Below are 57671 nucleotides of genomic sequence, written 5' to 3' on the forward strand. Positions count from 1 at the left end.
GCCGTGCGCGGGCCGCAGGCGGCGCCGTTCGACAGCGACACGCCGTCAAGCAGCGCGGCGCCCGCCAGCTGGCAAAGCCGCGTGCTCAGCCATCTGGCCCGTTTCAAGCGCTATCCGGGCGACGCGCGCCAGCGCAAGCGGGCCGGCGCCGCCTGGGTGCGCTTCCAGGTGGACCGCGACGGCAAGCTGCTGGCCAGCGAACTGCTCACGTCGTCGGGCACGGTCCTGCTCGACCGCGAAGCGCTGCAAGTGCTGCAGCGCGCGCAGCCGTTGCCGGCGCCGCCCGACAACGTCCTGCACCAGGGCACGGTGACCGTCACCTTGCCCGTCTCGTTCAAGCTGGAACCCGGACAAGACCAGGCATGAGGATGCCGATTGCTTTTCATTAAAAAAATCTATCCATGACAAATCGAGGGTGTATGCATATCAAGAAGATGGCGCAAGCCGTGGGCGTCTGCATGGCGTTGCTGGCGCAGCAGGCCGGGGCGCAGTCGCAGTCGCAGTCGCAGGAAAGCGGCAAGGTGGAATTTTCTCCGCTGAATGTGTCGGGCGAGGCTGTGCCGGCGGAACGGCAGGCGCTGGAAAAACCGGGCGCCGTCAGCGCGCGCGGGGCCGATACGCGCCTGCAGAGCGTCGACCAGATCGTGCGCAGCATGCCGGGCACGTTCACGCAGATCGACCCGGCGCAGGGCGCCGTCAGCGTCAACATCCGCGGCCTGTCGGGCCTGGGGCGCGTCAACATGATGGTCGATGGCGTGAGCCAGAATTACTATGGCAGCGCGCCATCGTCCGTGTCGCATGGCGGCGTGCCCAGCAGCCAGTTCGGCGCCCTGATCGACCCCAACTTCATCATCGGCGTCGACGTGTCGCGCGGTAATGTCGTCGGCGGCGACGGCGTCAATGCGCTGGCCGGCAGCGCCAATTTCCGCACCATCGGCGTCGATGACGTCGTGTTTGCCGGTGAAAAGGTGGGGGCGCGCACGAAGATGTCCACTGGCAATAACGGTGTGGGACGCAGCGCCATGCTGGCCGTGGCCATGAAAAATCCCGCCTTCGACGGCGGCAGCGTGGGCTTCATGGCCGCCACCAGTGCCAGCGTGATCGGCAACAACTACAAGAATGCCAAGGGCGTCAACAGCGAGGAATTCGGTTTCGGCTACAACCGCTATTACAAGCAGAAGCCCAAGTCGCAATTGCTCAAGCTGGACCTCAAATTGAGCGACTTCCACTCCCTGGAACTGTCGGCGCGCGATTACCGCAGCACGTTTACGCGCCGCGACATCCAGAGCGATGACTACTACGTCAAATACCACTACACGCCGTTTTCGGAATTGATCGACCTCAATGTGGTGGCCAGCAGCAGCCGCGGCAACCAGAAATACATGCCCGAGGCGCTGACCAACTTTATCAATACCAATGTGGCCAACCGCGCGGATGCTCTCGACATCAACAACACCAGCAGTTTCAAGCTGGCGGGCGGCGATGCGCTGGTGACCATCGGCGGCAAACTGATGCGCAACAAGTACAGCAAGCACGTGGAAAGCCTGGTCGACGATCCCGACAATCCGGATGCCAACCAGCAATCGATCGAAAACAATACCTTCGGTCCCGAGGGCGTGCAAAAGATCGACAGCCTGTATGCGGGCCTGCAATACAACCGCGGCATCTACCAGGTCAATGCGGGCCTCAATTACACGCACTTCAACCTGACCGGCTACAAGCCCGCCTGCGACTTGCGCGTGCAGTGCTTCCCGCAAGGGGCAAGCAATATTGCGCTCAAGGAGCACGGCATCAATCCCTCGCTGCTCGTCTCCGCCCAGGTCACGCCGTGGTTCCAGCCGTTTGCCAGCGCCGAGCGCACCATGCGCGGGCCGAATCCGCAGGAAGTGTTTTTCTCGAATGACGGCGGGGCGTCGATGAATCCGTTCCTGAAGGGCGAGAAGGCGACGACCTATCAGCTGGGCTTTAATTCCAGCCTGCACGGCTTGCTGAGCGCCAACGACGCGCTGCACTTCAAGGCCCTGTATTTCAAGAGCAAGATCGACGGCTATATCACCAGCCAGTCCTTCCTCGTGTGCGACAGCGGACGCAAGTGCAATATCGCGGAAGTGATCGCCAAGGACTGGCAGAATGTGGATGACTATGTGACCAATATGTATATCTACATCAACTCGGCCACGCCCGTGCATTCGCGCGGGTGGGAGCTGGAAGCGCAGTACCAGCTGGGCCCGGCTTTTGCGCGCCTGTCGTACACGCGCGAAAAGACCAGCCAGCCCACCTCGATCGCCAGCGCGTGGTTTGGCGCGGCCGACATCAGCGAGCTGCCCAGCACCTACTACAACCTCGACGTGGGTACGCGATTGCTGGACAACAAACTGGAAGTGGGCGCCATCCTCAAGCACACGGGTGCGAACCGCCGCTTGTCGCCGGACAATGAAGCGGACGAGGCGACGGGCGAAGTAACGAAAGTGGACAATCCGAAGATCCCGGCCGTGATCGACCTGTACGCCAGCTACCAGGTCAGCAGGAACCTGTTCCTGCGCCTGTCCGTGCAGAACGCCATGAACAAGGATTTCTCGGAAGCCCTGAACCGCTTGAACTCGATGCCGTCCCAGTCGCAGGACAACACGCCGCTGAGCACGGCAAGGGGCAGGACGTATGTGGCGGGGCTGGAATACCGTTTCTAGTTTTTTAGCAAAGCTGCGACGCCTGACAAAACTGTAGCGAGCGGATGTGATTTGTGGCCGAGAAGCGCAGCTGTGCTATAGCACAGTGAGCATCGCCGGCCGCAAAGCGCACCGCGCATTAAGTTTTGTCAGGTGTTATCAACGCGGCGTGGTGCCGTAGTAGCTATGGATGGTATTGACCCACGTGGTATCGGCCATGTTCGGCCAGTTATCCGTGTCGAAGCCGGGGGCGTTTTCAATACGCTCCTTGTCGACGTTGAGCGTGAAGCGCTTGTTGACGGTGTCGAGCAGCAGCGCTTCCCACGGCACGGCGAACAGCTTTTCGCCGATGGTGAAGACGCCGCCGTGCGACATGACGGCATAGGCGATCTTGCCGCTGCGCATGTCGATCATGATTTCCTTGATTTCGCCCAGGTGTTCATCCCTGGCGTTATGCACATGGTCGCCGATCAGGGTGTCGGCACCCATCAGTTCAGGGCCGGGACCTTTGTGGCCGCGGTTCACATACATGCCGTAGGCGTCGCGTTCTTCGTAGCTCATGATGGACCTCCTGTTGAAAAATCCCAGTCTGCGGCCGGGGCGCGGCAGGGTCTGTTCGGTCTCCCACACAAAGTATGGAATTTGAAATATTTCAATTATTGCCATTGCGCAATTTTGTTGTGCGTAGACAGCAGGAGGGGGAGGGATAGTCGGCATTTGGCGCAAATTTCCACGCGCGGGGGGCGACGCAGGCGGGCTTTAGTGTATAATTTCAATTTCCCGCACGTGCCGTTCGGCACCATCTGCAATGACCAAATTTGTCTTCGTCACTGGTGGCGTTGTGTCTTCCCTTGGAAAAGGGATTGCCGCCGCCTCCCTCGCCGCGATCCTCGAATCGCGCGGCCTTAAAGTCACCATGCTCAAGCTCGACCCGTATATCAACGTCGATCCTGGCACGATGAGCCCTATGCAACACGGTGAAGTATTCGTTACCGACGACGGGGCTGAAACCGACCTCGACCTCGGTCACTACGAGCGCTTCATTTCCACCCGCATGAAAAAGGTGAATAACTTCACCACTGGCCAGATCTATGAATCGGTGATCCGCAAGGAACGCCGGGGCGAATATCTGGGCAAGACCGTGCAGGTGATTCCGCATATCACCAATGAAATCCAGGATTACATCCGCCGTGGCGCCGAAGGCTACGACGTGGCCCTGTGCGAAATCGGCGGCACCGTCGGCGATATCGAATCCTTGCCGTTCCTGGAAGCGGCACGCCAGCTGAGCCTGCGCGCCGGCCGCAAGAACACGGCGTTCGTCCACCTGACCCTGGTGCCTTACATCGCCTCGGCCGGTGAACTGAAAACCAAGCCGACCCAGCACTCGGTGCAGAAGCTGCGCGAAATCGGCATCTTGCCGAACGCGTTGCTGTGCCGCGCCGACCGCGCCATCCCGGAAGACGAGCGCGCGAAAATCTCGCTGTTCTCGAACATCGAGGAAGACGCCGTCATTTCCGTGTGGGACGTCGACACCATCTACAAAGTGCCGCAGATGCTGCACGACCAGGGCCTCGACAAGATCATCTGCGACGCGCTGGACCTCGATCCCGCACCGGCCGACCTGTCGATCTGGAGCAAGCTGATCTACACGATGGAGCATCCGAAGGCGGAAGTGACCGTCGGCATGGTCGGCAAGTATGTCGAACTGACCGAGTCGTACAAGTCGCTGATCGAAGCGCTGCGCCACGCCGGCATCCACACGGAAAGCCGCGTCAACATCGAGTACATCGATTCGGAAGAAATCGAAACGACGGGTTGCGACAACCTGGCCAAGTACGATGCCATCCTGGTACCGGGCGGCTTCGGCAAGCGCGGCGTGGAAGGCAAGATCAAGGCCGCCCAGTTCGCCCGTGAAAACAAGATCCCTTACCTGGGCATCTGCCTGGGCATGCAAGTGGCCCTGATCGAATACGCGCGCAACAAGGCAGGCATGCCGAACGCGAATTCGACCGAGTTCGACCTTGATACGGATCAACCTGTCGTTGCGCTGATCAATGAGTGGCAAAACCACGATGGTAAAGTCGAGTTGCGCGATGAAAACTCGGACCTGGGCGGTACCATGCGCCTGGGCGCGCAGACCTGCGCCGTCAATCCGGGCACCCTCGCTGCCGAGATCTACGGCAGCGTGGTGACCGAGCGTCACCGCCATCGCTACGAAGCCAATAATCATTACCTGGCCCGTGTCGAAGCGGCTGGCCTGATCGTGTCGGCCCGTACGCCGAGCGAAGATTTGTGCGAAATCATGGAATTGCCACGCACGGGTGAAAATGCCCACCCATGGTATATGGGCGTGCAATACCATCCTGAGTTCAAATCGACGCCACGCACCGGCCATCCGCTGTTCACCTCGTTCATCAAGGCAGCGCTGGCGCACAAGGAAGCCAACGCCGCCGCGGAATAACGCGGGTCGCTTGCGACAGTATTACCCGTAAGACAGCTCCCGGCCTGCCAGTCTGCGCCGGGAGTTTCTTTGCCCACTTTGTGCAATTGCGCATCAGAACGCAGTGTGCAGCCCCTGTTACGCTTAACTTTGGAGAATGACATGAGTGCTATTGTTGATATTATCGGTCGCGAGATCCTGGACTCGCGCGGCAATCCGACCGTCGAATGCGATGTGTTGCTGGAATCGGGCGTGATGGGCCGTGCGGCCGTGCCGTCGGGTGCCTCGACCGGTTCGCGCGAAGCCGTGGAATTGCGCGATGGCGATGCCAAGCGCTATTTCGGCAAGGGCGTGCTGCAAGCATGCGAAAACATCAACACCGAAATCTCCGAAGCCATCATGGGCCTGGACGCCAATGAACAGGCTTTCCTGGACCGTACCCTGATCGACCTGGACGGCACGGAAAACAAATCGCGCCTGGGCGCCAACGCCATCCTGGCCGTCTCCATGGCCGTGGCCAAGGCTGCCGCCGAAGAAGCGGGCTTGCCGCTGTACCGCTATTTCGGCGGTTCGGGCGCCATGCAGATGCCAGTGCCGATGATGAACGTCATCAACGGCGGCGCGCACGCCGACAACAACCTGGATATCCAGGAATTCATGATCATTCCCGTGGGCGCCCCGACGTTCAAGGAAGCCGTCCGCTACGGCGCGGAAGTGTTCCACACGCTGAAAAAGATCCTGCACAAGAAGGGCCTGAACACCAACGTGGGCGACGAAGGCGGTTTCGCGCCATCGCTGGCCAACCATGAAGAAGCCATCAAGCTGATCATCCAGGCCATCGAAGAAGCAGGCTACGAGCCAGGCACGCAGATCGCCATCGGCCTCGATTGCGCCGCGTCCGAGTTCTACAAGAACGGCAAGTACGAAATGGAAGGCGAGGGCCTGAGCCTGACGGCCACCGAGTTCACCAACCTGCTGGCGACCTGGTGCGACAAGTACCCGATCATCTCGATCGAAGACGCGATGCACGAAGGCGACTGGGACGGCTGGGCGATCCTCACCAAGGAACTGGGCAAGAAAGTGCAACTGGTCGGCGACGACCTGTATGTCACCAACACCAAGATCCTGAAAGAAGGCATCTCGAAAGGCATCGCCAACTCGATCCTGATCAAGATCAACCAGATCGGCACCCTGACGGAAACGTTCGCCGCCATCGAGATGGCCAAGCGCGCCGGCTACACGGCCGTCATTTCGCACCGCTCGGGCGAAACGGAAGACTCGACCATCGCCGATATCGCCGTTGCCACGAACGCCCTGCAGATCAAGACGGGTTCGATGTCGCGCTCGGACCGCATGGCCAAGTACAACCAGCTGCTGCGCATCGAAGAAGACCTGGGCGACATCGCCAGCTATCCAGGACGCGATGCGTTCTATAATCTGAAGTAAGCTGCTGTAAAACCCACTGGCCGGCCGGAGATGTTCCGGCCGGTTTTTTAACTGAATGCCCCATGCGCCTCATTACGCTCGCCCTCGCAGCCCTGCTGCTGTTGATCCAATTTCCCCTCTGGCTGGGTAAAGGCGGCTGGCTGCGTGTTGCCGACATGGAAGCCCAGGTGGCGGTGGCCAACAAGAAAAACATGGAATTGAAGGCGCGCAACGCCAAGCTCGAATCCGAAGTGCGCGACCTGAAAGATGGTACGGGCGCCGTCGAAGAGCGTGCCCGCTATGAGCTGGGCATGGTCAAACAGAATGAGATTTTCGTGCAGATCGTGCGCAAGGGACAGACCCCGCCACTGCTGGAAACGCCGGTGGACGCCGCGGCGCCACATTAAGATAGTACTACTTCCCACTTGCCAGCCTGGACCGATTGCCAGGCTGACCTATCACTTTACTTCCTTGTACTGCTGCACACGACTGGCCGCATGGCGCGGCGTGCTGCTGCCTTGCTGCTTGCTGATCAGAAACGGGCTTTGCCGGTCGAGATCAGGTAAAAATGGATGCCGGTGACCACGACGGCGACGGCGACCAGTACGGTTTCGAGAAACATCATAAAATTTCCTTGTAAGTAAATAGTTAGCTTAAAAAAACGCCCAGGGCCAGGCGCCCAGCCGAAGACAGTACGCAAGTACGGCAAGGCGCAGGCAACGCCGCCCTGGACGTTTTTTTAACCGCGGGAAGCCAGGAAGCGGAGCTCGGCAGCCAGATTCGGCATCAGCTTTTCGTAGCGGTTCGCTTCCGAGTTCAGCAGGGCGAAATCGCGCTGGCTGGGACGCACATGGCGTTCCGCATCGGCGCTGGCGGTGCCGGCTGCAATGACTTCCTTCTGGGCCAGTTCGCTGTATGGCTTGGAAGCGAGCAGGGCGCCCAGGAAGGCGCGCGTGGCGCGGCCCAGGTTGCTGAAATAGTTGTCGTTGTTGCTGTAAGTGTTGGTAAAAGTGGACATATGCCCTCCATGAATGGTCTGTTGTTGCATTGCACAATAATGGAGTTCGCGATATATGTCTAATTCCAAATTCCAATTTCAGTAATTCAAGAAACGAATAATAAGGGCGTAGCCGCCGGCCACGCCCTGGAAATGAATTTGTTACGAAATGTTTATCCTGCGGCGATGCGTCCCAGACCCGGATCGTCGCTGAAAAAACCGTCGAGTCCCGTCTCGATGTAGCGGCGCATTTCCGCCACGGAGCCCGCTTCGTTGCGCGCATTTTCGCCGTTGCCGTCGCGGAAATCGGCCGCCAGGAAACGGTTTTCCGGGCGGAAGGTCCACGTGTGCAGCAGCAAGCCTGCCTGGTGCGCATCGTCGACGATGGACGTGGGCTTGGCTAGGCGCTGGTCGGCGCCCAGCGGGATGACGCCCCGCGTGGGCGGCGCCACCACGTCCGCGTAGGCGGCGATGTCGCGCAGGCCGGCCGGCGTCGTCATTTGCCCGAATGTCAGCTTGCCGCCCGCCTTGGCCACGTCCATGGGGCGCACATCGCCGCCCACCACCAGCTGCATCAGGCGCACGTTGGCGCGCCGTCCCAGCTTCTCGCGCAGGTATTTCAGATTGGCCACTTCGAAGGACTGGATTTCGATAGGCGCGCGGCGCGTGTACTCGTGCGCCAGCATGGTCGACAGGAAACGGTCTTCCAGCGCCAGGCCCGCATCGCGGAAATACGTGGAGCTTTTCAGCTCCGGCACGAGGCCGATGACGCGTCCGCTGGCGGCTGATTGCGCTGCAACAAAATCGATGATTTCTTCCCACGTCGGAATCTGGAATTGTCCATCGTACAAGGTGTTGCCGGTGCGTACTTTCGGCAGCCGCTCGATGGCGCGCAGGGTTTTCAGTTCCGCCAGGGTGAAGTCGTCGACGAACCAGCCTTCGTGCCATTCGCCGTCGACCATCTTCTTGCCGCGCCGGCTGGCAAACTCGGGACGGCGCGCCACGTCGGTGGTGTCGATCAGGTTGCTTTCGTGGCGCGCGACCAAGATGCCGTCGCGCGTCGCCACCAGGTCCGGTTCCACGTAGTCGGCGCCGTCGAGGATGGCCTTGGCGTACGAGGCCAGGGTGTGTTCGGGGCGCAGGGCGCTGGCGCCCCGGTGGGCGAAGACCAGCGGCCGCGACGGTGGCGTGGCCAGCAGGCCCGCGGCAAAGCCGGGCGCGGCGGCCAGGGCCAGGCCGCCGGCGGCCGCCTGGACGAAGCTGCGGCGCGAGAAGTGCCGTTGCGGAAGGATAGGCGTACGCATCAGAAATCCGCCGTCAAGGTGAGGAAGCCCTGGCGCGGGGCGATGGGGAAAGTGTTGTACGTCTTGTCGGCCGCGCCCACCACCACGTTCAAGGAGCCTTCGCGGTTGGCCAGGTTGCTGACGTTGAGGCGCCAGCGCGGGTTTTTCAGCCAGCCGGCCATGGCGGGCAGCTTGCCCGACACGCCCAGGCCCATCAGGAAATAGCTGGGCACGGACAAATCGTTGGTGTACGTCGCGTAGCGCTTGCCCACATAGTCTCCCGTCAGCTGCACTTCGATATCGCCCAAGGTGGCCGATGCCACGAACTTGTTCAGCCACTCGGGCGAGCCCGGCACGTTCTTGCCGGCCGTCAGCACCAGTGCGGCGCCATTGTTGTAGTTGTCCGCGTATTGCGAGCGGTTGTACGACAGGGCATTGTAGAACGAAAAATTGTTGCCAAAGTGTATGGTGCCGGCGATATCGATGCCGTCCGTGCGCACGCTGCCCACGTTGGCCAGCACGGGGTTGCCGCCAATGATGGAGGAAATCACGGGCGTCGGGCTGATCTGCAGCAAACGGTTGCTGAAATCGACGTGATAGACGTTGACCTGGCCATCGATGGCCGTGATGGCGCCCAGGTTCAGCGGGTGGCTGCCGCGCACGCCCACTTCATAGGTGAGGGCCGTTTCCGGCTTGGCGTCGCGCTTGAACAGGTCGAAGGCGGCCTGGCTCGACAAGCTCCACGGCGAGGCGCCGCCGCCGCCGTAGGTGACGAACTGGCGCATGTTTTTCTGGATATTGAAGTACAGCTGGTCTTGCGGCGTGAAGTCCCAGCGCGCGCCGACCTGCGGCAGGAACCATTTTTTCGTGTTGATGGTGCCGACCGGCAAGGCCGTCGAGCCGCCGGCAATGGCGCCCTTGGCCGGCTGCACGGGGAACTGGCCATCGGCAAACTGCAGGCTGGACTTGAAGCCGGCCTGCAGGGCGATATCGGGACGGATGCGCCACTCATCCTGCAAGTGCAGCTGCACCACCTTGTTGTCGATCTCGCTGCCGTACTGCGTGATCAAGGGATTGCTGGGGCGGTCGTACGGCGAAGTCGGGTTGTTGACGTCCAGCGCATACCAGCGGCGGTAGGCGGACGAGCGGTTCTGTTCCAGCCACAGGCCCGCTTCCAGCTGGTGCTCGCCGATTTCCTTGCGCAAGGTGGAAATGAAGCCGCCCCGCTTGATGTCGTATTCCGTCGTGCGCACGGCGTAGCCCGAGTTGCCGAACACCTGTTTCAGGTTCTGGTTTGGGTAGTACACGCTGAACAGGCCCGGCAAGCCGGCCACGCCGATGGGGCCGGCCACCACGCCCGCGCCGTCATCCTTGTGGTAATACACCTGGTTGGCCCATGTCGTGCCTTCGCCCAGGTTGGCGTCGAACTTGGCGTAGGCCAGGTAGTCGGTGCGCTGCGCATCGCTGTAGTAATTGCGGTAGTTGTTGCCGTCGGCGGCCGGCGTGGCGCCCGTGGGCGACAGGTAATTCAGGGCCGCCTTGAAGTCCGGATACAGGAAGGGGCGCGTGTAGGGCGCGCTCGTTTCGCCCGCCACGTGCACGGTGCTGTCTTCGTTCGGCTCGATCTTGTCCGAGTAATTGAAGAACAGGGTCAGCTTGCCCGCCTCGCTGCGGTTGACATATTTTGCGTTGAACTGGTCGCCGCCCTGGCGCGCATCGAAGTCCCAGGCGCGCGCTTCGTGGTGCAGGATGGAGAAATAGGCGCTGCTGCCGTCGCCAAAGGCGCCCGTGTCGTAGCGGGCAAACGTGCGCGAGGTGCGGTGGCTGCCCACCGTTTGCTGCACGCTGGCGCCCTGCGTGGCCAGCGGATCGCTGGAATAGGTTTCGATGGTACCGCCCAGGTTGCTGGTGGAGGCCGTGGCCAGGTCGCCCGCGCCCGACGACAGCACGACGCTGCGCACGTTTTCGCTGATCACGGCGCGCTGCGGCGACAGGCCGTTGTAGTTGCCGTATTGCTGGTCGCCCAGCGGCACGCCATCCATGGTGTAGCCGAGTTGCTGACCGGAAAAGCCGTGCACGAACAGCGACAGGTTTTGCTCGTTGTTGCCCCATGGATCGGCCGTCTGGAAGCTGACGCCGGGCAAGGTTTGCAGGGCTTTCAGGGGATTCGTGCCGGGCAGGATTTTCTGGATTTCATTCTTGCTCAGTGCCACGGAAGAGCGCGTCTTGCGCGAGGAAATCTCCACGGTGGCCATCGGGGCACTGTCGTCGGCAGCGGGGGCTGCAGCGGCCATCTCGGTGGCGGCGGACGCCACGGCGGCGGCCACGGCCGTTTGCGCCAGGGCCGGCAAGGAGAGGCCCGCGGCGCAAGCGCCCAGCAAAACATGGAAGGAATGGCGGCGCAGGGCCAGCGTCAAGTGGGGTGTCATCATCAGCCTGTGGAAAGTGGGAAGTAATACAAGCTGCGCAGCGTAACGGCGGCGCGTGACGGGCTGATGACGAACTGATGACGAGAAGATGACAGCAGAAACAATTGCGCCGCCTCAGGGGCGGCGCGGCAGATTCATTGCGAAAGTGTAATGATCAGTTGATGCTGGCGGCTGGCGGGATGAGAACCTCGGCCGGCGCATCCGTGACGAACAGCTGCGCGCAATCGACCTTGTCGAAATCATAGTGCTGGCCGCAGAAATCGCAGTTCACGCCCACGTGGCCGATTTCTTCCAGGGTGCTGTTGACTTCTTCCTCGCCCAGCATCTTGAGCATATTGCCCACTTTTTCGCGCGTGCAGCTGCAATGGAAGCTCGGGTGTAGCGGGTCGAACACGCGGATGGTTTCTTCCCAGAACAAGCGCTGCATCAGGGTGTCGATGTCCGTCGACAGGATTTCCGCCTCTTTCAAGGTCGAAGCCAGCATCACGGCGCGGTTCCATGTATCCAGTGCGTCTTCTTCCGAGACGGGCGTCGCTTCGGCCTTGCCGCCATGGTGGGGCAGCTTTTGCAGCAGCAGGCCGCGCGAGACGGTGTCGTCCGTGGCCAGCCACAAACGCGTGTCGAGCTGTTCCGAACGCAACATGTAGTTTTCGATCACGGTGGCCATGTCGTCGCCGTCCAGCGGCACGATGCCCTGGTACGGCTGCTGGCCCGGCACCTTGTCGGCCGGGTCCAGGGTGATGATGAAGCGGCCCTTGCCCGTGGCGTTGAGCAATTGCGGCACGGTGGCGGCGTCGGCAATGACGGCGTCCGGGTCCAGCTTGGCCGTGGCGCGCAGGCGCAGGTCGGAATCGCACTCGACCACCATCAGGCGCACGGGACCGTCACCATGGATTTGCATGATGATGGAGCCGTTGAATTTCAGGTTGGCCGACAGCAGGGCGGCGGCGGCCACCATTTCGCCCAGCACTTTTTTCACGGCCGTGGGGTAGGCGTGGCGCGACACCACTTCCTGCCACGTGTGGGAGACGTCGATGAACTGGCCGCGCACGGCGGCGTTGTCGAAAATAAATTTCTGCAGGGTATCCTGGCCCGGAAGGGCTGCGCTGACAGCGCCTGTGGTTTCAGTCGTCATTCTTTTATCCAATCTTCTTGAGTTGCGTATTAAATAGCTGGCCGCGCTGCACATAGTTCACGGCGTTGCCTTGTAGCCTGGTGATATCGTCTGCCGTCAGGGCCCGCACGGCTTTCGCCGGCGAGCCGATGATCAGCATATTGTCGGGAAATTCCTTGCCTTCCGTGACCAGGGCGCCTGCGCCGACCAGGCACCCTTTGCCGATCTTGGCGCCGTTCAGGATCACGGCCTGGATGCCGACCAGGGCGCCATCGCCGATCGTGCATCCATGCAACATCGCCTGGTGGCCGATGGTCACGTTCCTGCCGATGTCCAGCGGGTAGCCCGGGTCCGTGTGCAGCACGGCGCCTTCCTGCACATTGCTGTTGGCGCCCACCGTGATGCGTTCGTTGTCGCCGCGGATCGTGGCGCCGAACCATACGGACGTATTCGCTTCCAGGCTCACCTTGCCGATCACATTGGCCGTGTCGGCAACAAAAGCGGAAGCGTCAATCTGCGGCGCATCGGCGCCCAATTGGTAGAGTGTCATCGTTAGCCTGTGGCGGTAGTGGAAGCGCCGGGCATGGCCGGACGCTGGAATGTACGCTATTTTACGCTGTTGCGTGACAAGTCTTGACGGCCGTGCCCAAGGCCGGCGCCGATCCGCTATAATTATCGAACGGTCGTACTTTTATGCCCGCATTATCTACAGACACAGCATGTGGCGCCATCCGCGCCACTTTCAAGGCAGGCAATGAGATGAAACCCATGAAACTTTCCCGTTCCGAATTCATCAACATCCGCGGCGCCCGCACGCATGTGCGCCATTGGGGCCGCGACGGCGCGCCCATCCTGTTCATGGTGCACGGCTGGATGGACGTGGCTGCCTCGTTCCAGTTCGTCGTCGACGCACTGGCGGGCGACTGGCACGTGATCGCGCCCGACTGGCGCGGCTTTGGCCTCAGCGACTACACGCAGTCCGATACCTACTGGTTCCCCGACTACCTGGCCGACCTGGACGCCATGCTGCTGCATTACTCGCCCGATGCGCCCGTCAACCTGCTGGGCCACAGCATGGGCGCCAATGTGGCGGGCCTGTACGCGGGCGTGCGGCCCGAACGCATCAGCCGTTTCATCAACCTGGAAGGCTTCGGCATGATGGCGACGAAGCCGGAGCAGGCGCCGGGCCGCTACGCCAAGTGGCTGGACGAGTTGCGCGAGCCGCCCGCCATGCGCAGCTATCCCACGCAAAAGGCCGTGGCCGAGCGCCTGCAAAAGACCAATCCGCGCCTGCCGGACGCGCGCGCGGCCTTCCTGGCCGAGCACTGGTCGGCGCAGAACGAGGCGGGCGAGTGGGACATCATGGGCGACCCACAGCACAAGCGGGTCAATCCCATCCTGTACCAGGTGGACGAAGTGATGGCGTGCTGGCGCCGCATCACGGCGCCCGTGCTGTGGGTGGAGGCCGATGACACGAATATGTGGCAATGGATGGGGCCAAAGGAAGAAGCGCGCATCGAGATCGACCGGCGTTTGGCCTGCATCAAGGATGTGCGCTGCGAGATGATGGCGGATGCGGGCCATATGCTGCATCATGATCAGCCGCAAGCGCTGGCGCGCCTGGTGGAGTCTTTCCTGGCGCAGTAAGCCAGGGGGCAACTGTGTCGCTAACGCGACTTCCTTATCGGGCAAGCAGCGTACAATGAAACCTTCTTCCATGCTGAGCCCGTGCAGGGTATTGTTTTCACATGCTTAAAGTCGACCTGCATTGTCATTCGAATATTTCCGACGGCGTGCTGTCACCGGCCGCCGTGGCTGCCCACGCCCGCAAGGCGGGCGTCGACGTGTGGGCGCTGACGGACCACGACGAAGTGTCCGGTGTCGCCGCTGCGCGCACGGCCGCGCTGGACCTGGGCATGCGCTTCGTGGCCGGCGTGGAAATTTCCATCACCTGGGCCGGCGAAACCGTGCACATCGTGGGCTTGCAAGTCGATGAAAACAATCCGGGTCTCGTGCAGGGCTTGCACCGCACGCGTTCGGGGCGCGACGCGCGCGGCCGCGAGATCGCACGCCAGCTGGACCTGGCCGGCATCCCGGACGCCTATGAAGGGGCCTTGAAATTCGTCGGCAACCCGGATCTGATGTCGCGCACGCACTTTGCCCGCTACATCGTGGAAACGGGAAAATGCGCGAACATCCCCGACGTGTTCAAGAAATACCTGTCGGAAGGCAAACCTGGCTATGTCGAGCACCGCTGGGCCACCCTGGCCGAAGCGGTGGGCTGGATACGCGGCGCGGGCGGTGTGGCCGTCATCGCCCATCCGGGCCGCTACCGCTTCAGCGACATGGCGCAGGGCGTGCTGTTCGATGAATTCAAGCAGCTCGGCGGCGTGGCCATCGAAGTCGTCACGGGCAGCCACAGTCCGGACCAGTATGCGGAATACGCGCAGCTGGCCAATGCCTACGGCTTCCTCGCCTCGCGCGGCACGGATTTCCATGCGCCGGGCGAGTCGCGCGTGGATTTTGCCATGCTGCCGCCATTGCCCGCCAACGTCACCCCGATCTGGCACGACTGGTTTTAAGTCCGTTGAAAATCTGCTGCGCGGCGCGCTTTGCGGCCGGCGATGCAGCGGCGTGTCGCCATAACTGCTTGAAATCGGCGTTAGCGTATATATCTTTTTGTTATTCTTGTTATACATAGTCCTCTGGAGCCATAGCCCATGAAACGTATCGTCCTTTTTATTGCAACCAACCTGGCCGTGATGCTGGTGCTGTCGCTCGTCCTCAGCTTGCTGGGCGTGGGCAATCCGGCGCGCGGCAGCACCCTGAACCTGGGCAGCCTGCTCGTGTTTTCGCTGGTGGTGGGCTTCACGGGCTCGATCTTTTCGCTGCTGATCAGTAAACCCATGGCCAAGTGGAGCACGGGCGCGCGCGTGATCGACAACCCGACCTCGTCGACGGAGTTGTGGCTGGTCAACACCGTGCGCGCGCTGTCCGAGCGGGCCGGCATCGGCATGCCGGAAGTGGCCGTGTACGAAGGCGACGCGAATGCGTTTGCCACGGGCGCCTTCAAGAATTCGGCGCTGGTGGCCGTGTCCACCGGCTTGCTGCAAAGCATGAACCGCGATGAAGTCGAAGCCGTGCTGGGCCACGAGATCGCCCACGTGGCCAATGGCGACATGGTGACCCTGACCCTGATCCAGGGCGTGGTGAATACCTTCGTCGTCTTCATGGCCCGCGTGGTGGGTTTCTTTGTCGACAATGTGCTGCTGAAAAATAACAACCGCGAAGGCGGCGGACGCGGCATCGGCTATTTCGTTACCGTGATGGTGTGCGAAGTGATCTTCGGTTTGCTCGCGTCCATCATCGTGGCCTGGTTCTCGCGCCAGCGCGAATTCCGCGCCGACGCCGGTTCCGCCAGGCTGCTGGGCAGCCCCACGCCGATGATGCATGCGCTGGCCCGCCTGGGCGGGGTGCAGCCGGGCGAGCTGCCCCAATCGATGCAGGCGCTGGGCATCAGCGGCGGCAATGGCGGCTGGGGCGCGCTGTTTGCCACCCATCCGCCGATCGAGCAACGTATTGCCGCGCTGCGCGGCGTACAATAATGCTAACTTAATAAGCTGGTTCGCCAGAACGCTAACACATGAGTCAATTTTTCCAGATTCACCCTGACAATCCGCAAATGCGCCTGATCAAGCAGGCGGCGCAGATCATCCAGTCCGGCGGCGTCGTGGCCTTGCCCACGGATTCCTGCTACGCGCTGGTGTGCCAGCTCGACGACAAGGGCGCCGTCGAGCGCCTGCGCCGCATCCGCGGCGTGGATGAAAAACATCACCTGACCTTGCTGTGCCGCGACTTGAGCGAGCTGGGCGTGTACGCCCGGGTCGACAACCGCCAGTTCCGCCTGCTCAAGGCGGCCACGCCGGGCGCCTACACCTTCATCCTGGAAGCGACCAAGGAAGTGCCGCGCCGCCTCAGCCATCCTTCGCGCAAGACCATCGGCCTGCGCGTGCCGCAGCACCGCATCGTGCAATGCCTGCTGGAAGAGCTGGGCCAGCCGCTGCTGGGCGCCACATTGACCCTGCCCGGCGACGAAGACAGCCTGACGGACGCCGACACCATCCGCGAGCGCCTGGAAAAACTGGTCGACCTGATCGTCGACGGCGGCGTCTGCGCGCATGGCCCCAGCACCGTGATCGACCTGACGGGGCCGGAGCCGGAAGTGGTGCGCGTGGGGCGTGGCGACCCGGCCGCGCTGGGGCTGTAGGCGGCTGCATCGGGAGTTGTATTTGCCAATCCTTACAACACCTGACAAAACCGTAGCGAGCGGCAGCGAGTTGTGGCTAAGAAGCGCAGCTGTGCTTTAGCACAGTGCGCATCGCAGGCCGCAAATCGCGACGCGCAGTAGGTTTTGGCAGGTGTTCTTAATGACAACATAAGAAAGGCCCCAGGACGCCTCTGGTAGAATCGCGGTCATGAGCGATTTCAATACGATAGTCCAGACCGTTGCGGTGTACCTGGTGCCGGTGCTGTTTGCCATTTCCCTGCATGAGGCGGCGCACGGCTACGCCGCCCGCTATTTCGGCGATCCCACGGCTTCGAACGAGGGCAGGCTGAGCCTCAATCCCATCCGGCATATCGATCCTTTCGGCACGATCCTGCTGCCCTTGATACTGTATTTCACGATCCAGGTGCCGTTCGGCTATGCCAAGCCCGTGCCCGTCGATTTCAGCCGCCTGCGCAATCCGAAGAAGCAGATGGCCTGGGTGGCGTTTGCCGGCCCTGGCGCCAACTTCGTCATGGGCCTGGGCTGGATGATCGCCTTCGTCGTGCTCAGCGTGCTGCCGCCGACGGAAATGGGCATGTTTTTCCGCAAGATGGCCGGTGCCGGCGTCAGCGTGAATGCGGCCATGTTCGTGTTTAACCTGATACCCGTGCCGCCGCTCGATGGGGGGCGCATCATGACGGGCTTGCTGCCGATGCAGCTGGCGCGTCCCTACGCCAGCATCGAGCGCTACGGCCTGTACGTGTTCGGCGCCCTGGTGCTGCTGATGTACACGGGCATTCTGAACCGCGCCCTGCTGGCGGCAATCGAATTTGTCATCGGCATTTTTGTCACCCTGGTCACACCCCTGACGGCCCTGTTGACCTGATGCCCGCAACTGGATGTATGCAAATAATTGATGGAAGTAGCGATGCAAGTAACTGAACCAACGATAGAAACCGAAGCGATTTCCGGCTGGCTGCGCCGCTGGGCGCCATTGATCCCGGGCGGCGAAGTGCTGGACCTGGCCTGCGGCGCAGGCCGCCATGCGCGCCACCTGGTGACCCTGGGCCACCCCGTGATCGCGCTCGACCACGATCCGGAAATGCTGGAAAAGGCGGCCGGCACGGGCATCACCACCTCGCTGGTGGACCTGGAAGCGCCGGGCGCCGTGTGGCCGTTCGCTGCGGGCCGCTTTGCCGGCATCGTCGTCACCAATTATCTGCACCGGCCCCTGCTGGAAGCCATGGTGGCCAGCCTGGCGCCCGATGGCGTGCTGCTGTATGAAACCTTTGCTGAAGGCAATGAGCAGTTCGGCAAGCCGTCGAATCCGAAATTCCTGCTGAAGGAAGGCGAAATGCTGGCCTGGGCGGTGCAGCAGGGCTTGCGTGTGGTAGCGTATGAGGATGGACGCGTGGAACAGCCAAAAGCTGCTCTGGTGCAACGAATTTGTGCCGTCCGGCCGGATTTTCCACGGTTGGCAGCCCTGCTGCCAACGTTTTGAGCGGCCATACTATGTCAGAATGCACCACAGGCGCGGGCTATCCGCTACAATCGTTGTTTTATTTATCGGCGCTATAAACTTACTATGATCAAGGGCAGCATTGTAGCAATCGTCACCCCGATGCACGCAGACGGCAGTCTGGATTTTCCAGGTCTGCGCAAGCTGATCGACTGGCATATCGCCGAGGGTACGGACGGCATCGTCATCGTTGGCACGACGGGCGAATCGGCAACGGTCAGCGTGGAGGAACACTGCGAACTGATCCAGTTGACCGTCGAACATGCCAAGGGACGCATTCCTATCATCGCCGGCGCCGGTGGCAACTCCACGGCCGAGGCCATCAAACTGACGCGCTACGCGAAAGAAGCGGGCGCCGATGCTGTCTTGCAAGTTGTGCCGTACTACAACCGTCCTACCCAGGAAGGCATGTACCAGCACTTCAAGGCCATCGCCGAAGCCGTCGACATTCCCGTCATCCTGTACAACGTGCCAGGCCGCACCGTTGCCGACATGAGCAACGAGACCATCGTGCGCCTGTCGGCGATCCCGAATATCGTCGGCGTGAAAGATGCGACCGGCAATATCGGCCGCGGCGTCGACCTGTTGCGTCTGGTTCCAGCGGACTTCGCCGTGTACTCGGGCGACGATCCGACGGCCATGGCGCTGATGTTCTGCGGCGGCCACGGCAACATTTCCGTGACGGCCAACGTTGCGCCGCGCGCCATGCACGAATTGTGCGTGGCAGCCATGGCGGGCGAGCGCGCCACGGCCATTGCCATCAATAACAAAGTTTTCCCTTTGCACCAGAAATTGTTTGTCGAGCCCAACCCGGTGCCCGTCAAATGGGCGCTGGCCGAAATGGGCCTGATGCCGGCCGGCATACGCTTGCCACTGGTGCCACTGGCTGAAAATTGCCATGCCACCGTGCGCGATGCCTTGCGCGACGCCGGTGTCCTGTCTTAAGCCGAACTTCAAGCCCGGGCTTGACCAGTCCGGACCTTCCCTGATTCCAGCTGCTACTTAGCTTCTTATCCAGTTACGACATGACTAATTGCAAGAAAACCAAACCGGCGCCTGCCACCATCGCCGTCCGCGGCATCGTCATCGGCGCCGTCGCAGCCAGCCTCGCGGGCTGCGGCATGATCAGTTCGGTAGTCGGCGGCGACAAGGTCGACTACAAGTCGGTCAAGAAAGCCGGCACCCTGGACGTGCCGCCTGACCTGACGCAATTGCAGCAGGACAACCGCTACTCCCTGCCGGATTCGAAAAACGGCGTGGCCACGGCTTCCGGCTACAACGCGCAGCGCAACGCCACGGCGGGCACGCCCGTCGTCGTGGGCGCCGACGGCACGGTGGGTGTCGTGCCCGTCACGGCAGGCGGCGTCAAGGTCGAGCGCGCGGGCAACCAGCGCTGGCTGGTCGTCAAGCAGTCGCCTGAAGTGCTGTGGCCGCAACTCAAGCAGTTCTGGGAAGATTCGGGCTTCACCATCGCCGTCGACCAGCCGACGGCTGGCATCATGGAAACCGAGTGGAACGAAAACCGCGCCAAGGTGCCGCAGGACTTTATCCGCAGCACCATCGGCAAGGCCTTCGATTCGCTGTACTCGACGGGTGAAAAGGATAAGTTCCGCACGCGCGTGGAGCGCCTGGCCGACGGTTCGACCGAAATCTACATCAGCCACCGTGGCGTGGAAGAGGTCGTTACGGGCCGCGACAAGGAAACCACCACCTGGACGGCGCGCCCGAACGATCCGGGCCTGGAAGCGCAATTCCTGGCCAAGCTGATGACGCGCCTGGGCGCGGCCAGCGACGAAGCGCAGGCGAAGACGGCCGTGGATGCCGCCATCGTGCAGCCGCAGCACGCCAAACTGGTGGGCGATGCCGCCACGCCGGCGCGCGCCATCGAAGTCGATGAAGGTTTCGACCGCGCCTGGCGCCGTGTGGGCCTGGCGCTGGACCGTGTCGGCTTCACCGTGGAAGACCGCGACCGCACGCAAGGCACGTATTTCGTGCGTTACGTCGATCCGGATGCAGTCAAGAAAGATGGTTTCTTCTCGAAACTGTTCAGCTGGGGTTCGTCGTCCGACAAGGACAAGGAAGCGCAGCGCTACCGCGTCCTGGTCAAGGCCGGCAATGGCTCGACCAGCCTGGTCAGCATCCTCAGCAATGAAGGCCAGCCCGATATCTCGCCAGTGGCCGAGAAGATCCTGGGTCTGCTGAACGATCAGTTGAAGTAAGCGGGATATACGCGGCAGGCGTCTGCACCTGCCGCGCATTAAAAAGGCTGGCCCGGGAAACCGGGTCAGCCTTTTTTATTGCCGAGTCCTGGCTTTTATCTCGGGGATAAAACGCCGGACGCAAAAAAGCCGGCCCAAAGGCCGGCTTTCTTTAGTGCAGGGTGCTAAATTACTTAGCAGCCGATGCAGCAGCCGAAGCAGCCGAAGCAGCGTCGGTAGCGGCCGAAGCGGCAGCCGAAGCAGCAGCAGCAGCGTCGGTAGCGGCCGAAGCAGCAGCGTCAGCAGCAGCAGCTGGAGCAGCTTCAACTACTGGTGCTGGTGCTGGGGTTTCAACTACTGGTGCTGGTGCAGGAGCTTCTTCTTTTTTGCTGCAAGCAGCCAGAGCAACAACCATCAGGGAGGCGATCAGCAGGGATTTTTTCATTTGTTTTCCTTAATTATTTCAAAAAATAAACCAATATTGTTGCGATGAATAATTACCGGTAATTATCGCTCGTTAGGTCGTCTTCGAAGGCTTTTCGTACCAGGTGGTGCCTGCCAGACAACGGAAACTTCCTAACCGAATATTATAGCGATTTTTGGTGCGTCGCAATAGGAGCAAGAGGCAAATTCGCAACTATTTTGTGATATCGCAATATTTGCCGAAGCAAATTGCAAGCAAGTGTAAGCGATTTGCGAAAGCGCGACAAAACGATATAAAAATAATATGTTTCATTGCGCTAGCGCAGATGCTGTTATTTCATCTACTGTAATACCACTTTGCTACGCAGCGGGCATTTAGGCCAGTTCGATCCAGCCATCCTGATACCAGGTATATAACGCATCCATCACGTCATCGGAGGCCTGGGCCACGGCGGTGCCATCGAGGGCGCGTTCGTTGGCCAGGGTTTCCAGTGCCGCTTTGTCGGCCTTGCCAATGGCAAACGATTCGCCATTGATGAAGACGTTCTTGCCACGATACAGCATCAAGGTCTTGCGCGACAACACGACACCCTTTTTCTGTGCGGCATCCGCAAAGCGGCCCACCGTCAGCGGCTTGGACAGCGGCGTGAAAAATACATTGTGCTTCGGTTCCGACAGGTGTTCGCCCAGGAAGATGGTCACGTCTTCTTCCGTGAAGCGCACCTTGTTCATCTCTTCCGTGATGGTGCTGAGCATTTCGCGGGGGATTTCCGCCGGCTTGCCCGACGCTTTCAGGTCGGGATCGCTGTAAATGCCCGGCAAGTCGATCGAATCGGCCATGAATTGCAGGAAAGCTTCGCCCAGTTCCTGGAACGATGGCGAGCGGAAGCCGATCGAATACGTCTGGCAGTCGCCGATGGCCACGCCGTCGTGCGCGTAGTGGGGCGGCAGGTACAGCATGTCGCCCGGCTCCAGGGTGAATTCTTCGTCGGGCGTGAAGTTGCTGAGGATTTTCAGCGGCAAGCCGTCGATCAGGCTCAGGTCTTTCTGCGCGCCGATGCGCCAGTGGCGCTTGCCCTGGCCTTGCAGCAGGAACACGTCATACGAGTCGAAATGCGGGCCCACGCCGCCGCCGTCGGTGGCGAAGCTGACCATCAGGTCGTCCAGGCGCGCGTCCGGCAGGAAGCGGAACTGGCGCAGCAGGGCGTCGGCCTTGGCGCTGTGCAGGTTGGCGCCCTGCACCAGCAGGGTCCATTCCTTCTGTTTCAGCGATGGCAGGCTGGTCAGCGGACCTTGCTGCATGTTCCAGTGGCCATCCGCATGGCTGACCAGGCGCGATTCGACGTGGTCCAGGGTGGCCAGTTCGGCCAGGGCCTTGAAATCGAACAGCGCCTTGAAGCCAGGCACGGCTTGACGGATCAACAAGGGTTTTTTATGCCAGTAGTCGCGCAGGAATTGCGCCGGCGTGATATCGCCGAGGAGAGTTAATTTTTTCATGCGCCCATTATAACAACCGGAAATGCAGGAATGCGCCTGCCGTTGGCGGCGTGAAGGTATAATTTGCCAGCTTATACAATGAAAGGAAGCATAATGAAGATTGCCAAAAATACGGTCGTGACTGTCAACTACAAACTGTCAGACGCGCAAGACAATCTGATCGAAGACGGCCGCCAGCCTATGGTCTACCTGCACGGTGATTATGAAAACACCCTGCCGAAGATCGAAGAAGAGCTCGACGGCAAGGAAGTTGGCTATTCCAACACGATCCAGATCGAACCGGATGATGCTTTCGGTGAGTACGATCCAGCCCTGGTCAAGGTCGAGCCACGCAATCGCCTGCCTGAGCCGCTGGAAGTGGGCATGCAGTTCGAAGGCATGCCGGAAAGCGATTCGCCGGACGAAGAGGCGATGATCTTCACGGTCACCGATATCGCCGACGACAAGGTCGTGCTGGACGGTAACCATCCACTGGCCGGCATCGCGCTGCGCTTCTCGCTGACCGTCGCTGACGTGCGCGCAGCCACCGAAGAAGAAATCGCCCATGGCCACGTGCATGGCGCACACGGCCATGACCATGGCGATGACGAAGATGAAGGCGAAGAGGGCGATCACTTCCGCACCCACCCTATTCACTAACACCTGACCGAACCTGCTGCGCGGCGCGCTTTGCGGCCGGCGATGCTCACCGTACTAGAGTACGGTTGCGCTTCTCGGCCACAAATCACTGCCGCTCGCTACGGTTCTGTCAGGCGTCGTGACGTCTGTTGGGCGTGACGCTGCTTGAATGAAAACAGGCCGGCTACATGCCGGCCTGTTTGCTTATGCGCTAACGGCGCACAGTCGATGCCCTGGCGCGCGCCTGCGCCGATGGGCGGGTAGCGCGTTGACGCACCTCAAAGAATGGGGTCTTGCCTGGCCGTACGGCGATGGCGGACCAGTCGTTGTCGATGCTGACGTGGCCCAGGTTGCCTTTCCAGCTGATTTTCGGCCCGCCTGTCCTGGCCGCGGCCTTTTTACTCTTTCCCTCCTTGCCGTCCGCATCGCCAGCGCGCTGCGTATCGACCAGCAAGACCTTGCCGCTGAATTTCTTTGCCAGCGTACGGATCTGCTTGCGCGGTCCGGCAAAGCCATCCTGTTTCGAGCTGAAGCTGGGCAGCAGCGAACTGTCGTCTTCGTCCAGCACGCCCACCTCGCCATCGGAAAACAGCACGATGCCGTCGAGCTGCTTGCGCTGCGCCATGGCGAACAAGCGCTGCAGCCAGGAGCGGTTGGCGACCAGGCGGTCTTCGAACTCGCTGTTGCGTCCCGCTTCTGGCAGGAAATGGTTGTTATTCGCGGGCAGGTTGATGGTGGCAAACAGCACGCCGCCGTATTCCCAATGGGCATTTTCCGCATAGCTGCGGAACTTTGCCGTCGAGGACAGCCGCGACAGGGTCAGCTTGCGCTGGCCCAGGCTCTGGTCATCGGCAAAATACACGTCGCGCAAGCGGTTCAGGCGCTCGATGGCATTGACCCGGCCGCGCGAATTGCGGCAGTTGGCCCAGTCGCTGGCCGACAGCGAGACGATCAGCGGCGGGCCGCTGGCGTCCAGCACCTCTTTGCGCTGGCTGTACAGCTTGTCGCTGCACGATTCGCTGGCGGCCTTGATGCCGGTGGCCACGACGAACGAGGCATTGAAGGCGCTGGTGTCGGCGATGGCTTTTTTCAGGGGGCCGTCGTCCGGCCCCGCATTGAAGGAATGGCCCAGCACGGCAAACTCGAAGCCGGCCTGCTCGCCCGGACCGGCCAGCGCCGCCTGCCATGGCAGGCTGGCAGCCAGCAAGCCGGCGGCCAGCAAGCGCCAAATGCCCTGCCGCGTGGTCATGCGGCGGCCAGCCGTTTCAACTGGTACAGCTGTTCCAGCGCATCGCGCGGCGTGAGCGCATCGGGATCGAGGTCGGCGATGGCGTCGAGCAGGGCTTGCTGCGCCGCGTTCAGCGCGGCCAGCGGCGCTGCCGCTTCCTCTTCTTCCTCTTGCGCATACGGATCGGCGGAGGGCGGCGCGAACAGGTCGCGCTGCGGCGTGGCGTCGAGCGCCTGCGCTTCCAGGCGCGCCAAATGCTTGCGCGCCGCCTTGATCACGGGCTGCGGCACGCCGGCCAGCTGCGCCACCTGCAAGCCATAGCTTTGCGAGGCGGGACCGGCTTGCACGGCGTGCAGGAAGACGATGCTGTCCTTGTGCTCGACGGCGGAGAGGTGCACGTTGGCGGCGCTCGGGTGACTGTCCGGCAGTTGCGTCAGCTCAAAGTAGTGCGTGGCAAACAGGGTGAAACTACGGCTGGTATCGATCAGATGGCGCGCGATGGCCCACGCCAGCGCCAGGCCGTCGAAGGTCGAGGTGCCGCGGCCCACTTCATCCATCAGCACCAGCGAATGCTCGGTGGCGCCGTTCAAAATCGCCGCCGATTCCGTCATTTCCACCATGAAGGTCGAGCGTCCGCCCGCCAGGTCGTCGGTGGCGCCGATGCGCGTGAAGATGCGGTCGATGGGGCCGATGGTGGCGGAAGCGGCCGGCACGTAGCTGCCCACGTAGGCCAGCAGGGTGATCAAGGCCACCTGGCGCATGAACGTCGATTTACCGCCCATGTTCGGACCGGTAATCAGCAGCAGCCGGCGCTCGTTGACGAAGCGGCAATCGTTGGCGATGAAGCGTTCGATCTGCTTTTCCACCACGGGGTGGCGGCCTTCGACGATGTTGATGCACGGCTCGTCGACCAGCTGCGGCGCGGCCCAGTTGTGCTGCTGCGCATGTTCCGTCAGCGCATTCAGGGTGTCGAGCTGGGCCAGGCCCTGCGAAATCGTCTGCAAGGTGCCGATGTGCGGCGCCAGCTCGGCCAGCAGCAGGTCGTACAGCAGTTTTTCGCGCACCAGCGCCTTGTCCTGTGCCGACAGGGCCTTGTCTTCGAACACTTTGAGCTCGGGCGTGATGTAGCGTTCCGCGTTTTTCAGGGTCTGGCGGCGGCGGTAGTCGTCCGGCACCTTGTCCGTCTGGCCGTGCGTGACTTCGATGTAGAAGCCATGCACCTTGTTGTATTCGACGCGCAGGTTGGCGATGCCCGTGCGTGCCCGTTCGCGCGTTTCCAGGTCGAGCAGGAACTGGCCCGCGTTTTCCGACAGCGCGCGCAATTCATCGAGTTCCGCGTCGAAACCGGTGGCGAAGACGCCGCCGTCGCGCACCATGGCAGCCGGTTCCTGCGCCACGGCGCGCACCAGCAAGTCCAGGCAGGCGGTCGGCGTGGCCAGCGCCCCATGGATGGCGGCCAGCAAGCCGGATTCGCCGCCCTGGCCGCATTGTTCACCTCTGTAGCAACGCACGACGTCGCCGCGCAGGGCCGGCAGTTGCAGCAGGCCGTCGCGCAGGGCGGCCAGGTCGCGCGGACGGGCCGACAGCAGCGCGATGCGCGTGGTGATGCGTTCGATGTCGGGCACTTGCGCCAGGGTGGCGGCCAAGGGGCCCGCCGCTTCGCTTTGCGCCAGCGCGGCGATCGCTTCATGGCGCGCGCGGGCCACGTTCTGGTCGCGCCGCGCATGGTGCAGCCAGTGGCGCAGCATGCGCGAACCCATGGCCGTGCGGCAATGATCGAGCAGCGAGAACAAGGTGGGCGACTCCTGGCCGCGGATGGTTTCCGTCAGTTCCAGGTTGCGCCGCGTGGCCGCATCCAGGCCGATGAATTCGCTTTCCGTTTCCGTCGTCAGGGAGCGCACGTGCTGCAAGCCGCGGCCCTGCGTCGATTGGGCATAGCGCAGCAGGGCGCCGGCCGCGCCGAACGCGGCGCCGAGGCCATCGGCGCCAAAGCCCGTCAAGGTCGCCACGCCCAGCTGGTCGAGCAGGGCCTTGTGGCCGCCCACCACGTCGAAATGCCAGTCCGGCACGCGGTTGATGTGCGTGCCCGCGTAGTCGTCGAACAGGCTGCCGTTGTCGCCGCTCAGGATTTCGGCCGGCACGATGCGTTCCAGTTCCTGCTGCAATCGCACGGCCACGGTGGCGCTGTCGCCGGAAAACTCCATCAGTTTCAGCGCGCCGCTGGCCAGCGACAGCCAGGCCAGGCCTGTGGTCACCGTCTTGCGCTGCGTGATGCTGCACATGGCCAGCAGCGGGCGCTCGGCCTTTTCTGGCAGCAAGTCGGCATCGGTCAGGGTGCCGGGCGTGACGACGCGCATGACCTTGCGCTCGACGGGGCCCTTGCTGGTGGCCGGATCGCCGATCTGTTCGCAAATGGCCACCGACTCGCCCAGCTTGACCAGCTTGGCCAGGTAGCCGTCCAGCGAATGAAACGGCACGCCGCACATCTTGATGGGATTGCCGCTGGCCACGCCGCGCGCCGTCAGGGTAATGCCCAGCAGGCGCGAGGCTTTTTCCGCGTCTTCGAAAAACAGCTCGTAGAAATCGCCCATGCGGTAGAACACCAGCATCGTCGGGTGGTTTTCCTTGATGCCTAAATATTGTTGCATCATTGGCGTGAGCTTTTCAGCCGAATTCTTCTTTGCCGCGGCGGCGTTGATTTCTTTTGGGACGGTGGTCATGTGTTCTTTGTCGTTGGTCCGGCGGCAGGAAAATGCATGCCTGCCGGGCTGTGTGTGGTGCTGTGTGCGTGCCAGGCCGCGCCAGAGGGCGGAGCGTGGGTTCAAGGCCGTCATTTTACCGCTTTCGGCGGGCGGGGCGGCGTATTGCGTGCGGATGTGAAAAAGCCGCGCCGGTGCGGTGGCGCGGCTTGGATATCCGGTGGTGCTAACTGTTGGTTGAAAGGTATCTGTTGGTGGTGTAAGGATTACGTTTCGACGTTCCCGCCCACAGATGCTTCCGGATCAAAACTGAATACGCGCAATTCTGGCAAGTCTTGCTCACCTCGAATGATGCGCACGGTCAGTACAAACGAGAGTTCCCAGCGGCCTTTGCTCTGGCCCACATCAAGATTGTGTTTCCATTCCTGGCGGATACGGCGCAGATCGGGCAGGGCTGGATCAGGCGGCAATACATGAGATTCAAAATCCAGAGGCAGCTGATAGGTGGCGCCGGCGGCTTGCAGGAAGGGTGACGGCAGCGAATAGCGGGTGGGTACATCGGGACCGATCTGGGTCAACTGGGGTACGCTGATGAGGCAGCAATCGACTATTTGGAAGGAGGTAAAACCACTTGCCTTTGTGCCACAGCAATTGACTTCCAGGTAGACGTGCTGGCCTTGCTGGAAGTGCACTCCTCCCATGTAGGGGCCATGGCGTGGGTCCGCGCTGCCGTCACAAGAAGTAAACGCATAGTCAAGCTGGTTGGTGATTTGGTCTGCATCAAAATGTACGGATAACTTCATCCAGGGGCTTACAGGCGTCATTTTTTATTGTCTCTTTCCAGGTTGATGAGAAATTGTTGGTAGCGAGCATCTCGCCGTAGTGTCAACAGATCAGGTGCCGATTCGATCAGGTTGATGGGGTAGCCGCGCTCCATCGCCTGTTTCAAAGCCGCCATCGCTTCGTTGCGCTTGCCTACCAGCTCATAGGTCAGCGCCGCCCTGAAATGGATATCGGGCAATGTGGGCGCTAGCCGGATGGCTTGCGCTACATGCCATAGCGCATCGTCTCGCAAGCCCGCATAGGCTGCATACAATGCCAGCCGGGAGTTGACCTTGGGGTCGTCCGGAGAGTGTTGCAGCATGACTTTGATCAATGTGATGGCACGGCGGTAGGAATCGCGCGACAGTTCTATCTGACCAGGCACCCAGCGTTGGGCGTCCGCCAGATTTGCCCATAGCAGGTAGTTACCAGGGTTCCCTTTGTTTTCTGAGACGGCATTTTTAAAGGACTGGACTGCTCCCAGATAGTCGCCCTTGTTAAACAGGGCATTCCCTAGGTTGGTATACAGTTCCCAGTCGGGATGCACCTGCAATCCTTGTTGCAGGACTTGCAGGGCTTCATTGCCGCGATTCAGGCGTTCAAGCGTGGCGCTAAGCTGGGCATACGCATTGGCCACCTGCGGATCCATTTGTATGGCTTTCCGAAAGAGTTTTTCAGCTTCCGCGTAATTGCCCTGGTTGTAATTCATCCTGCCCAACATCGAAATAAAAAGGCGATCATGGGGATACAGGGCGATGGCCTTGTCAAGAACATCCCTGGCTTGATCAAATTTCTGTGCGTAGATGAGCAGGCGTGCCTTGCCGTACATGCCCAGCGGATTGTTTGGGTCCAGATTCAGTGCCGTAGTAATTTCCTGCATTGCTTGCCGACGGTCGCCATGATGTTCAATAGCCCAGGCTTGCGCCACATGGGCCAAAGCTAATTGGTCGTCTGTCGTCAATGCCTGTTTCGCAGCGACGTCCGCGCGTTGCAGCCAGGTTTCATCCCGGTTGCTGCCTAAATAGCGCAGTGTGAAAACCAGCGACAGGCCGGCATTTGCCGCAGCATGCTCTGGATTATGTTTAAGTACAGTGCTGAAATGTTCAATGGCCTGTGTCTGCGCGTCTTCTCTATCAAACACCCGCAACGCTTCCATCCCCGCCGCCATGCTGGCCATTTCCGAATATGGCGCGGGCGCTTTTTCGCCCGTGACGAACGATTTGACGGCAGGAACGATGTTGGGCAGCTGCCATCCTGTCAGCACGGCCAGCAGCGCCACGCCCGCACCCCATTTCAGGGTGCGCTTGCGGGGCAGGGGCAGGTGGATGGAGACGGTGGTGGGCGGTTCTTCCTTCTCAGGCTGCTCGTCGGCAGGGGGCGTGGCCAAGGTGAGCGGCTCCCCGCGTTGTGCGCCTATCGCCTCGCGCACGTCGCGCATCGTGCGTGGCCGTTCGGCCGGGTCGTGCGCCGTCATCGCGCGCACGAGGGCGTTGATGGCGGGCGGGACGGAGTCGGGCAGGTCGGGCCACGGTTCCGTCGCCTGCATGTGGGCGGCGGCCAGGGCCAGGCCGTTCAGGTGGGCGAAGTGGCGCTGGCCGGCCAGCATTTCGTACAGCATGGCGCCCAGGGCATACACGTCGCCGCGCGTGTCGGGCAGGCGGCCCATCAGGCGCTCGGGCGCCATGTAGGCGATGGTGCCCTGCAAGTCGCACAGGGTAGTCGTTTGCGTGGCTTGCGGGTCGATGTGGCGGGCCAGGCCGAAGTCGAGGATGCGCACCTTGCCGCTTGCCTCCAGCATCAGGTTCGACGGTTTCAGGTCGCCGTGGACGAGGTCCATGGCGTGCGCCTCGTCCATCGCGTCGGCGATCTGGTAGGCGATGTCGAGCGCCCCCTGCAAGTCCGCCTTGCCGCTGTGCATGAACTGGCCCAGGGTCTGGCCTTCGACCAGTTCCATGACGATGGACTGGCTCGTACCCTGGCCTTCGATGGCGAAAATGCGCACGAAGGCCGCATGCTTGAGCGAGGCGGCCAGGCGTGCTTCATTGATGAGTTTTTCCGGATGCAGCACGTCGGCTTGCGGCTTCAGCCGTTTCAGCGCCACGCTACGGCACAGCTTGGCATCCCAGGCTTCGAAGACATGACCGAAACCGCCTTCACCCAGCAAGCGGCGCACTTCGTAGTGCCCGCTGATCGTGTCGTCTTGCGGCGGGGTCTGACGCAGGGAGTCGAGCAGTTCCATATACCTTGGCTTCAGAGTGCATCAACGTGGGCATCCGGCATCGAGAGGGACAATACGATGTTGGAATGCTCAAGATGATTGATTTTGAGTAACTTCCTGATTTAAAACGATTGTTTCGAATAAGTCAATTAATATTGACAAGGAGGGAACAAAAGTTGCTATGCCTGCGCCTGGATGGCATTCCCTGCCGACGTCTGCGCGCAATCTTGTTCAAACTCAATTTTCATCTTTCCCGCTTCCTTGATAATGCAGACAGGGCTGTACCGGCATGTGCCGATCAGGCGATGGGAGCGGGCATGGACGAGTTGCTGCAGTATTACGAGCGCGAACTGGGCACCTTGCATGCGCACAACCAGGTGTTTGCCCGGCGTTATCCGGCCATCGCCGGCGCACTGGGTCTCCTGGGCGGCGACATGGGCGACCCGCACCTGGCGCGCATGCTGCAAGCCTTTGCCATGTTCAACGCGCGCACGGCCAAGCGCTTGGCCGATGGTTTCGGCACTTTCAGCGAAACCTTGTTGGAGTTGAACTTTCCTCATTATTTGCGCCCGTTTCCTGCCTGCGCCATTGCGCGCATCGATAATGACCTTGGAACGGTGACCGAACTGGCCACCATTGCGCGCGGCACGGTCATGCATGCTGCCGAGCATCAGGGCGTCACCTGCAAATTCACCACCGCGTACGATGTCGCCGTGGCGCCGCTGCGCCTGTCCGACGTGCGCTTCCAGTCCATCGTGGCGGCGCCGCCCGCAGTGCGCCTGGCGCCGGATCTGGGGGCGGCGATCAGCATCACGCTTGAAGCGACGGGCGCCACGTCCACGCTGGACGGGTTGCCGCTGCCGATGCTGCGCCTGTTCCTCGACGGCGAGCCTGCGTTTTGCGCCACGCTGCGCGACAGCCTGTTCCTGCGCGCCCGTAGCGCTTATGTGGAAGCCGATGGCGTCTGGCAGGCGCTGGACGCGGTGCCCTTGCAGCCCGTTGGTTTTGCCGACGAGGACGCATTGATGCCGGCCCGGGCCGCCTCGCATCCCGCCTACCGCCTGCTGGGCGAATGGTTTGCCTTTCCGGAAAAATTCCATTTCGTCGACCTGGACCTGGCCGCGCTGCGCCCGCTGTTGCCTCCGGCTTGCCGGCGTTGCACCGTGCACTTGCTGCTGGCCGGCGTGCAGGCCGATGCGGATGTCGCGCGCATCTTGCGCCCCTTGTCCGCAAGGCATCTGGTGCCAGGATGCACGCCCGTCGTCAACCTGTTCCGCCAGGCGGCCAATCCCATCCGCCTGACGCACGCGAGCGCCGATCATGTGCTGCTGCCATCGGTCAGGCAGGCGCATTGCTACGATATCCACAGCGTCGACAGCGTGCATGTCCTCGGGGAAACGGCGCAGGGCAGCACGCTCGATGCATTCCACCCGTTCTATTCGATGCGCCATGGCGAGGCGGGCGGGCGCCAGGGGCGCTACTGGGTGACGCGGCGCGACGAGGACATGGCGTTGAGCAATCCCGGCTACGAGATGCGCATCGCCTTTGTCGACGGCGCCATGCAGCCGCTGCACGACGCGACGCAAACGGTATCCATCATGCTGACCTGCAGCAACCGCGACTTGCCGGGCCGCCTGGTGTTCGGCAATGCCGCGGGCGACCTGCATCATGACGGCGTCGCCAGCGCCTTGCCGGTGCGCCTGCTGCGCAAACCTGGCGCGCCTTGCCGTTTCCCTGCGGGCGCGGCGTCGCACTGGCGGCTGATCGCGCAATTGTCCCTGAACCATCAGTCGCTGAATGAACAGGGCTTGCCGCTCTTCAAGCAAATACTCGAGTTGTACAACCTGCCCGGTTCGGCCAGCGCCGCGCGCCAGATCGCGGGCATGAGCGGATTGCGCCAGCGCGCCGCCAGTACCTGGCTGCACGACGAGGCGGGCGGCAGCCTGGTCTTCGGCATCGACGTGCTGCTGTCCGTCGACGAGGACGCCTTTGTCGGCAGCGGCTTGCATGCGTTTGCCCAGGTCATCGAGCGCTTTCTCGGGTTGTACGTGCACCTGGGTTCGTTTACCCGCCTGGTCGTCCTGTCGCAAAAGACTGGAAAGGAGTTGCTGTGTTGTCTGCCTCGCAATGGAAGCCAGACGCTGGTGTAGTCGCGCGCCTGATTGCCGATCCGTCCGGCACCGGTTTCTTTCAGGCGGTGCGCTTGCTGTGTGCCTGGATGATGCAGCAAGGCATTTCACAGGAGCAAGTGTTTCACGATTGCCTGCGCCTGCATGGCAGCGCGTCGCTGTCGTTTGCGCCGGGCGAAATCGAACAGCTGTGGCTGGAGCCGCAGGCGGACGGCGAGACGCAGGTGCATGTGCGCGCAGCCATGCTCGGCTTCCTGGGCGTGCATGGCAGCTTGCCGCTGCATTACACGGAAACGCTGGCCCGCCACGAGCGGCAGACGGGCGATGCTGGTCCCCGTGACTGGCTCGATACCTTGTCGCACCGGGCGCTGGTCCTGTTTTATCAGGCCTGGGCCCGTTACCGCATCGAATGCCAGCAGGACGCCGACGGCGGCGATTTCCTGCCCTTGCAACTGGCGCTGGCGGGCGCCTGGCCCGCCGAGGTGGCCAGGCAGGAAGATGGTTTGCCTGCGCATGTGCTGGCCCATTACGCGGCCTTGCTGCGCCACCGGCCCGTGGCGGCCGACGTGATGCAGGCGGTGCTGGCCGAGTATTTCGGCGTGCCCGTGCGCTTGCAGCGTTTTGTCGGCGCCTGGTTCCGGCGCGCGCCGCAGGAGCGCGCCGTGCTGGCCACCGCGCCTGCCCGGCTGGGGCACGGCGCCATGCTGGGCGAGCGCTGCCGGCGCGCCGATTTGCGCGTGCGCCTGGTGCTGGGGCCGCTGGCGCGCCGTGCCTACGAAGACTTCCTGCCTGGCCGGCCCGGTGCGCTGGCCCTGCGGCAGATGCTGGCGCTGTTTGGCTTGCCCTGCATGAGCTTTGAAATACGCCTGGTGCTGCGCCGGGAAGACGTCCGTACATGTGTCCTGGGCAAGGGCGCCTGCCTGGCCGAGGATGCCTTCCTGGCCGGCAAGTTGCCGGCCCGTGAGCGTGACGACATGCATTACGAGCTGCGTTTCGAGGGTTCCGCCTGAGACCGCCGTGAATGAAGTACCCCGCTGACTGCTGGAAGGAAGAAACCTATGGAAGACTACGCGCAATGGCTGGCCGTGGACAAGGACTTGACTGCAAGCAACCGCGCCTTGCGGCTGCGCCTCGCTTACCCGGAAGGCATCAACGAAGATGTCTTGCTGCCGCAGCGCATCAGTGGCAGCGAGGCCATCTGCGGCGGCCTGGAATACCGCATCCTGTGCGTGGCCACCGAGGCGCAGCTGCCGCTGAAACAGTTCATCGCCGTGCCGGCCGAATTGCAGATCGTTACGGATCAGGGGCAGCTGCGCAGGGTTTGCGGCATCGTCGCCGAAGCGTGTGCCGGGCAAAGCGATGGAGGCCTGGCCACCTATCAGCTGGTGCTGCGCGATGGCCTGGCATTGCTGGAAAAACGCATCAACACGCGCGTGTTTCGCAACAAACATGAATTGCAGATCGTGCAGCTCCTGTTTGACGAATGGCGGCAGGGCAATAGCGTGCTCGCCGCCAGCCTGGATCTCGCCATCGATGCGGCGCTGGCGGCGCGCAGCTTGCCCATGCGCGAATTCACGATGCAGCACAATGAATCCGATGCCGCCTTTATCCGCCGCCTGCTCCGGCGCCGCGGCATCGCCTGGTGCTTCCAGGCGGGAGCGCCGGCCAGCCCGAACGCCGCTGCCACGCCCGTGCATACCCTGCTGCTGTTCGACGACGCCGGCCGCCTGGCGCAGAACGCGGCCGGCACGGTGCGTTATCACCGCGATGATGCCACCGAGGAAAGGGATGCCGTGACGGCCTGGAGCGCCGTGCGCCGCTTGCAACCGGGAAAGTCCGAACGCTACAGCTGGGACGACGGCCACCCGCACAGCCCGCAGTTCATGGCCACGCAGTCACACGGCGGCGTGGATCAGGGCAGCAATGGCAACCGCCTGGCAGCCAGTCTCGACGACTATATCGTGGAGCCGCCGCTGGCCGCCGGCAGCAATGACGGCTTGCGGCAACTGGGCCAGCTGGCCATGGCGCGCCACGATATGGACAGCAAGTGCTTCCAGGGCGAAGGCTGCGTGCGCGACTTTTGCGCGGGCCAGTGGTTCAGCCTGGAAGGGCATGCCGACATCGACAGCCACCCGGCCGCCGAGCGCAGTTTCGTCATCACGGCCTTGAACGTGGCGGCCAGCAACAACTTGCCGACGGGGCTAGAGGCGCGAGTGGGGCGCCTGTTTGCGCAGAGCGGCTGGCGGTGGGATGTTGATGTGGCGCCAGGGGCAGGCGCCGATGGCCAGGCGGCCTTGCGCTATCGCAACCGTTTTACCTGCGTGCGGCGCGGCATCGCCATCGTTCCTGCCTTTGATCCGCGCAGCGAATTCCCCGTCGTGCGCCTGCAAAGCGCGCTGGTCGTGGGGCCTGCCGGCGAAGAGGTGCATTGCGATGCGCTGGGAAGGGTCAAGGTGCGTTTTGGCGCCACGCGCGCGCCGGACCACGCACATGCCAACGGTACCGGCGCCTCCGATACGGAGCGCGATTCGGCCTGGGTGCGCGTGGCAACAAGCTGGAGCGGCAATGGGCCGGGCAGCGGCACACAATGCGGCACGGTGACTTTGCCGCGCATCGGCGCGGAAGTGCTGATCGATTTTCTCGGCGGCGATCCGGACCGGCCCGTCATCGTTGGCCAGCTGTACAACGCCGTGGGCGCGCCGCCGGGATTGAGCGCGCGCGGCGCCTTGCCTGGCAACCGTTACCTGTCCGGCATGCGCAGCCGTGAAGTGCGGGGCGGGCGCGGCAACCAGCTGTGCTTTGACGATACGCCGTCGCAGATCAGCGCGCAGCTGGCCAGCGACCAGGCGGCCACGCAGTTGAACCTCGGCTATCTGACCGGGCCGCGCAGCGATGGGGCAGGGCCGCAGCGCGGCGACGGCTTTGAATTGCGCAGCGACGCCAGCGGCAGCGTGCGCACGGCCCGTTCGCTGCTGATTTCTGCCTGGAAACAGCTGGGCGCCAGCGGCAGGCAGCTCGACGGCAGCGAGCATGCCGCCGTGATGAAGGAATGCCTGGAATTGTTCACCTCTCTGGGCGAGTTTGCCGCCCAGCACCAGGCGCTGGCGCTGGACGCGTCCGGCAGCCAGGCGCTGGGGGCCGCCATTGCTGCCGACCAGCCCGCCATCAGCATCACGGCGCCCGAGGGCGTGGTGCTGAGCACGCCCAGGACCATCGCCGGCAACGCGGGTGCGAATATCGACCTGGTAGCCCGGCAGCATCTGCAGCTGAGCGCGGCCCAGCGCTGCAACGTCAACGGGGGCAAGGGTATTTCCCTGTTCGCGCACCAGGATGGCATCGTGCAGGTAGCCCACTTCGGCAAGTTCCTGCTGCAAAGCCAGCATGATTTGCTGCAGGCCGATGCCGCCAAGGACATCCGCCTGACGGCAGGCACGCGCCTGGTCGGCGTGGCGCAGGACGAGATCACCTTTATGACGGCGGGCGGCGCCTACCTGAAACTGTCCGGCGGCACGGTCGAACTGGGCGGTCCCGGTGCGCTGACGGTCAAAACCGACGGCCACCACTGGAACGGTCCGGCCAGCATGAAAGGCGAGCTGCCCACCTTCGGCGAAGGCGAGCTGGGCCGCGTGCCGCGCTTGCTGCGCCCCACCGACGGCTTGCCCGTCGAAGGCGTGGAAGTGCACATCGAGCGCGAAGGCGACAGCCCGTTGACGGGCGTCAGCGATGCCGATGGACGCGGGCCGAAGTTGGCAACCGACCATCTGCAGCGGCTGAAGGGATTCTTCTTCCGCCGCCGTTCCTGAAACCCGCCCTCGGAGACCACGCCATGCAGTTCGATCCCCGCCCGCCGCTGTGCGACGACCCCGAAATCGATATCCTCGGCCAGTTTTCCTGCAACGCCAATTTCCAGAGCAGCGACCATGAAGTACTGCAGCAACTGCCGCTGCCCGGCATCATGATCTTCGTGCACGGTGTCAATTCCGACGGCGAGTGGTACGCGGCCGCCGAAGAAGGCCTGTGCAAGGGCCTCAACGAGCGCCTCAAGCGTTCCTGCCATCACCTGCAGCACCGTGGCGTGGCAGGCGGCGAACTGAAGGCGGTCAATTATGGCGCCGAGATCACGGCCGAAGGCTTTCTCCATCCGGAGATGTCGGCCGATACCCTGATCCGCGACGCCGGCACGTTTTCTCCCGTGATCCGCTTTCGCTGGGGCTACAAGGCGTCCGGCGAAGAACTGCAGAAATACGGCAAGGGCATCTACCTGAATGAACAGGATTACTGGGGCGGCGGTCCGTTTGCCAATGGCTGCAGCGCGCTGGCCGACCTGTGGAAGGAGGGGCTGAGCGAGGATTTATTTTTGTGGAACAAGATCCAGCACATGAATCCCTTCCCGGAACGGCAAGTGTACAGCTGCCCGCCGCGCCCGTATTTCGTGCTGGCCGCCTATCGCCTGGCCAGGCTGGTGGAAGCCATCCGCCAGCAGCAGGCCGACGTGCCGGTCACCATCGTGTGCCACAGCCAGGGCACGATGGTGGCGATGGCGGCCGCCTTTCTCGGCGCGGGCCTGCCCAAGGTGGATGGCGTTCCCTGCGTGGCCGATAACTATGTCATCTGCAATTCTCCGTACAGCCTGGCGAAACGCAATAGCTCCGAGAACTGGGTGGCCGGCAATCTGCGCGCGGCGGACGGCAGCATGGGCCGGGTGACGGTGCAGGCGCGCCTGGCCACCTTGAAAAACTTCTTTGCCATCATCCGCCAGCGCGCCACCTTGGGCGAGCTGCAGACAGACGAGGAAATCGACCGCTGCATGGCCAACCTGCAGCACGGTTTTTCCGCCGCCCAAGACCGTGAACAATACGGGATTGCCGGCGCGGCGCGCGGCGGCAAGAAGTCATCGTATGGCAGGGTGACCATCTATTGCAATCCGCACGACGTGGTGGTGTCGTCCGTGGCCATCGAGGGTATCGGCTGGCGTGGCCTGTCGGGCTCGCTGGACAAGGGCAGCAAGGACGGCGGCGAGCTGGCCGCCACCGAGGCGGCAGGCGTGTGCGTGCAGCGCGTGTTTGCCCAGGGTTTCGAGGTGGGCAAGGAAGGCAGCTATCACTACTGGACCGATCACTGGCGCAAGCCTGCGCCGGGCGGCAAGGATTTCTGGTTTCCGGCGCAGAAATATGCGTCGTATTCCGTCAAGCAAGGCGTCGAGGCCAGCGAAGGCGCCTTTTCCACCATCCTGACGGTGGGGTTGGCGCCCCTGTTCATCGTGATGACGGGCCTGGCCCGCAGCCCCTGCAATGCCTCGCCCCACAAGGATTGGAAAATCGAACTGCGCGCCCCCGACCTGGTTTCGCCCTTCAAGCCGCAGTCCTTGCGCTTTGGCCAGAGCAGCGAGGAATTCGATGAAGGCTACGACCCGCCCGGCGAATCGCGCCAGGCGGGCAAGCAGCGCGCTGCCGGCGACGATTACCTTGCCGATCATGCCATCCCGCCTGGCGGTTTGCAGGGGCAGGCGGGAAAAGACGAGGCCAGGCGCATGGACAGCGCCAGGGGCACGGCCGACGACGAGGCGCGTTTGCGGTTCGAGCAGCGCGCGGTGATACGCGCCCAGGCGGTGCGGGAAGGGAAGAGTCCGGTCGGCCAGAAAGTCCAGCAGGAAATGCCCAACGCCGCGCCAGACGCCGGCTACCAGCAATGGCGCAGCACGCGCATCGGCGAAATGATGGCCAGCCAGGCGGGCGCCTACGCCACCGACCATTCCTCCATCCTGACCAACCTCATGCACGCGGAGCGGGCGCTCGCATATGACGTGGCGGTGGGCGTGTGCCGTATCAAGGCTGAGCAGTTGCGCAAGTTGCGGGTGGCTGCGGATTGGAGGTTGTTGAGAGCGCTAAATATTACTGAGTCCGCTAAATTGTTTGAAGAGTATTTTAATGACGGGAAATTGCGTGGTTTGACCATCACTCAATGGTCTCAACAGACTGGTGGTGACGGTAGTCTACCTATATTAATAGTTGATGTGAGAGAGAACCCTGCTCTTGATTCTCATCCTAATTCCGGTGAACGAGCATTTTTGTAAAGAGAAGTTAAATTTTTATATAAATGCAAAAATATTAAATAACTGTTTGATCTTGTTGGAGATCATGTCATGGCTAGATCTATATTTTTATCTGTACTCGGCGCGTTTCTGATTGTTTTAGTTTTGTCAGCCTGCGCCCGTTTTCGTACATCGACAAGCATAGTGGTACCTGATGCTCCTATTGATGGATATTTAGCGCAGCGACCATTTATGGCTCAGGTAGTTGGGTTGCAATGGTTAAATCCATTGCACCGTAGAGACTATCCAACGGAGTGGCAGTTACTTTGGACCCTCGGCCTGGTACGACCGAATCCGAACGATGACATGGTAAAAGAAAAACCTGAAAAATATTCTAAGTTGCACAGTATCGCCTCCATTGCCATAGGCAATGAAGGGTCTGAAACTTTTGATGGATATCATGAAAAATATATTAATGAGTTAATGAATTTGTATCATGATGTGTATTACTCTGATCCAGAATATTTCTACAATGTTCATTCAACCAAGGACAAATCACGCTGGCGTGAACTGGCTGGCATCCATATCGAATATGCCCTGCCAGAAGGTAAACTCGATCCAGTGGAGACGATAGAATTTGTGCGTAAAAGGGTTGCAAGAACTTTTAGCATCGGCAACATTCACTCTCCCACCCTCTGGACCCGCTCCACCTCGCCCGACGTCCGCGTCACCATGGGCGGCCCCAACGCAGGGTTTACCTCGCTGGCCGCCGCGCTCGACTACCTGCAAAGCCATCCCAAGGAAACCGTCTGGGCCATGAACTGGGATGCGCCCAGCCGGCCTCTGGACCGTCAGATCAACGAGAACCTGGTGCTGCTGGTGCTGGCCGGCCCGGACTGCAAGACGGAGCGGGCGCCGCTGGCGTGGCTTGGCTACCCAAGTACGAAGCAGACGGCGGATTTTGATGCCAAAAAGGGCGAGCCGCCGCGGCTGGTGCAGGCGTGGACGGCGGCCATCGAAGATGCGGCGGCGAAGGCCAACAGGCAAGATACCGACATCGGCTATCTGATCCATGACGCGGGCAATACGCACCAGGATTCCTCCGCACGGCTGGGCGCGCTGGCGCAGACGCTTACCGTGCAATTGCCGGAATTCGATTTCCTCAAGCAAAGCTTCAATCTGACTGCCGTGCTGGGCGAAACGGGCGCGGGCACGGCCCTGACAAACGTGGCGCTGGGCATCGCCTATGCGCATCACTTTGGCAAGCCCGTGCTGGTGGCCGGCACCAGCGACCTGTCGGCCCCCGTGGCGCTGGTGGTGGCGCCGCCCGCCGTCGCGCGGCCGATCCGGCCCGACCAGCCATGGTTCCGCGCGCGCGGCGGCAACCATGCCTACTTGCCATGGTGGGGCTTGCGCCACGATGCGCCCGAGTATTACCAGGGGTTTTCGCAATGAGGGCGCTGATCGCTGTTCTCATGTCGCTTTTGCTTGGCGCGTGCGCGACGCCACCCTTGCAGGAGGCGACGGTGGCACGCAGCGGCCCGTTGATGGCGCAGGTGGTGGGGCTGCAATGGCTGAATCCCCTGCAACGTCGGGATTACCCCACGCAATGGCAATTGCTGTGGACTATGGGACTGGTGCAGCCGAATCCGGACGATGAGATGGTCAGGGAAAAACCCGAGAAATATACCAGGCTGCAAAGTATTGCTTCTGTCGCGGTTGGAAATGATGGTTCTGAAACGTTCGATGGTTACCATGAAAAATACATAGCGAAGACTTTCAATTTAATTCATGACGTGTACTACTCCGACCCAGAATATTTCTACAACGTCCATTCAACTGAAAACAAGTCGCGCTGGCGTGAGCTGGCCGGCATCCATATTGAATATGCTTTGCCCGAAAGCAAGCTCGATCCAGTGGAAGCGGCCGACTTCGTCCGGGAATATGTTGCCGATACTTTTAGCATCGGCAACATCCACTCTCCCGCTCTCTGGACCCGCTCCACCCCGCCCGACGTCCGCGTCACCATGGGCGGCCCCAACGCAGGGTTTACCTCGCTGGCCGCCGCGCTCGACTACCTGCAGACCCACCCGAAGGAAACCGTCTGGGCCATGAACTGGGATGCGCCCAGCCGGCCTCTGGACCGACAGATCAACGAGAACCTGGTGCTGCTGGTGTTGGCCGGCCCGGACTACAAGACGGAGCGGGCGCCACTGGCGTGGCTCGGGTATCCGAGCACGAAACAGGCGGCGGATTTTGAAGTCAAAAAGGGCGAACCGCCGCGGCTGGTGCAGGCGTGGACGGCAGCCATCGAGGAGGCGGCGGCGAAGGCCAACCGGCAAGATACCGACATCGGCTATCTGATCCACGATGCGGGCAATACGCACAACGATTCCTCCGCACGGCTGGGTGCGCTGGCGCAGACGCTTACCGTGCAATTGCCGGAATTCGATTTCCTCAAGCAAAGCTTTAATCTGACTGCCGTGCTGGGCGAGACGGGCGCGGGCACGGCCCTGACAAACGTGGCGCTGGGCATCGCCTACGCACATCATTTCGGCAAGCCCGTGCTGGTGGCCGGCACCAGCGACCTGTCGGCCCCCGTGGCGCTGGTGGTGGCGCCGCCCGCCGTCGCGCGGCCGATCCGTCCCGACCAGCCATGGTTCCGCGCGCGCAGCGGCAACCATGCCTACTTGCCGTGGTGGGGCTTGCGCCACGATGCACCCGAGTATTACCAGGGGTTTTCGCAATGAGACGCTTGATACATCCAGGGAGAAGAGCATGCGTGGCGTGATCCGCCTGAACGACCCCACCAGCCATGGCGGCAAGGTGGTGGGGGCGGCGCCGAACAGCACGGTACTGGGCGTGGCGGTGGCGCGCAAGGGCGATCCTTGCGTCTGCCCGATAAAAGGTCACGTGCGCTGCGTGATCGCCGAGGGCGATCCGCAGGTGCTGATCGATGGCGTGCCCGTTGCCTTCGAGGGACACAAGACCAGCTGCGGCGCCAGCCTGATGTCCACCGTGGGCAACAGCGGGCGTGCTTAGGCCAGGCTCGTGTCGATGGCCGCGCCCAGCTTGTCGACGATCTCGTCGACATGGCTGGCGTCGATGATGTAGGGCGGCGCCAGCAGGATGTGGTCGCCGTGCAGGCCGTCGATGGTGCCGCCCATGGGGTAGCACATCAACCCGCCCTGCATGGCGTGCGCCTTGATGCGCGCGTGCAGGCGGCGGGCGGGGGTGAACGGTTGCTTGCTGGCGCGGTCCTGCACCAGTTCCAGCCCCAGGAACAGGCCGCGTCCGCGGATGTCGCCCACGTGCGCATGGTCGTCGAAGCGCTGGTGCAGCCGCTGTTCCAGCAAGGCGCCCATGGCGCGCACGTTGGCCAATAAATCGCGTTCCTCGATCTGCCGCTGCACGGCGAGGGCGGCGGCGCAGGCCGTGGCGTGGCCGATGTAGGTGTGGCCGTGCTGGAAGAAACCCGTGCCGGCGCGGATCGTGTCGCGGATGTCCTGCGACACCATCACGGCGCCGATGGGCTGGTAGCCGGCGCCCAGGCCCTTGGCGATGCAGATCAGGTCGGCGGTGACGCCTTCCTGCTCGCAGGCGAACAGGCTGCCCGTGCGCCCCATGCCGCACATGACTTCGTCGAGAATCAGGAGGATGCCGTGGCGCTGGCAAATCTCGCGCATGCGCTGGAAGTAGCCGGCGACGGCGGGCAGGGCGCCGGCCGTGGCGCCGACGACGGGTTCGGCGATGAAAGCCATGACCTTGTCCGCGCCCAGTGCGGCGATATGCTCTTCCAGCTCCTGGCCCAGGCGCGCCACGTAGTCGCCAGCCGTTTCATGGGCTGCCTGGTCGCGCCAGGCGTAGCAGGGCGACACATGGGTGACGCCGATCAGCAAGGGCTCGAACTGCTGCCGGCGCCAGGCGTTGCCGCCCGTGGCCAGCGCACCCAGGGTGTTGCCGTGGTAGCTCTGGCGGCGCGCGATGATGTGGCGGCGCTGCGGCTGGCCCCGTTCCACGAAATACTGGCGCGCCATTTTCAGCGCGCTTTCCACGGCTTCCGAGCCGCCCGAGACGAAATACACGCTGTCGATGCCCGCCGGCGCCCGGGCGACGAGGAAATCGGCCAACTGCTCCATCGGCTCGCTGGTGAAGAACGAGCTGTGCGCGTACGCCATCGTGGCAATCTGCTGTTGCACGGCGGCGATCACGGCCGCATCCGCATGGCCCAGGCAGGAGACGGCCGCGCCGCCGCAGGCGTCCAGGTAGCGCTTGCCGTCGGCATCGATCAGGTAGGGACCGTCGCCGCCCGCAGCGACGGGATAGCTGGTACTCAAGCTGCGGTGGAAGACATGGCTCATGGCATCGCTTTCATATCGGCAAGGGGGAGGGCCGATTATAGGATGCGTTACGCTGAAATGCAACGTTTGATGTATTTATTTTTAATTTACATCGTTTGATGTTTTTGCGTAGGCGCCCAGCGCCCGCAGCTGGTTTTCCGCCGCGCCGATGGCTTGCACGGCGTCCGCTCCCGCGCGCGCCACCAGCAATTCCACGAGGCTTTCCACGGCCGCGACGCCGGCCACGATGGAGGGGAAGAACGAGGGGCTGTCGACGGCAATGACGATGCTGGCGTCGGCCTGCAGGGCCAGCGGCGACATGGCGCTGTCGCTGATGGCGACGAGCGGGCAGCCGGCCTGGCGCGCCGCCTGCGCCACCAGCAGCGCTTCGCTCGAATACGGCGCGAAGCTGACGACGACGACGGCTTCGCCCGCCTGCAGGGCGCGCAAGTCCATTTCCAGGGTGCCGCCCTGACCGCTCAGCAGCTGCACGCTGGGGCGCAGCAGCCGGTACAGGTAGTGCAAGGTGTAGGCGATGGGGTGGGCGGCGCGAAAGCCCGCCACGTGCACGCGGGGCGCCGCCTGCAGCAGCTTGGCGGCCCCGTCCAGGGCGGCGTGGTTGGCGCTTTCCGTGGCAGCCAGGTTGCGCTGCTGCGCCGTGAACACTTCGGTGACCAGGTCGCCGTCCTTGCCGGCCAGCGCATCGGCCTTGGCCGCGTAGCCGGCCGGGCCCGCGCGCAGGCGTTCCACGAAGATGGCTTTGAGCTCCGGCCAGCCGGCAAAGCCCAGCTGCTGCGCCAGGCGCACGAGGGCGGCCGACTGCACCTGGGCGCGCGCGGCAATGCTGCGCATCGACGACACGGCCACCTCGTCCGGATGGTCGGCCAGGTAGCGGGCGCCGGCCTGGAATTGCGGGCTCAGTTCCGCATGGCGCGCCTTGATCAGGGCCATCAAGGCCGCATAGGGGTCGTTGGGTGTCGCTGCCTGCATCGCCGTGCCTCGTCTAATGGGTTGCGGCGATGGTACAGGATTCGTCAGCGCGCCGGTAGCGGCAAGCCTTGCGTCCGGGCGGCCGTGCGCGGACGCAGGCGGGCAAACAGGTGCGGTCCGGCCGGTTTGCGGCGCGGTCCCGTCGTCAGCACGCGCAAGGCGGTGGGCAGCGGCACGTCGTGGCAATGCAGGAACAGGGCGGCGGCGCCCGTGCCGGCCATTTCCTGCAAGGCCAGCGCATGCTCGACCAGCGCCGCCGTGCGCATGTCGAGCCGTACCGGGATATCGGGTTGAAATAACTGTGCATCGACGTGCCGTGCATTGTGCATGCTGTCCCCGCCGGGTTCGCTAGTCAAGCTGACAGCATAAAAGCGCGCCGGCGGCGGCACTTTGCGCCAAATCAATTCCTATGTCGGATAGATTCCACAAGGCAAAAAAAACGCCAACCGTTGCCGGCTGGCGCTGAAAACCCTCGAAGGAAGAAAAACTATGAACATCAACGACGTTGCGACGCCTGACAACACCATCACTGCCGCGCAGCCGAATTGGTCAGGCTTTACTGCCAATGCTGAAAACGTTCAGGGCCAGGCGCCGCGCCGAAGACAGCACGCACAGTACGGCAAGGCGCGGCAACAACGCCTGGGGTGTTTTTAGTAGCTCCAGCGTACCGACAGGCCGACAACCTTGTCATAGCGCCGCACATCGCGCACATACTCGGGCGTGTCGTGGTAGTCGCGGTAGGTCGAGTCGAGCAGGTTGTTCGCGTCCAGGGTCACCGTGGTGTTCGGATTGAGCTTGTACGATACCGACGCGTCCAGGGTCTTGGTTGGCGCCACGGTCAGGTGGATGCCCTTGCCGCGGTAGTTGTAGTCGTCGACGTACTTGTCGCGCCAGCTGTAGGCCAGGCGCGCCGACCACGGTCCCTGTTCGTACAGGCCGACGATGTTGGCCGACCACTTCGACATGCCCGTGAACGCATGCACGCCGCCATCGAGTTCTTCCAGCTCGCCCGTCATGTAGGTGGCGTTCGCCTGCAGGCCCAGGCCGCTCATCCAGCCGGGCAGCTTGTCGTAGAACTGCTGGTAGGCCATTTCCACGCCTTGCAGATGGCCCTTCGAGGTGTTGCGGGGACGCGTGATGTCGTACTCGATGCCGCCATACGTTTCCTTGGCCGAACCGGACAGGATGTAGTTCTTGAAGTTGTGGCGGAACACGGTGGCCGTGACGGAGCCCGTCTGCGCGAAATACCATTCCAGCGCCACGTCGAGATTCTTGCCTTCCACGGGTTTCAGGTCGGGGTTGCCGCCGCCGCCCGTCGGGCGCACCATCTCCAGGCTCTGGCCCAGGCTCACGCCGGGGTTGAAGTCGGCGAAGTTGGGGCGCTGCACGGCCTTGCCGGCCGTCATGCGGGCAATCAGGTCCTGGCGCAGCATGGCTTTCAGGGTCATGCTGGGCAGCACGTCCGTATCCGACGTTTTCACCCGCACCGGCGTGATGATGCCGTTTTGCGCGGAGTTGCCCTGCAGGTCCTGCTTGGTCTGCACCACGCGCACGCCGACGGTGCCGTCGACGGGCACCTGCGCCACGTCGAAGCCGATGCGCGCCTTGCCGTAGACGGCATTGGTTTTTTCCACGTCCTTGTAGTGGGTCATCGGATCGTCCGGGCTGCGTTCGCTGCTGCCCGTAAACAGCTGGCGCAGCACGGCCGTGTTGTTGAGCATGAAGTCGCGGCAGGGCGTGAGCCAGCTTTGCAGGCCGAAGTTGCCCGTGTTGCCGTGCGAGGCGCAGGCCAGGCCGGGAATCGCGTCCGCAGTCATGGTCGACGCCAGCCCGCCCTGGCCATTTTTTTCGCGGATCGATTCGGCCTTGCGCTTGGCGATGCGCACGCCGCCCGAAAATTCGCGGAAGAAGCCCGTGCTGTCCATGTCGTACGTGAGGTCGCCGCGCCAGTCGGTCGAGCTGCCTTCGTCGTGGCTGTGGTTGTCGTAGAAGCCCAGCAGGGTGTAGTTCTTCGGGTCCAGCATGTTGTAGCCGGGGTAGCTGATCTGCGCGCCGCCGTTGACATTCGTGCTGCCGATCACGCTGGTCGGATGGGCGAGGAAGTCGAGGATGGGAAATTCGCGCTCGAAGTTGCTGACCGTGCGCGCCAGTTCCGTGGTGGCGCGCAGCTGCGGCGTGATGTCCCAGCGCGCGCCGATGGCGCCCTGCGAACCGATCGAGCGGTCGCGCCGCGCCTGGGTCGAACCGAGCGTGAACGGCGACCAGGGGCCGTCGATCTTGCCCACCGTGGCCGCCTGATTGGTGCCGGGGATCAGGGTGATGTCCGGGTTCTGGCCCCAGGGCAGCGAGCCGACGAAGAACTGGCTGTCGAACGCGTGCTTGATCAGGGTCGACATGCCTTCCGCATACACTTCCACCTGCGAATTCGGGCGCCATTGGAAGGCGGCATTCGCCGCGTAGCGCTTGCGGTCGCCCACGGTGGGGATCATGCCGACGGAATCGGGACCCGTGATATTGCCCGCTTCGGGGCGCTTGACGGGTTCGGCGTTCCAGATCGTCTCGTCATAGTATTTGCTGCGCTGGTAGGACAGGCCGAGCAGGGCGCCGAACTCGCCGTACGGCGTCTTCCAGCGGTTCGACACCATGCCGCTGACGTTCGGGTCGGTCGAGCCGGACTTGTCGCGGTGCTCGGCGCGCACGTTGCCCGATGCCGTGAAGCCCTTGAGGTCGAACGGGCGGTTGGTGCGCACGTCGACCACGCCGGCCGTGCCGCCTTCGACCATGTCGGCGCCCTGCGATTTGTACACGTCCACGCGCTGCAGCATGGCCGTCGGGATGTCGGCCAGGTACAGGCTGCGGCCCACGGAGGTGAACATTTCGCGGCCATTGAGCAGGGTCACCACGCCGGGCAGGCCGCGGATGATGACGGAGCCCGCTTCGCCGCCTTCGCGGCGGATCTGCACGCCCGTCACGCGGCCGAGGATTTCGGCCACGTTCTTGTCGGGGAATTTGCCGATTTCATCGGCGACGATGGAGTCGACCACCTGGTCGTTGTTTTTCTTGATCGTCTGCGCGCTCTGTGCGGCGCGGCGCACGCCCGTGACGGCCACCACGGCGATGCCCGCATTGTCGGCGGCGGCTTCCGGCGCCGCCGCTGCCGGTGCCGTTTCTTCCGCCGGGGGCGCCACGACGGGCGCCTGTTGCGCCCAGACGGAAGCGCTGCTCAGCAAGCCCGCGCTGGCCAGCGCGGCCACCGTGGCCTTCAAGGTCGGCCGCGTGTTTTGCCGGGACGTGCGGGTGCCCGTTGCCATCAATTGCATCATCTTGTCTCCACCTGTATTTTAGTTATGTTGAGAACGTTGCGGCAGTCGCCGCCAGAGCTGAAACTTGCTCAGGAGGCATGGTAGGGGGAATGACTTTGCCCCACAAATGACTTCTTTTGCGATGTCCATATCAATTCCGGTATCCCTGCTGCATCCATGCGCCCTGGCGGCGCACCGCGCGTTTTCGGCGGGCCGCGCGTGCTGCAGGGGAGGTGTCAGGCGGCGTGCGGCGCGGCGCTTTGCGCCAGCCATGCGATGAACTGCGCCTGCGGCATGGGGCGGGCAAAGTAGTAGCCCTGCAATTCGTCGCAGCCGGCGTGGCGCAGCACGTCGGCATCGGCCGCGCTTTCCACGCCCTCGGCGGTGACGCTCAAGCCCAGGGTGTGGCCCAGGCCGACGATGGTCTTCGTCACGGCCAGATTCTGCGGCGAACCGTGGATGTCCTGCACGAAGCTCATGTCGATTTTCAGCTTGTCGAGCGGGAAGCGGCACAGGTAGTTCAGGCTCGAATAGCCGGTGCCGAAATCGTCGATCGACAGCGCAAAGCCCAGCGCCTTGATGGCGTGCAGGGTGGCGATGGTGTCGTCCACATTGTCCATGAGGATCGATTCGGTCAGTTCGAATTCGATCTGTCCCGGCGTGACGGCAAACTCGCGCAGCACCTCGCGCAAGGTGGCTGCCAGGCCGCCGCTTTTCAGCTGGATGGCCGACAGGTTGATCGACACGGCGATGTCGCCCATGCCCGCCTCGCGCCAGGCCACCTGCTGGCGGCACGCTTCGCGGATGACCCATGCGCCGATGGAGACGATCAGGCCCGATTCCTCGGCGGCGGGAATGAAGCTGTCGGGCGCGATCAGGCCGTGCTGCGGATGCTGCCAGCGGATCAGGCTTTCCACGCCATTCAGGCAGCCGCTCCTGGCATCGATGCGCGGCTGGTAATACAGCACCAGTTCCTGCCGCTCGACGGCGTGGCGCAGATCGCTTTCCAGGTGCAGCTGCTGCAATTGCTGTTCCTGCATCTGCGGCGTGAACATGCGCGCATGGTCGCGTCCGCCGCTCTTGGCCTGGTACATGGCCGCATCGGCGTGGCGCATCAGGGTATCCATGTCGTCGCCGTGGTCCGGGTAGATGGCCACGCCCACGCTGCACGAGACATACAGTTCGCTGCCTTCCACCTGGTGCGGCTCGCGCATGGCCGGTATCAGGCGCGCGTCGAGCAGCGCGGCGATGGCTTGCGCGTCGCCGATGCCGTTGAGGATGACGACGAATTCGTCGCCGCCCAGGCGGCTGACGGTATCGCCTTCGCGCACCAGCTGCAGCAGGCGCGCCGACACCGATTGCAGCAGCGCGTCGCCCACATGGTGGCCCAGCGCGTCGTTGACGTGCTTGAAGCGGTCCAGGTCGACGAACAGCACGCCCACCTTTTCGCCGCTGTGGCGCGCCTGCGCAATGGCGGCCGCCAGGCGCAGCTTCGACACGTGGCGGTTCGCCAGGCCCGTCAGCGCATCGTGGTGGGCCATGTGCTCGATCTGCCGCTCGCTGGCCTTGCGTTCGCTGATGTCGAGCGAGCTGGCGATGAAATGCGTGGTCGCGCCATCGAGGTCGCGCACGGCGTTCATCACCAGCCAGGCGGGATAGCTTTCCATCGACTTGCGCTGCACCGAGATTTCGCCCTGCCAGTAGCCGCGCCGCGCCAGGGTCCGGCGCAGGCTGTCGAGCTGCTCGGGGCTGTTGTCCGGCGCCAGCAGGAAGCCCGGGCGCTTGCCGATCAGCTCCACCAGGTCGTACAGCGCGTGGCGGCGGAAGGCCTGGTTGACGGTGATGATGCGCATGTCGGCATCCATCACGATCAGGCTTTCGGCCGATGCCTCGAAGACCTTGGCCCACAGTTCCAGGCGCGATTCCATCAGCTTCATCTTGTTGATCGGCGTGAAGGTCGACAGCACGGCGCGCTGGCCCTGGTAGTCGATCAGGCGCGCCGATATCAGGGCCCAGGTGGGCGTGCCGCCACCGCTCCAGCACACCTCGAATTCGTCGACGGCGCCCAGGTCGCTCAAGCGCTGGAAGAAGCGCGAGCGGGCCTGCGGACTCATGCCGCCCACCCACGGGTCGCGTTCCAGGCTGCCCTGCCACGCATGCGCGGCCTGGTTCGCGTGCAGCACCTGGTGGCGGGGGATCGAGGTGACCATCAGCGGGATGGGAATGGCGTCGACCAGTTGGCGCTGTGCATCGGCCGCGCTGGCGCGCGCCACCAGGTCCTGCTGCGCCATGCGCTGGAAGTCGAGCTGCTGCAGCATGGTGTTGAAGGCGCTGACCAGGCGTCCCGTCTCGTCCTCGCTGTCCCAGATGGCGCGCAGGCTGTGGTCGCCCGTTGCGCGCACTTCCTGCGCCACGCGCGCCAGTCGGCGGATGGGCAGGGCGATCTGCCGCGCGACGAAAAACACCAGGCCCAGTATCATCGCCAGCAGCAGCACGGCCGTGCCCAGGTGCAGCCACATGCGCGTGAAAAAGCCGTCCACGCGCAGCTGGATCAGGCGGTGCAATTCGCCTTCCGCCGCGCCCCACGCGCGCTGCAGGGCCGCGATGGCCGCCGCGTCGTGCCTGGCCAGCGCCGCGCTGGCGTCCGCACGGGCTGGCCCGCCTGCCAGCGCCTGGGTGCTGGCGCGAAACTGCGCCACGGCTTGCTGCAGGGCCGCGCGCGAGCCGTCCAGGTGCTGGCGCAGCAGCGGCGTGCTGGCCGCGAACGCCTCCGTGTAGTCGCTGCCGATGCCGCCCATGGTGGCGTCCATGCGGCCTTCCAGGATCAGGAACTGGGTCTGCAGGCGCTGACGCTGCGCGCCTTCGGCCGTCGCCAGCTGCAGCGCCAGGCCGCGCGTGCTGTTGATCACTTCGAGCAGCTCGGGAAAGCGCAGGATCACCAGCGACATGGTGTAGTAGCTGTCCAGGTCCGGGTCGAGGATCAGGTTGGACTGGTTGCCCACGCGCGTGAGCAGTTCGCGTCCCGCCACAAAGGCGGGCGAGGGCGCCATGCCGCCGTGCACGGCGGGCGTGCCGCCGGCCTGGCGCAGCAGGGCGGAAAATTCCCCGCTCAGTTCCGCGCTGCGCATGCCCGTGCCGAACTGGCGCTCGGCCTGTTCGATGGCGGCGGCCGACGGGGCCGCATCGGCGTGTTCGCGCGTCAGGGGCAGCAGCGCGTCGCGGATCGCGGCAATGTAGGCGTTGCCCGCCATCTCCTTGCGCGAGAAATCGATGGCGAGGTATTTTTCGTTGATGAGGATGCCGGAAATGAAGATCACGGCAGAAAGATCGAGCAGATAGATCAGCGCCAGTTTGCGCCCTACCGTCAATTTTCCGATCATGCGCGAGATTCTGCCCACCATGCGTGCACCACCTTCTCGTCAGCCAAGTTTGTGTTTTCTTATGAGCAATTTCCATGCCCGAATTTACAAGCTTGCAAGGTGGATATCGGCAGTGCTTGCACCATGCGGGTGCGCGATTGCTCCCGGCGCGCGCCAATAAAAAGGGCGGCCCGCAGGCCGCCCTCGCATGCCGTCAGGCTGCGCTTACGCTTCGGCGACGCGCTTGGCGATGTGCGCCAGCGCTTCTTCCACCTGGTCGATCAGGATCAGGCACAGGTCGCCGTCGTTCAGGCGTGCCAGGGCCTTGTCGATGGCGACGAATTCGCCGTTGATTTCATCGATATGGCTGGTGCGCTTGGCGCCGTCCAGGCCCTGGCGCAGCAGCGCCACGACTTCGCCGTCGGCGCGGCCGCGCTGGCACTGGTCCTGGTACAGCAGCACGTCGTCGAAGGCGGCGCCGAGGATTTCCGTCTGCTGGCGGATGTCTTCGTCGCGGCGGTCGCCGGCGCCGCTGATGACCACCGAACGGCGCTTGGCCGGCATGCTTTCCACGGCTTGCACCAGCGCCAGGATGGCGTCCGGATTGTGGCCGTAGTCGGCGATCAGCGTGGCTCCACGATAATCGAAGACGTTGAAGCGGCCAGGCGCATTGTCGGCTTCATTGGCAAAGGTTTTCAGGCCCAGCGCGATGGTTTTCCAGTCCAGGCCCACGGCCCAGGCGGCAGCCAGCGAGGCCATGACGTTGTCGACCTGGAAGCCGATGGCGCCGTTGCGCGTGATCGGCACCTGCGACAGGGCGATTTCGTGGCGTTCCGCGCCCTGTGCCGCGACCAGCTTGCCGTCTTCCACGTACACCACGCGGTTGCCCTGGGCGCGGTGCGTGGCCATCACGGGATGCGTCTTGTCGGCAGCGAAGAAGGTCACGGTGCCGTTGCAGTTCTTTGCCATGCGCGCGACGGCGGGGTCGGTGGCGTTCAGCACGGCCACGCCGCTGTCGGCCACGTTCTGCACGATCACGCGTTTCAGTACCGCCAGGTCTTCCACGGTGGTGATGTAGTTCAGGCCCAGGTGGTCGCCCGCGCCGATGTTGGTCACCACGGCGACCTGGCAGCGGTCGAAGGCCAGGCCTTCGCGCAGCATGCCGCCGCGCGCCGTCTCGAACACGGCCGCGTCGACGTCGGGGTGCAGCAGCACGTTGCGCGCGCTGCGCGGGCCGCTGCAGTCGCCGCTGTCGATCTGGCGCCCTTCGATGTACACGCCATCCGTATTCGTCATGCCCGTGCGCAGGCCGGAAGCCGTCAGCAGGTGGGCGATCAGGCGCACGGTGGTGGTCTTGCCGTTCGTGCCCGTGACGGCGACGACGGGAATGCGGCCGTCGTCGCCCTCGGCGAACATGGCGGCGATGATGGCTTCGCCCACGGGACGCGGCTTGCCGAACGACGGCGCCAGGTGCATGCGCAGGCCCGGCGCGGCGTTCACTTCCACGATGCCGGCGTTCTGTTCTTCCAGCGGTTTCAGGATGCTGTCGGACACCACGTCCACGCCGCAGATGTCCAGGCCCACCATGTGCGCGGCGGCGACGGCGCGCGCCGCCACTTCCGGGTGCACGTCGACGGTGACATCGGTGGCCGAGCCGCCCGTCGACAGGTTGGCGTTATTGCGCAAGATCACGCGCTGGCCCACGGGCGGCACGGATTCGGCCACGTAGCCCTGCTTGGCCAGGCTGGCCAGGGCGATGTCGTCGAAGCGGATCTTCGTCAGCGAGGTGGCGTGGCCGCTGCCGCGGCGCGGGTCCAGGTTGACCTGGTCGACCAGTTCGCGCACCGTGTGCTGGCCGTCGCCCACCACTTGCGGCGGGTCGCGGCGGGCCGCTGCCACCATCTTGTTGCCGATGACGAGCAGGCGGAAATCGTGGCCCGGCAGGTAGCGTTCGACGAGGATATCGTCGCGGAATTCCTGCGCCGCGATGAAGCCGGCCGTCAGCTGTTCGCGCGTGGTGACATTGACGGTGACGCCCTTGCCCTGGTTGCCGTCCTTCGGCTTGACGACGACGGGCAGGCCGATCTCGCAGGCGGCGGCCCAGGCGTCGTCCACATCGATGGCGACGCGGCCTTGCGGCACGGGCACGCCGGCCGAATCGAGCAGTTTTTTCGTCAGTTCCTTGTCTTGCGCGATGGCTTCGGCAATGGCGCTGGTGCCGTCCATTTCGGCGGCCTGGATCTTGCGCTGCTTGCTGCCCCAGCCGAACGTCACCAGGCTGCCTTCGGTCAGGCGGCGGAACGGAATGTTGCGGGCCACGGCGGCGTTGACGATGGCGCCCGTCGATGGACCGAGGCGCACGTCCTCATCGAGTTCCTGCAACTGGTGCAGGGCGCCGGCCAGGTCGAACGGCGCATCGTCCAGCGCGGCGCGGCACAGCTGCTGCGCCAGTTCCAGGGCCAGGCGGCCCACGGCTTCTTCCGAGTATTCGACGACGACCTGGAAGATGCCCGTTTCCAGGGTCGGCGTGGTGCGGCTGAAGGTGACCGGGCAGCCGGCTTGCGCCTGCAGGCCCAGCGCCGCCAGTTCCAGCACCTGCGCCATCGGCGCCGCGTTGTAGTTGCCCAGCGGTTGCAGCGGGCTCAGTTGCGGGAAGAGCGCGCGCAGGCGGGCTTCGAAGCCGGGCAGCTGGGCGATGTCGAGTTCCTGCGTGGTACAGGAAACAATGGCTTCCACGGCGGTGTCGTGGCTCCAGAGGTTAGGGCCCCGCAAGGCCCGTACGCGAGATACTTCCATAATTAAACCGTAATCCTGTTGTGTTCTTGTGGGCCCGGCCGAAGCCGGGCTTTTACGTCAAATTAAACCGTAGCGAGCGGATGGGATTTGTGGCCGGGAAGCGGAGCTGTGCGGATGCACAGTGAGCATCGGAGGCCGCAAATCGCGACGCGCAGTAGGTTTGGTTTGACGTCTCTGGTTTTCAGTTCCCGATGCAGCCGGGGGCCGCGTCGAAGGTGCGCAGGCCGGCGCAAATCAGATCGACGGGCAGGTTCAGGGCCCAGGCGGCGGCCGCCACGGCCAGCACGCTGTCGACATTGCCGGCCGTGGCCGGTTTCAGCAGGTCCAGGCACAGCAGGACCGTCTCGATGCCGCCTTCGGCCAGCACGATGTGGTTGCCGCGCACGAATACGGCGCGCTGGCCTTTCGACAGCTGTTCCGCGATGGCGGCCAGGCTGCCATCCTGCGCGTACAGCGTCACGCTGCCGTCGCACAGTTCGGCCAGTTCCAGCACGTGCGCGTTGGCGGCGTTCAGCACGGCCACGCCCGTCGGCACCACCACGTCGACCTGGCTGCGCACGGCCTTGTACAGGCCCGCTTCGTCCAGCACGTCGAACTCCTTGACGCTATCGAGGCCGCCCATGTCCGTGACGACGCCGATCTGGCATTTGTCGTAGGCCAGGCCTTCGGCCAGGATCATGCGCGGATTGCTCTCGAACAGGGCCGTCTGCACGGTGCGGTTGAGCAGCAGGCGCTGGCCCGCATCCCAGTTCACGCAATCGCTGCTGACGACGCGGCGCTGGTCCAGATACATGCCTTCGCTGCAGACGGCGCCCGTGTGCAGGCCCGACAAATTGAGCAGCTTGCACAGCATGCGCACGATCAGGCTGGCGCCGCGCGTGCCCGTCACGCCGATCAGCGGAATGCGGCCCGTTTCCTCGGGCGCGAACAGGTGGTCGACGATGGCCGCGCCGACAGGGCGGGGCTGGCCCACGCCAGGCTTGATGTGCGCCAGCAGGCCGGGGCTGGCATTGACTTCGATGATGGCGCCGCGCTGCTCTTCCAGCGGGCGCGTGATGTCCTTCGTCACCAGGTCGATGCCGGCGATATCCAGGCCAACGACCCTGGCGGCCAGCAGGGCCGCATGCGCGACGGATGGATGCACGTCGTCCGTGACGTCGATGGCCACGTTGCCGTTCGGCTGGATCAGCACTTTCTGGCCCGCCTGCGGCACGGACAGGGCGGTCATGCCCTGGCGCTGCAGTTCGAGCACGATCTCGCCCGATTCGTGCGGCTTGACGGTGCCCAGCGGGAAGTCTTCGCCTTCGCCGCGGCGCGGGTCGGTATTGATCTGCGCGTTCACCAGTTCCAGCACGGTGGAGACGCCGTCGCCGTCGACCCACAGCGACTCGCCCTTGGCGGCCGCGATCAGCTTGTTGCCGACCACGAGCAGGCGGTGCTCGTCGCCCGTGATGAAGCTTTCCACCAGCACGGCCGAGCTGTCGCCCTTGCGCGCGGCCAGTTCGTAGGCTGCCTTGACGTCGCTTTCCGTCACCAGGTTCAGCGACACGCCGCGGCCATGGTTGCCGTCATACGGCTTGACGACGACGGGCACGCCGATGTCCTGCGCTTCTTCCCAGGCCGCTTCGGCGCTGCGCACCAGGCTGCCTTCGGGCACGCGCACGCCGCACGACTTGAGCAGGAACTTGGTCAGGTCCTTGTCGCTGGCGATGCCTTCGGCAATCGCGCTGGTGCGGTCCGTTTCGGCCGTCCAGATGCGGCGCTGCGCGGCGCCATGGCCCAGTTGCACCAGGTTGCCGTCGTTCAGGCGCAGGGAAGGGATGCGGCGCTCGGTGGCGGCATCGACGATGCTGGCCGTGCTCGGGCCCAGGCAGCGCGCGTCGACCATGTCGCGCAGGGGCGCCAGGGCCGCTTCCAGGTCGTAGGCTTCATCGTTGATGGCGGCCATCAGCAGTTCGCGCGCGGCGGCCAGGGCGGCGCGGCCGACCTGTTCTTCCCGCGTGCGGAAGGCCATCTTGTAGACGCCGCGCTGGCTGGTCGAGCGCGTCTGGCCGAAGCCCGTGCGCATGCCTGCCAGGTTTTGCAGTTCCAGCACCACGTGCTCGAGGATGTGGGCCGACCACGTGCCTTCGCGCAGGCGCTCGAAAAAGCCGCCCCGTTCGCCTACGCCGCAGCGGTGCTCGATCATGCCGGGCAGCCACGCCACCAGGCGCTCATACAGGCCGGGCAGGGTGTTCGATGGGTAATCTTCCAGTTCGCCGATGTCGACCCAGGCTTCAATCACCGGGCGGTAAGTCCAGATGTTGGGGCCGCGCAAGTGGGTGACGCGGGCAAATTCGATGTTCTTCTTCTTGATCATGTAAGTGGTTTCTTGATAACAAGCCAGGCGTCTGGGCGCCAGATACTTTATGTTGGCTCTACAGAGTCTTTTCAGGCTCGTGCTTGGTTCTTTATCCCGGGTATGCGCAGTGTGCCACTTTTAGCGGTCTCTTGTCGCGTTTGCTTCTCGTATTCTGCTGGTGTTGTCATTCTAATTGTTACTAATTGTTGCCTTACTTGTTATAAAGATACCGACTCTGCTTAAAGCTGGAGCATTTGCGCAACAGCGGGCTGTTGTATACTTGCCCATGTACCGGGCCCCCGTTGCAAAAGCGCCGCGCCTGCCTGGCACTTGCTGCGACGGACGCTTATTTTTTTGCGCCGTTTGGCCATCATTCCTTACCGGCAGGCATCCATTCGATACAATACAGGAAATTGCCACTGGTGCATCTACCTCGCATCGCGCAGTACACAAACATTGATCGGGCGTCTGCCCCATCCCCCAAATCCCGCCCTGAAGGGCTTGGCCTCGAGCCGGAGTATGCTTTACGATGACAACTGAACTGAGTGTTCCTGCAACAACTATTCCCCTCACCTCGCTGCCGGCGACCGTGCCAGAAACCTGGCAGGTGGAAGTGGAGAGCAACCTTTCTCCAGGGGAGAACGTTTTAAGTAGCGTTGAGGTTGACCTCGATGCGCGATTACGTTTCACAAAAGGCATAATAGTTGTCACCGAGAAGCGTTTGCTGGCCCGTTCCCCGGGCGATACGGCCTGGAAAAGCTGGTCTTTCCGCCCTGGACTGCGCCTCACGCACCACGACCATGCGGGCGTGGGGCACCTGGAACTGTTCGACGACCACGGCCGCCTGGCGTCGTGGCGTTTTACTTTGGGCCAGAACCTGCACGCGATCCGCGTGCTGGAGCAATTCGTCGAACGCCTCGACAGCCACCTGACGGGCCAGCCCGTGCTGGAAGCGGAGCAGGAAGTGTGTCCCAGCTGCAAGGCCCCGCTGGAGCCGGAGCAGGAAGAATGCCCGATCTGCGCCAAGGTGCTGCACACGCCGCCATCGACCTGGACCCTGTTCCGCCTGTGGCGCTTCGCCCATCCCTACCGTGGCCAGCTGGCCCTGGGCTTCCTGCTGATGCTGCTGAGCACTGCCGCGCACATGATTCCCCCGTACCTGACGGCGCCGCTGATGGACAATGTGCTGATTCCATATCAGAACGGCAAGCATATCGACCCATGGCTGGTGGTGTACTACATGAGCGGTTTGCTGGGGTCGGCCCTGCTGGCCTGGCTGCTGGGCTGGGGCAAGACCTATGTGCTGGCCCTCGTGTCCGAACGCATGGGCGCCGACCTGCGCTCGGCCACGTATGAACACCTGATGAAACTGTCGCTGGAATTTTTCGGCGGCAAGCGCACGGGCGACCTGATGGCGCGCATCGGCAGCGGCAGCGACCGCATCTGCGTCTTCCTCTCGCTGCATCTGCTCGATTTCGCGTCCGACGTGCTGATGATCATCATGACGGGCGTCATCCTGTGGTCGATGAACCCGTGGCTGGCCATCATGACCCTGGCGCCATTGCCCTTCATCGCCTGGATGATCCACCTGGTGCGCGACCGTTTGCGCACGGGCTTTGAAAAGATCGACCGCGTGTGGAGCGAAGTGACCAACGTGCTGGCCGATACCATCCCCGGCATCCGCGTGGTCAAGGCGTTTGCGCAGGAAAAACGCGAAGCGGTCCGCTTCCGCGACGCCAACGCGCACAACCTGGCCGTCAACGACAAATTGAACAAGGTCTGGTCGCTGTTCTCGCCCACCGTTTCGTTCCTGACGGAGATGGGTTTATTGGTCATCTGGTGCTTCGGCATCTGGCAGCTGTCGCGCGGCGAAATCACCGTCGGCGTGCTGACCGCCTTCATCGCCTACAGCACGCGCTTCTATGGCCGCCTCGACTCGATGAGCCGCATCGTCTCCGTGACGCAGAAATCGGCGTCCGCCGCCAAGCGCATCTTCGACATCCTCGACCACGTGTCGAGCGTGCCGGAGCCGGCGCAACCGGTCAAGCTGGAGAAGGTCGAAGGCCGCATCGACCTGCGCGAAGTCGGTTTCCGCTACGGCAACCGGGCCGTCAACCGCGGCATCACCCTGAACATCAAGGCGGGCGAGATGATCGGCCTGGTGGGCCACAGCGGTTCGGGCAAGAGCACCCTGGTCAACCTGATCTGCCGTTTCTACGACGTCTCGGAAGGGGCGATTTTGCTCGACGGCGTGGATATCCGCTCGTTCGCCGTCTCCGACTACCGCCGCAACATCGGCCTGGTGCTGCAGGAGCCCTTCCTGTTCTTCGGCACCATCGCGGAAAATATCGCCTACGGCAAGCCGCACGCGACACGCCAGGACATCATCGCCGCCGCGCGCGCCGCGCATGCGCACGAATTCATCCTGCGCCTGCCGCAAGGCTACGATTCGATGGTGGGCGAGCGTGGCCAGGGCCTGTCCGGCGGCGAACGCCAGCGCATCTCGATCGCCCGCGCGCTGCTGATCGATCCGCGCATCC

General features: G+C 63.2%; 42 protein-coding genes (1 of these 42 running past the window's edge). 23 read left to right on the forward strand and 19 right to left on the reverse strand.

Translation table 11 applies throughout. From position 1 onward, the window contains the following. Nucleotides 1–366, forward strand: a 366-nt coding sequence (locus tag GCN74_RS20190) for an energy transducer TonB (RefSeq protein WP_152258326.1), incomplete at its 5' end; no start/stop codon positions are given. A gap of 53 nt (nucleotides 367–419) precedes the next feature. After that, complete coding sequence (locus GCN74_RS20195) at nucleotides 420–2687, forward strand: TonB-dependent receptor domain-containing protein (protein ID WP_152258327.1); 2268 nt, start codon at nucleotides 420–422, stop codon at nucleotides 2685–2687. Nucleotides 2688–2825: 138 nt separating this feature from the next. Here the strand turns inward: GCN74_RS20195 and GCN74_RS20200 are convergent, their stop codons facing one another. Then, nucleotides 2826–3227 (reverse strand): PRC-barrel domain-containing protein, encoded by a 402-nt coding sequence (locus GCN74_RS20200; RefSeq protein WP_152258328.1) that lies wholly within the window; start codon nucleotides 3225–3227, stop codon nucleotides 2826–2828. Between the two features lie 247 nt (nucleotides 3228–3474). Between GCN74_RS20200 and GCN74_RS20205 the strand changes: the two genes are divergently transcribed. The 3 genes from GCN74_RS20205 to ftsB all read left to right on the forward strand — a co-directional run bounded on the left by GCN74_RS20205 (nucleotide 3475) and on the right by ftsB (nucleotide 6938). After that, entirely contained in the window at nucleotides 3475–5127 is a 1653-nt protein-coding gene (locus GCN74_RS20205) for a CTP synthase (protein ID WP_152258329.1), read from the forward strand. Between the two features lie 141 nt (nucleotides 5128–5268). After that, complete coding sequence (gene eno / locus GCN74_RS20210; RefSeq protein WP_152258330.1) at nucleotides 5269–6552, forward strand: phosphopyruvate hydratase; 1284 nt, start codon at nucleotides 5269–5271, stop codon at nucleotides 6550–6552. Between the two features lie 62 nt (nucleotides 6553–6614). Further along, complete coding sequence (ftsB, locus tag GCN74_RS20215; RefSeq protein ID WP_035821182.1) at nucleotides 6615–6938, forward strand: cell division protein FtsB; 324 nt, start codon at nucleotides 6615–6617, stop codon at nucleotides 6936–6938. Between the two features lie 332 nt (nucleotides 6939–7270). Here the strand turns inward: ftsB and GCN74_RS20220 are convergent, their stop codons facing one another. From GCN74_RS20220 to GCN74_RS20240, 5 genes are all read right to left on the reverse strand, one after another. Further along, nucleotides 7271–7549, reverse strand: a complete 279-nt coding sequence (locus GCN74_RS20220; protein ID WP_152258331.1) for a hypothetical protein — start codon at nucleotides 7547–7549, stop codon at nucleotides 7271–7273. Between the two features lie 152 nt (nucleotides 7550–7701). Then, nucleotides 7702–8832, reverse strand: coding sequence for a glycerophosphodiester phosphodiesterase (locus GCN74_RS20225; RefSeq protein ID WP_152258332.1), 1131 nt, complete (start codon nucleotides 8830–8832; stop codon nucleotides 7702–7704). Continuing rightward, nucleotides 8832–11243 carry a TonB-dependent receptor gene (locus GCN74_RS20230; RefSeq protein ID WP_226939129.1) on the reverse strand — a complete coding sequence of 804 codons (2412 nt, stop codon included), beginning with the start codon at nucleotides 11241–11243 and terminating at the stop codon, nucleotides 8832–8834. Before GCN74_RS20230 ends, GCN74_RS20225 begins: the two co-directional genes overlap by 1 nt. A gap of 151 nt (nucleotides 11244–11394) precedes the next feature. Beyond that, nucleotides 11395–12375 (reverse strand): Hsp33 family molecular chaperone HslO, encoded by a 981-nt coding sequence (gene hslO, locus GCN74_RS20235; RefSeq protein ID WP_152258333.1) that lies wholly within the window; start codon nucleotides 12373–12375, stop codon nucleotides 11395–11397. Between the two features lie 4 nt (nucleotides 12376–12379). Continuing rightward, a complete protein-coding gene (locus GCN74_RS20240) occupies nucleotides 12380–12904 on the reverse strand; it encodes a gamma carbonic anhydrase family protein (RefSeq protein ID WP_152258334.1) in 525 nt (174 codons plus the stop codon). A 218-nt stretch (nucleotides 12905–13122) separates the two neighbouring features. Between GCN74_RS20240 and GCN74_RS20245 the strand changes: the two genes are divergently transcribed. The 8 genes from GCN74_RS20245 to bamC all read left to right on the forward strand — a co-directional run bounded on the left by GCN74_RS20245 (nucleotide 13123) and on the right by bamC (nucleotide 20359). Beyond that, nucleotides 13123–14001, forward strand: a complete 879-nt coding sequence (locus GCN74_RS20245) for an alpha/beta fold hydrolase (protein WP_152258335.1) — start codon at nucleotides 13123–13125, stop codon at nucleotides 13999–14001. Between the two features lie 101 nt (nucleotides 14002–14102). Continuing rightward, nucleotides 14103–14936 (forward strand): 3',5'-nucleoside bisphosphate phosphatase, encoded by an 834-nt coding sequence (locus tag GCN74_RS20250; protein WP_152258336.1) that lies wholly within the window; start codon nucleotides 14103–14105, stop codon nucleotides 14934–14936. A gap of 138 nt (nucleotides 14937–15074) precedes the next feature. Beyond that, nucleotides 15075–15959, forward strand: a complete 885-nt coding sequence (htpX, locus tag GCN74_RS20255) for a protease HtpX (protein WP_152258337.1) — start codon at nucleotides 15075–15077, stop codon at nucleotides 15957–15959. Nucleotides 15960–15997: 38 nt separating this feature from the next. Continuing rightward, a complete protein-coding gene (locus GCN74_RS20260; protein ID WP_152258338.1) occupies nucleotides 15998–16621 on the forward strand; it encodes an L-threonylcarbamoyladenylate synthase in 624 nt (207 codons plus the stop codon). A gap of 208 nt (nucleotides 16622–16829) precedes the next feature. Beyond that, entirely contained in the window at nucleotides 16830–17507 is a 678-nt protein-coding gene (locus tag GCN74_RS20265) for a site-2 protease family protein (protein WP_152258339.1), read from the forward strand. Between the two features lie 42 nt (nucleotides 17508–17549). Beyond that, complete coding sequence (locus tag GCN74_RS20270) at nucleotides 17550–18122, forward strand: class I SAM-dependent methyltransferase (protein WP_152258340.1); 573 nt, start codon at nucleotides 17550–17552, stop codon at nucleotides 18120–18122. 84 nt (nucleotides 18123–18206) lie between these two features. Next, entirely contained in the window at nucleotides 18207–19085 is an 879-nt protein-coding gene (gene dapA, locus GCN74_RS20275; RefSeq protein WP_152258341.1) for a 4-hydroxy-tetrahydrodipicolinate synthase, read from the forward strand. Between the two features lie 80 nt (nucleotides 19086–19165). Next, nucleotides 19166–20359: an outer membrane protein assembly factor BamC gene (gene bamC / locus GCN74_RS20280; RefSeq protein ID WP_152258342.1), complete on the forward strand. Its 1194-nt coding sequence runs from the start codon at nucleotides 19166–19168 to the stop codon at nucleotides 20357–20359. 169 nt (nucleotides 20360–20528) lie between these two features. Here bamC and GCN74_RS20285 read toward each other — a convergent pair whose 3' ends face one another. Both GCN74_RS20285 and GCN74_RS20290 read right to left on the reverse strand, forming a co-directional pair. Then, nucleotides 20529–20783 (reverse strand): hypothetical protein, encoded by a 255-nt coding sequence (locus GCN74_RS20285; RefSeq protein WP_043462404.1) that lies wholly within the window; start codon nucleotides 20781–20783, stop codon nucleotides 20529–20531. A 353-nt stretch (nucleotides 20784–21136) separates the two neighbouring features. Continuing rightward, nucleotides 21137–22258: a cupin domain-containing protein gene (locus GCN74_RS20290; protein WP_152258343.1), complete on the reverse strand. Its 1122-nt coding sequence runs from the start codon at nucleotides 22256–22258 to the stop codon at nucleotides 21137–21139. Between the two features lie 93 nt (nucleotides 22259–22351). On the opposite strand from GCN74_RS20290, the gene GCN74_RS20295 reads away from it, so the two are divergent. Continuing rightward, nucleotides 22352–22897 carry an FKBP-type peptidyl-prolyl cis-trans isomerase gene (locus GCN74_RS20295; RefSeq protein WP_152258344.1) on the forward strand — a complete coding sequence of 182 codons (546 nt, stop codon included), beginning with the start codon at nucleotides 22352–22354 and terminating at the stop codon, nucleotides 22895–22897. Nucleotides 22898–23087: 190 nt separating this feature from the next. Here GCN74_RS20295 and GCN74_RS20300 read toward each other — a convergent pair whose 3' ends face one another. From GCN74_RS20300 to GCN74_RS20315, 4 genes are all read right to left on the reverse strand, one after another. Then, on the reverse strand, nucleotides 23088–24125 hold the full coding sequence (locus GCN74_RS20300) for a hypothetical protein (protein ID WP_152258345.1): 1038 nt from the start codon (nucleotides 24123–24125) through the stop codon (nucleotides 23088–23090). Further along, nucleotides 24122–26824 carry a DNA mismatch repair protein MutS gene (gene mutS, locus GCN74_RS20305; protein WP_152258346.1) on the reverse strand — a complete coding sequence of 901 codons (2703 nt, stop codon included), beginning with the start codon at nucleotides 26822–26824 and terminating at the stop codon, nucleotides 24122–24124. The genes GCN74_RS20300 and mutS overlap by 4 nt, the downstream gene beginning before the upstream one ends. 245 nt (nucleotides 26825–27069) lie before the next feature. Beyond that, on the reverse strand, nucleotides 27070–27606 hold the full coding sequence (locus GCN74_RS20310; protein WP_152258347.1) for a hypothetical protein: 537 nt from the start codon (nucleotides 27604–27606) through the stop codon (nucleotides 27070–27072). A gap of 17 nt (nucleotides 27607–27623) precedes the next feature. After that, entirely contained in the window at nucleotides 27624–29864 is a 2241-nt protein-coding gene (locus GCN74_RS20315; protein WP_152258348.1) for a serine/threonine-protein kinase, read from the reverse strand. 296 nt (nucleotides 29865–30160) lie between these two features. On the opposite strand from GCN74_RS20315, the gene tssF reads away from it, so the two are divergent. The 7 genes from tssF to GCN74_RS20350 all read left to right on the forward strand — a co-directional run bounded on the left by tssF (nucleotide 30161) and on the right by GCN74_RS20350 (nucleotide 41045). Beyond that, the gene (gene tssF / locus GCN74_RS20320; protein WP_152258349.1) at nucleotides 30161–31993 is read left to right on the forward strand and encodes a type VI secretion system baseplate subunit TssF; all 1833 of its coding nucleotides are present in this window, start codon (nucleotides 30161–30163) and stop codon (nucleotides 31991–31993) included. Next, nucleotides 31957–32982, forward strand: coding sequence for a type VI secretion system baseplate subunit TssG (tssG, locus tag GCN74_RS20325; protein ID WP_193317173.1), 1026 nt, complete (start codon nucleotides 31957–31959; stop codon nucleotides 32980–32982). The genes tssF and tssG overlap by 37 nt, the downstream gene beginning before the upstream one ends. Before the next feature lie 48 nt (nucleotides 32983–33030). After that, nucleotides 33031–35775 carry a type VI secretion system Vgr family protein gene (locus GCN74_RS20330; RefSeq protein WP_152258351.1) on the forward strand — a complete coding sequence of 915 codons (2745 nt, stop codon included), beginning with the start codon at nucleotides 33031–33033 and terminating at the stop codon, nucleotides 35773–35775. A 23-nt stretch (nucleotides 35776–35798) separates the two neighbouring features. Then, on the forward strand, nucleotides 35799–38045 hold the full coding sequence (locus tag GCN74_RS20335; protein ID WP_152258352.1) for a hypothetical protein: 2247 nt from the start codon (nucleotides 35799–35801) through the stop codon (nucleotides 38043–38045). 690 nt (nucleotides 38046–38735) lie between these two features. Then, complete coding sequence (locus GCN74_RS20340) at nucleotides 38736–39458, forward strand: hypothetical protein (RefSeq protein ID WP_226939130.1); 723 nt, start codon at nucleotides 38736–38738, stop codon at nucleotides 39456–39458. Beyond that, nucleotides 39455–40753, forward strand: coding sequence for a hypothetical protein (locus tag GCN74_RS20345; protein WP_226939131.1), 1299 nt, complete (start codon nucleotides 39455–39457; stop codon nucleotides 40751–40753). Before GCN74_RS20340 ends, GCN74_RS20345 begins: the two co-directional genes overlap by 4 nt. Nucleotides 40754–40781: 28 nt before the next feature. Then, nucleotides 40782–41045 (forward strand): PAAR domain-containing protein, encoded by a 264-nt coding sequence (locus GCN74_RS20350; protein WP_152258353.1) that lies wholly within the window; start codon nucleotides 40782–40784, stop codon nucleotides 41043–41045. Here GCN74_RS20350 and GCN74_RS20355 read toward each other — a convergent pair. From GCN74_RS20355 to GCN74_RS20365, 3 genes are all read right to left on the reverse strand, one after another. Further along, nucleotides 41042–42364, reverse strand: a complete 1323-nt coding sequence (locus tag GCN74_RS20355; protein WP_152258354.1) for an aspartate aminotransferase family protein — start codon at nucleotides 42362–42364, stop codon at nucleotides 41042–41044. The genes GCN74_RS20350 and GCN74_RS20355 overlap by 4 nt on opposite strands. Nucleotides 42365–42445: 81 nt before the next feature. Then, entirely contained in the window at nucleotides 42446–43333 is an 888-nt protein-coding gene (locus tag GCN74_RS20360) for a MurR/RpiR family transcriptional regulator (protein WP_152258355.1), read from the reverse strand. A gap of 44 nt (nucleotides 43334–43377) precedes the next feature. After that, the gene (locus GCN74_RS20365; RefSeq protein WP_152258356.1) at nucleotides 43378–43662 is read right to left on the reverse strand and encodes a hypothetical protein; all 285 of its coding nucleotides are present in this window, start codon (nucleotides 43660–43662) and stop codon (nucleotides 43378–43380) included. Between the two features lie 160 nt (nucleotides 43663–43822). On the opposite strand from GCN74_RS20365, the gene GCN74_RS28845 reads away from it, so the two are divergent. Continuing rightward, the gene (locus GCN74_RS28845) at nucleotides 43823–43987 is read left to right on the forward strand and encodes a hypothetical protein (protein ID WP_193317174.1); all 165 of its coding nucleotides are present in this window, start codon (nucleotides 43823–43825) and stop codon (nucleotides 43985–43987) included. Here GCN74_RS28845 and GCN74_RS20370 read toward each other — a convergent pair. The 4 genes from GCN74_RS20370 to cphA (GCN74_RS20385) all read right to left on the reverse strand — a co-directional run bounded on the left by GCN74_RS20370 (nucleotide 43984) and on the right by cphA (GCN74_RS20385) (nucleotide 55149). Further along, nucleotides 43984–46656, reverse strand: a complete 2673-nt coding sequence (locus GCN74_RS20370; protein WP_226939132.1) for a TonB-dependent receptor — start codon at nucleotides 46654–46656, stop codon at nucleotides 43984–43986. The genes GCN74_RS28845 and GCN74_RS20370 overlap by 4 nt on opposite strands. 215 nt (nucleotides 46657–46871) lie before the next feature. Further along, entirely contained in the window at nucleotides 46872–50015 is a 3144-nt protein-coding gene (locus GCN74_RS20375) for an EAL domain-containing protein (protein ID WP_226939133.1), read from the reverse strand. 204 nt (nucleotides 50016–50219) lie between these two features. Then, on the reverse strand, nucleotides 50220–52790 hold the full coding sequence (cphA, locus tag GCN74_RS20380) for a cyanophycin synthetase (RefSeq protein ID WP_152258358.1): 2571 nt from the start codon (nucleotides 52788–52790) through the stop codon (nucleotides 50220–50222). A 181-nt stretch (nucleotides 52791–52971) separates the two neighbouring features. Next, a complete protein-coding gene (gene cphA, locus GCN74_RS20385) occupies nucleotides 52972–55149 on the reverse strand; it encodes a cyanophycin synthetase (protein ID WP_152258359.1) in 2178 nt (725 codons plus the stop codon). A gap of 511 nt (nucleotides 55150–55660) precedes the next feature. Here cphA (GCN74_RS20385) and GCN74_RS20390 point away from each other — a divergent pair. Next, nucleotides 55661–57671: the 5' portion of an ABC transporter ATP-binding protein gene (locus tag GCN74_RS20390; protein WP_226939134.1), read on the forward strand. 272 nt of this gene lie beyond the right edge of the window; the window shows 2011 of its 2283 coding nt (coding positions 1–2011); its start codon is at nucleotides 55661–55663; the stop codon falls past the right edge of the window.

Origin of the sequence: Janthinobacterium sp. FT14W (assembly GCF_009208755.1) — a bacterium.
Taxonomy (GTDB): domain Bacteria; phylum Pseudomonadota; class Gammaproteobacteria; order Burkholderiales; family Burkholderiaceae_D; genus Janthinobacterium; species Janthinobacterium violaceinigrum.

Excerpts from the sequence above, each read along its gene's own strand:
- GCN74_RS20195 (WP_152258327.1), top strand. The coding sequence starts at position 420 with ATGCATATCAAGAAGATGGCGCAAGCCGTGGGCGTCTGCATGGCGTTG.
- GCN74_RS20200 (WP_152258328.1), bottom strand. The coding sequence starts at position 3,227 with ATGAGCTACGAAGAACGCGACGCCTACGGCATGTATGTGAACCGCGGC.
- GCN74_RS20205 (WP_152258329.1), top strand. The coding sequence starts at position 3,475 with ATGACCAAATTTGTCTTCGTCACTGGTGGCGTTGTGTCTTCCCTTGGA.
- eno (WP_152258330.1), top strand. The coding sequence starts at position 5,269 with ATGAGTGCTATTGTTGATATTATCGGTCGCGAGATCCTGGACTCGCGC.
- ftsB (WP_035821182.1), top strand. The coding sequence starts at position 6,615 with ATGCGCCTCATTACGCTCGCCCTCGCAGCCCTGCTGCTGTTGATCCAA.
- GCN74_RS20220 (WP_152258331.1), bottom strand. The coding sequence starts at position 7,549 with ATGTCCACTTTTACCAACACTTACAGCAACAACGACAACTATTTCAGC.
- GCN74_RS20225 (WP_152258332.1), bottom strand. The coding sequence starts at position 8,832 with ATGCGTACGCCTATCCTTCCGCAACGGCACTTCTCGCGCCGCAGCTTC.
- GCN74_RS20230 (WP_226939129.1), bottom strand. The coding sequence starts at position 11,243 with ATGATGACACCCCACTTGACGCTGGCCCTGCGCCGCCATTCCTTCCAT.
- hslO (WP_152258333.1), bottom strand. The coding sequence starts at position 12,375 with ATGACGACTGAAACCACAGGCGCTGTCAGCGCAGCCCTTCCGGGCCAG.
- GCN74_RS20240 (WP_152258334.1), bottom strand. The coding sequence starts at position 12,904 with ATGACACTCTACCAATTGGGCGCCGATGCGCCGCAGATTGACGCTTCC.
- GCN74_RS20245 (WP_152258335.1), top strand. The coding sequence starts at position 13,123 with ATGAAACTTTCCCGTTCCGAATTCATCAACATCCGCGGCGCCCGCACG.
- GCN74_RS20250 (WP_152258336.1), top strand. The coding sequence starts at position 14,103 with ATGCTTAAAGTCGACCTGCATTGTCATTCGAATATTTCCGACGGCGTG.
- htpX (WP_152258337.1), top strand. The coding sequence starts at position 15,075 with ATGAAACGTATCGTCCTTTTTATTGCAACCAACCTGGCCGTGATGCTG.
- GCN74_RS20260 (WP_152258338.1), top strand. The coding sequence starts at position 15,998 with ATGAGTCAATTTTTCCAGATTCACCCTGACAATCCGCAAATGCGCCTG.
- GCN74_RS20265 (WP_152258339.1), top strand. The coding sequence starts at position 16,830 with ATGAGCGATTTCAATACGATAGTCCAGACCGTTGCGGTGTACCTGGTG.
- GCN74_RS20270 (WP_152258340.1), top strand. The coding sequence starts at position 17,550 with ATGCAAGTAACTGAACCAACGATAGAAACCGAAGCGATTTCCGGCTGG.
- dapA (WP_152258341.1), top strand. The coding sequence starts at position 18,207 with ATGATCAAGGGCAGCATTGTAGCAATCGTCACCCCGATGCACGCAGAC.
- bamC (WP_152258342.1), top strand. The coding sequence starts at position 19,166 with ATGACTAATTGCAAGAAAACCAAACCGGCGCCTGCCACCATCGCCGTC.
- GCN74_RS20285 (WP_043462404.1), bottom strand. The coding sequence starts at position 20,783 with ATGAAAAAATCCCTGCTGATCGCCTCCCTGATGGTTGTTGCTCTGGCT.
- GCN74_RS20290 (WP_152258343.1), bottom strand. The coding sequence starts at position 22,258 with ATGAAAAAATTAACTCTCCTCGGCGATATCACGCCGGCGCAATTCCTG.
- GCN74_RS20295 (WP_152258344.1), top strand. The coding sequence starts at position 22,352 with ATGAAGATTGCCAAAAATACGGTCGTGACTGTCAACTACAAACTGTCA.
- GCN74_RS20300 (WP_152258345.1), bottom strand. The coding sequence starts at position 24,125 with ATGACCACGCGGCAGGGCATTTGGCGCTTGCTGGCCGCCGGCTTGCTG.
- mutS (WP_152258346.1), bottom strand. The coding sequence starts at position 26,824 with ATGACCACCGTCCCAAAAGAAATCAACGCCGCCGCGGCAAAGAAGAAT.
- GCN74_RS20310 (WP_152258347.1), bottom strand. The coding sequence starts at position 27,606 with ATGAAGTTATCCGTACATTTTGATGCAGACCAAATCACCAACCAGCTT.
- GCN74_RS20315 (WP_152258348.1), bottom strand. The coding sequence starts at position 29,864 with ATGGAACTGCTCGACTCCCTGCGTCAGACCCCGCCGCAAGACGACACG.
- tssF (WP_152258349.1), top strand. The coding sequence starts at position 30,161 with ATGGACGAGTTGCTGCAGTATTACGAGCGCGAACTGGGCACCTTGCAT.
- GCN74_RS20330 (WP_152258351.1), top strand. The coding sequence starts at position 33,031 with ATGGAAGACTACGCGCAATGGCTGGCCGTGGACAAGGACTTGACTGCA.
- GCN74_RS20335 (WP_152258352.1), top strand. The coding sequence starts at position 35,799 with ATGCAGTTCGATCCCCGCCCGCCGCTGTGCGACGACCCCGAAATCGAT.
- GCN74_RS20340 (WP_226939130.1), top strand. The coding sequence starts at position 38,736 with ATGGGCGGCCCCAACGCAGGGTTTACCTCGCTGGCCGCCGCGCTCGAC.
- GCN74_RS20345 (WP_226939131.1), top strand. The coding sequence starts at position 39,455 with ATGAGGGCGCTGATCGCTGTTCTCATGTCGCTTTTGCTTGGCGCGTGC.
- GCN74_RS20350 (WP_152258353.1), top strand. The coding sequence starts at position 40,782 with ATGCGTGGCGTGATCCGCCTGAACGACCCCACCAGCCATGGCGGCAAG.
- GCN74_RS20355 (WP_152258354.1), bottom strand. The coding sequence starts at position 42,364 with ATGAGCCATGTCTTCCACCGCAGCTTGAGTACCAGCTATCCCGTCGCT.
- GCN74_RS20360 (WP_152258355.1), bottom strand. The coding sequence starts at position 43,333 with ATGCAGGCAGCGACACCCAACGACCCCTATGCGGCCTTGATGGCCCTG.
- GCN74_RS20365 (WP_152258356.1), bottom strand. The coding sequence starts at position 43,662 with ATGCACAATGCACGGCACGTCGATGCACAGTTATTTCAACCCGATATC.
- GCN74_RS28845 (WP_193317174.1), top strand. The coding sequence starts at position 43,823 with ATGAACATCAACGACGTTGCGACGCCTGACAACACCATCACTGCCGCG.
- GCN74_RS20370 (WP_226939132.1), bottom strand. The coding sequence starts at position 46,656 with ATGATGCAATTGATGGCAACGGGCACCCGCACGTCCCGGCAAAACACG.
- GCN74_RS20375 (WP_226939133.1), bottom strand. The coding sequence starts at position 50,015 with ATGATCGGAAAATTGACGGTAGGGCGCAAACTGGCGCTGATCTATCTG.
- cphA (WP_152258358.1), bottom strand. The coding sequence starts at position 52,790 with ATGGAAGTATCTCGCGTACGGGCCTTGCGGGGCCCTAACCTCTGGAGC.
- cphA (WP_152258359.1), bottom strand. The coding sequence starts at position 55,149 with ATGATCAAGAAGAAGAACATCGAATTTGCCCGCGTCACCCACTTGCGC.